General features: G+C 61.9%; 51 protein-coding genes and 2 pseudogenes (1 of these 53 running past the window's edge). 22 read left to right on the top strand and 31 right to left on the bottom strand.

The window, feature by feature from the left end; translation table 11 throughout:
• Both FJ951_RS26390 and FJ951_RS26385 read right to left on the bottom strand, forming a co-directional pair.
• On the bottom strand, positions 1–32 hold the 5' portion of the coding sequence (locus FJ951_RS26390) for a nuclear transport factor 2 family protein (protein ID WP_140518037.1). The gene continues 439 nt to the left of window position 1, outside the view; 32 of the gene's 471 nt are visible here — the first part of the coding sequence; the start codon lies at positions 30–32; its stop codon lies off the left edge, out of view.
• Positions 33–42: 10 nt separating this feature from the next.
• Complete coding sequence (locus FJ951_RS26385) at positions 43–1,149, bottom strand: fumarylacetoacetate hydrolase family protein (RefSeq protein ID WP_210239752.1); 1,107 nt, start codon at positions 1,147–1,149, stop codon at positions 43–45.
• Positions 1,150–1,268: 119 nt separating this feature from the next.
• Between FJ951_RS26385 and FJ951_RS26380 the strand changes: the two genes are divergently transcribed.
• The 9 genes from FJ951_RS26380 (at position 1,269) to FJ951_RS26340 (ending at position 11,974) form a co-directional block, all read left to right on the top strand.
• Entirely contained in the window at positions 1,269–2,357 is a 1,089-nt protein-coding gene (locus FJ951_RS26380) for a mandelate racemase/muconate lactonizing enzyme family protein (RefSeq protein WP_140518036.1), read from the top strand.
• Entirely contained in the window at positions 2,342–3,199 is an 858-nt protein-coding gene (locus FJ951_RS26375) for a helix-turn-helix domain-containing protein (protein ID WP_140518035.1), read from the top strand. The genes FJ951_RS26380 and FJ951_RS26375 overlap by 16 nt, the downstream gene beginning before the upstream one ends.
• A 229-nt stretch (positions 3,200–3,428) precedes the next feature.
• Positions 3,429–4,682, top strand: a complete 1,254-nt coding sequence (locus tag FJ951_RS26370; RefSeq protein WP_140518034.1) for a sialidase family protein — start codon at positions 3,429–3,431, stop codon at positions 4,680–4,682.
• 357 nt (positions 4,683–5,039) lie between these two features.
• On the top strand, positions 5,040–6,239 hold the full coding sequence (locus FJ951_RS26365) for a CoA transferase (protein WP_181172286.1): 1,200 nt from the start codon (positions 5,040–5,042) through the stop codon (positions 6,237–6,239).
• Between the two features lie 47 nt (positions 6,240–6,286).
• Positions 6,287–7,930, top strand: a complete 1,644-nt coding sequence (locus tag FJ951_RS26360; protein ID WP_140518032.1) for a thiamine pyrophosphate-binding protein — start codon at positions 6,287–6,289, stop codon at positions 7,928–7,930.
• A gap of 161 nt (positions 7,931–8,091) precedes the next feature.
• Entirely contained in the window at positions 8,092–9,078 is a 987-nt protein-coding gene (locus FJ951_RS26355) for a tripartite tricarboxylate transporter substrate binding protein (RefSeq protein ID WP_140518031.1), read from the top strand.
• A gap of 45 nt (positions 9,079–9,123) precedes the next feature.
• Positions 9,124–9,561, top strand: coding sequence for a tripartite tricarboxylate transporter TctB family protein (locus FJ951_RS26350; protein WP_140518030.1), 438 nt, complete (start codon positions 9,124–9,126; stop codon positions 9,559–9,561).
• Positions 9,562–9,565: 4 nt separating this feature from the next.
• Positions 9,566–11,086, top strand: coding sequence for a tripartite tricarboxylate transporter permease (locus FJ951_RS26345; RefSeq protein WP_210239751.1), 1,521 nt, complete (start codon positions 9,566–9,568; stop codon positions 11,084–11,086).
• 90 nt (positions 11,087–11,176) lie between these two features.
• The gene (locus tag FJ951_RS26340; protein ID WP_246671787.1) at positions 11,177–11,974 is read left to right on the top strand and encodes a 3-keto-5-aminohexanoate cleavage protein; all 798 of its coding nucleotides are present in this window, start codon (positions 11,177–11,179) and stop codon (positions 11,972–11,974) included.
• Between the two features lie 131 nt (positions 11,975–12,105).
• Here FJ951_RS26340 and FJ951_RS29125 read toward each other — a convergent pair whose 3' ends face one another.
• The 5 genes and pseudogenes from FJ951_RS29125 to FJ951_RS26320 all read right to left on the bottom strand — a co-directional run bounded on the left by FJ951_RS29125 (position 12,106) and on the right by FJ951_RS26320 (position 16,822).
• Positions 12,106–12,981: a branched-chain amino acid ABC transporter permease gene (locus tag FJ951_RS29125; RefSeq protein ID WP_348642803.1), complete on the bottom strand. Its 876-nt coding sequence runs from the start codon at positions 12,979–12,981 to the stop codon at positions 12,106–12,108.
• Between the two features lie 150 nt (positions 12,982–13,131).
• Positions 13,132–13,986 (bottom strand): annotated as a pseudogene (locus FJ951_RS29120) (branched-chain amino acid ABC transporter permease); the annotation flags it as partial.
• A gap of 82 nt (positions 13,987–14,068) precedes the next feature.
• On the bottom strand, positions 14,069–15,277 hold the full coding sequence (locus FJ951_RS26330) for an ABC transporter substrate-binding protein (RefSeq protein WP_181172285.1): 1,209 nt from the start codon (positions 15,275–15,277) through the stop codon (positions 14,069–14,071).
• 62 nt (positions 15,278–15,339) lie between these two features.
• Positions 15,340–16,074 carry an ABC transporter ATP-binding protein gene (locus tag FJ951_RS26325; protein WP_140518026.1) on the bottom strand — a complete coding sequence of 245 codons (735 nt, stop codon included), beginning with the start codon at positions 16,072–16,074 and terminating at the stop codon, positions 15,340–15,342.
• The gene (locus FJ951_RS26320; protein WP_140518025.1) at positions 16,067–16,822 is read right to left on the bottom strand and encodes an ABC transporter ATP-binding protein; all 756 of its coding nucleotides are present in this window, start codon (positions 16,820–16,822) and stop codon (positions 16,067–16,069) included. The genes FJ951_RS26325 and FJ951_RS26320 overlap by 8 nt, the downstream gene beginning before the upstream one ends.
• Positions 16,823–17,245: 423 nt before the next feature.
• Here FJ951_RS26320 and FJ951_RS28570 point away from each other — a divergent pair, with 423 nt between their 5' ends.
• Positions 17,246–17,539: a hypothetical protein gene (locus FJ951_RS28570; protein WP_181172284.1), complete on the top strand. Its 294-nt coding sequence runs from the start codon at positions 17,246–17,248 to the stop codon at positions 17,537–17,539.
• 3 nt (positions 17,540–17,542) lie between these two features.
• Here the strand turns inward: FJ951_RS28570 and FJ951_RS26310 are convergent.
• Positions 17,543–18,647: pseudogene (locus tag FJ951_RS26310) on the bottom strand (IS5 family transposase).
• A gap of 433 nt (positions 18,648–19,080) precedes the next feature.
• Positions 19,081–19,893, bottom strand: a complete 813-nt coding sequence (locus FJ951_RS26305) for a helix-turn-helix transcriptional regulator (protein WP_140518024.1) — start codon at positions 19,891–19,893, stop codon at positions 19,081–19,083.
• Positions 19,894–20,000: 107 nt separating this feature from the next.
• On the opposite strand from FJ951_RS26305, the gene FJ951_RS26300 reads away from it, so the two are divergent.
• From FJ951_RS26300 to FJ951_RS26270, 7 genes are all read left to right on the top strand, one after another.
• On the top strand, positions 20,001–22,025 hold the full coding sequence (locus FJ951_RS26300) for a CocE/NonD family hydrolase (protein ID WP_140518023.1): 2,025 nt from the start codon (positions 20,001–20,003) through the stop codon (positions 22,023–22,025).
• A gap of 188 nt (positions 22,026–22,213) precedes the next feature.
• A complete protein-coding gene (locus FJ951_RS26295) occupies positions 22,214–23,788 on the top strand; it encodes an ABC transporter substrate-binding protein (protein ID WP_140496108.1) in 1,575 nt (524 codons plus the stop codon).
• Positions 23,789–23,919: 131 nt separating this feature from the next.
• A complete protein-coding gene (locus tag FJ951_RS26290) occupies positions 23,920–24,858 on the top strand; it encodes an ABC transporter permease (RefSeq protein WP_140518022.1) in 939 nt (312 codons plus the stop codon).
• Between the two features lies 1 nt (position 24,859).
• Positions 24,860–25,753: an ABC transporter permease gene (locus FJ951_RS26285; RefSeq protein ID WP_224680319.1), complete on the top strand. Its 894-nt coding sequence runs from the start codon at positions 24,860–24,862 to the stop codon at positions 25,751–25,753.
• Positions 25,750–26,769: an ABC transporter ATP-binding protein gene (locus FJ951_RS26280; protein ID WP_140518021.1), complete on the top strand. Its 1,020-nt coding sequence runs from the start codon at positions 25,750–25,752 to the stop codon at positions 26,767–26,769. Before FJ951_RS26285 ends, FJ951_RS26280 begins: the two co-directional genes overlap by 4 nt.
• Positions 26,766–27,782, top strand: a complete 1,017-nt coding sequence (locus tag FJ951_RS26275) for an ABC transporter ATP-binding protein (RefSeq protein WP_140518020.1) — start codon at positions 26,766–26,768, stop codon at positions 27,780–27,782. The genes FJ951_RS26280 and FJ951_RS26275 overlap by 4 nt, the downstream gene beginning before the upstream one ends.
• Positions 27,772–28,908 (top strand): succinylglutamate desuccinylase/aspartoacylase family protein, encoded by a 1,137-nt coding sequence (locus FJ951_RS26270; protein WP_181168601.1) that lies wholly within the window; start codon positions 27,772–27,774, stop codon positions 28,906–28,908. The genes FJ951_RS26275 and FJ951_RS26270 overlap by 11 nt, the downstream gene beginning before the upstream one ends.
• A gap of 96 nt (positions 28,909–29,004) precedes the next feature.
• Here the strand turns inward: FJ951_RS26270 and FJ951_RS26265 are convergent, their stop codons facing one another.
• The 10 genes from FJ951_RS26265 to FJ951_RS26220 all read right to left on the bottom strand — a co-directional run bounded on the left by FJ951_RS26265 (position 29,005) and on the right by FJ951_RS26220 (position 39,460).
• Positions 29,005–29,754 carry an SDR family oxidoreductase gene (locus FJ951_RS26265; RefSeq protein WP_140518018.1) on the bottom strand — a complete coding sequence of 250 codons (750 nt, stop codon included), beginning with the start codon at positions 29,752–29,754 and terminating at the stop codon, positions 29,005–29,007.
• A gap of 16 nt (positions 29,755–29,770) precedes the next feature.
• Entirely contained in the window at positions 29,771–30,709 is a 939-nt protein-coding gene (locus tag FJ951_RS26260) for a 3-hydroxyacyl-CoA dehydrogenase (protein WP_246671786.1), read from the bottom strand.
• Positions 30,709–31,584, bottom strand: a complete 876-nt coding sequence (locus FJ951_RS26255; RefSeq protein ID WP_140518016.1) for an N-acyl homoserine lactonase family protein — start codon at positions 31,582–31,584, stop codon at positions 30,709–30,711. The genes FJ951_RS26260 and FJ951_RS26255 overlap by 1 nt, the downstream gene beginning before the upstream one ends.
• Complete coding sequence (locus tag FJ951_RS26250; protein ID WP_140518015.1) at positions 31,556–32,173, bottom strand: hypothetical protein; 618 nt, start codon at positions 32,171–32,173, stop codon at positions 31,556–31,558. Before FJ951_RS26250 ends, FJ951_RS26255 begins: the two co-directional genes overlap by 29 nt.
• Entirely contained in the window at positions 32,166–33,209 is a 1,044-nt protein-coding gene (locus FJ951_RS26245; RefSeq protein WP_140518014.1) for a LacI family DNA-binding transcriptional regulator, read from the bottom strand. The genes FJ951_RS26250 and FJ951_RS26245 overlap by 8 nt, the downstream gene beginning before the upstream one ends.
• A 23-nt stretch (positions 33,210–33,232) precedes the next feature.
• Entirely contained in the window at positions 33,233–34,522 is a 1,290-nt protein-coding gene (gene hisD / locus FJ951_RS26240) for a histidinol dehydrogenase (RefSeq protein WP_140518013.1), read from the bottom strand.
• A gap of 65 nt (positions 34,523–34,587) precedes the next feature.
• The gene (locus FJ951_RS26235; protein ID WP_246671785.1) at positions 34,588–35,808 is read right to left on the bottom strand and encodes a sugar ABC transporter substrate-binding protein; all 1,221 of its coding nucleotides are present in this window, start codon (positions 35,806–35,808) and stop codon (positions 34,588–34,590) included.
• 102 nt (positions 35,809–35,910) lie between these two features.
• Positions 35,911–36,939 (bottom strand): ABC transporter permease, encoded by a 1,029-nt coding sequence (locus FJ951_RS26230; RefSeq protein ID WP_181172283.1) that lies wholly within the window; start codon positions 36,937–36,939, stop codon positions 35,911–35,913.
• Complete coding sequence (locus FJ951_RS26225) at positions 36,936–37,928, bottom strand: ABC transporter permease (protein WP_140518011.1); 993 nt, start codon at positions 37,926–37,928, stop codon at positions 36,936–36,938. The genes FJ951_RS26230 and FJ951_RS26225 overlap by 4 nt, the downstream gene beginning before the upstream one ends.
• Positions 37,925–39,460, bottom strand: a complete 1,536-nt coding sequence (locus FJ951_RS26220; RefSeq protein ID WP_140496121.1) for a sugar ABC transporter ATP-binding protein — start codon at positions 39,458–39,460, stop codon at positions 37,925–37,927. Before FJ951_RS26220 ends, FJ951_RS26225 begins: the two co-directional genes overlap by 4 nt.
• Positions 39,461–40,102: 642 nt before the next feature.
• Here FJ951_RS26220 and FJ951_RS26210 point away from each other — a divergent pair.
• Complete coding sequence (locus FJ951_RS26210) at positions 40,103–40,540, top strand: GFA family protein (RefSeq protein ID WP_140496123.1); 438 nt, start codon at positions 40,103–40,105, stop codon at positions 40,538–40,540.
• Between the two features lie 28 nt (positions 40,541–40,568).
• On the opposite strand, the gene FJ951_RS26205 is transcribed toward FJ951_RS26210, so the two are convergent.
• From FJ951_RS26205 to FJ951_RS26150, 12 genes are read right to left on the bottom strand one after another with little or no spacing between them, the layout of a single operon-like run.
• A complete protein-coding gene (locus FJ951_RS26205; RefSeq protein ID WP_140522223.1) occupies positions 40,569–40,823 on the bottom strand; it encodes a cytochrome C oxidase subunit IV family protein in 255 nt (84 codons plus the stop codon).
• Between the two features lie 5 nt (positions 40,824–40,828).
• A complete protein-coding gene (locus FJ951_RS26200) occupies positions 40,829–41,470 on the bottom strand; it encodes a cytochrome c oxidase subunit 3 (RefSeq protein WP_140496125.1) in 642 nt (213 codons plus the stop codon).
• Positions 41,467–43,110: a cytochrome c oxidase subunit I gene (gene ctaD / locus FJ951_RS26195; RefSeq protein WP_140518010.1), complete on the bottom strand. Its 1,644-nt coding sequence runs from the start codon at positions 43,108–43,110 to the stop codon at positions 41,467–41,469. The genes FJ951_RS26200 and ctaD overlap by 4 nt, the downstream gene beginning before the upstream one ends.
• Positions 43,107–44,066, bottom strand: coding sequence for a cytochrome c oxidase subunit II (gene coxB / locus FJ951_RS26190; RefSeq protein WP_140518009.1), 960 nt, complete (start codon positions 44,064–44,066; stop codon positions 43,107–43,109). Before coxB ends, ctaD begins: the two co-directional genes overlap by 4 nt.
• Positions 44,063–44,815, bottom strand: coding sequence for an SCO family protein (locus FJ951_RS26185; RefSeq protein ID WP_140518008.1), 753 nt, complete (start codon positions 44,813–44,815; stop codon positions 44,063–44,065). Before FJ951_RS26185 ends, coxB begins: the two co-directional genes overlap by 4 nt.
• Positions 44,812–45,312 (bottom strand): hypothetical protein, encoded by a 501-nt coding sequence (locus FJ951_RS26180; RefSeq protein WP_140496129.1) that lies wholly within the window; start codon positions 45,310–45,312, stop codon positions 44,812–44,814. The genes FJ951_RS26185 and FJ951_RS26180 overlap by 4 nt, the downstream gene beginning before the upstream one ends.
• The gene (locus FJ951_RS26175; RefSeq protein ID WP_140518007.1) at positions 45,305–46,435 is read right to left on the bottom strand and encodes a hypothetical protein; all 1,131 of its coding nucleotides are present in this window, start codon (positions 46,433–46,435) and stop codon (positions 45,305–45,307) included. Before FJ951_RS26175 ends, FJ951_RS26180 begins: the two co-directional genes overlap by 8 nt.
• Entirely contained in the window at positions 46,432–46,968 is a 537-nt protein-coding gene (locus tag FJ951_RS26170; protein ID WP_140518006.1) for a cytochrome c, read from the bottom strand. Before FJ951_RS26170 ends, FJ951_RS26175 begins: the two co-directional genes overlap by 4 nt.
• Positions 46,965–47,492 (bottom strand): DUF3341 domain-containing protein, encoded by a 528-nt coding sequence (locus tag FJ951_RS26165; protein WP_140518005.1) that lies wholly within the window; start codon positions 47,490–47,492, stop codon positions 46,965–46,967. The genes FJ951_RS26170 and FJ951_RS26165 overlap by 4 nt, the downstream gene beginning before the upstream one ends.
• Positions 47,489–48,862 (bottom strand): NrfD/PsrC family molybdoenzyme membrane anchor subunit, encoded by a 1,374-nt coding sequence (nrfD, locus tag FJ951_RS26160; RefSeq protein WP_140518004.1) that lies wholly within the window; start codon positions 48,860–48,862, stop codon positions 47,489–47,491. Before nrfD ends, FJ951_RS26165 begins: the two co-directional genes overlap by 4 nt.
• On the bottom strand, positions 48,855–51,830 hold the full coding sequence (locus FJ951_RS26155) for a TAT-variant-translocated molybdopterin oxidoreductase (RefSeq protein ID WP_140518003.1): 2,976 nt from the start codon (positions 51,828–51,830) through the stop codon (positions 48,855–48,857). Before FJ951_RS26155 ends, nrfD begins: the two co-directional genes overlap by 8 nt.
• Entirely contained in the window at positions 51,814–52,470 is a 657-nt protein-coding gene (locus FJ951_RS26150; RefSeq protein ID WP_140518002.1) for a cytochrome c3 family protein, read from the bottom strand. Before FJ951_RS26150 ends, FJ951_RS26155 begins: the two co-directional genes overlap by 17 nt.
• Before the next feature lie 195 nt (positions 52,471–52,665).
• Here FJ951_RS26150 and FJ951_RS26145 point away from each other — a divergent pair, with 195 nt between their 5' ends.
• The 4 genes from FJ951_RS26145 to FJ951_RS26130 form a co-directional block, all read left to right on the top strand.
• Positions 52,666–55,134 (top strand): membrane-bound PQQ-dependent dehydrogenase, glucose/quinate/shikimate family, encoded by a 2,469-nt coding sequence (locus FJ951_RS26145; protein ID WP_140518001.1) that lies wholly within the window; start codon positions 52,666–52,668, stop codon positions 55,132–55,134.
• A gap of 151 nt (positions 55,135–55,285) precedes the next feature.
• Complete coding sequence (locus FJ951_RS29045) at positions 55,286–55,414, top strand: hypothetical protein (RefSeq protein WP_281405595.1); 129 nt, start codon at positions 55,286–55,288, stop codon at positions 55,412–55,414.
• 281 nt (positions 55,415–55,695) lie between these two features.
• On the top strand, positions 55,696–56,721 hold the full coding sequence (locus FJ951_RS26135) for an HlyD family secretion protein (protein WP_281405596.1): 1,026 nt from the start codon (positions 55,696–55,698) through the stop codon (positions 56,719–56,721).
• The coding region (locus FJ951_RS26130; RefSeq protein ID WP_140517999.1) for a DHA2 family efflux MFS transporter permease subunit at positions 56,718–57,671 on the top strand (954 nt) is incomplete at its 3' end. The genes FJ951_RS26135 and FJ951_RS26130, both read left to right, overlap by 4 nt.

Raw genomic sequence — 57,671 nt, 5'->3', positions numbered from 1 at the left:
AGCCGCAGCAAGAGCAGGTTGCGAAAGTCCATGGCAGTCATTCTAGCCGATCGCTATTACGGTGTTAGAGAGAGTCCCGATTTTTTCGATGGAGACGGAAACCGGCCCCCCCAGTGTGCGCAGATCGACATTCTGCACAGCCCTACCGGTTCCGTTCGCGCGCTGTAGCGCGGTTCCCATTGAGACGATGTCACCCGGCACCATCGTCATGTAGCCGGAGATGAACTCCAGGACTTCGGGGATTTTGTGGGTAAGATTGCGGGTGCTGTCTTCCGTGACGAGCTCGCCCTTATGGTCGCATCTAACCGAAAGCGCATGCGGATCAGGCACCTGGGTTCGCAAGACGATCCAAGGCCCCATGGGGGAGAACGTGTCGCTGCATTTGTAGCGTCCCGAATAGGATACGAAGGTGTCGACATATTCGATCACCGTATCGTCGTCCTTGCGCGGATGGATCGCACGATAGTGAAACGTATCCTCGGCCCGCATGGTGGGAGATGTGATGTCGTTGTGGATTGTATAGCCGAAGACATAATCCATTGCCTCGGCGGCGCGAATGTCCTTTGCCGTCTTGCCAATAACCAGCGCCAGTTCCGGCTCGGGGTGGACACGTCCGTAATGCTCCTTGACCAGAATCGATTCGCCGTGCCCTACCAAAGCGTTCGCGCCTTTCACGAAGATCGCCGGATGGTTCGGACCCGAGAGGATCCGCTCCGAATTGGCGCTGTTGTTGAGCGCGAGGCAACAGATTTTTGACGGCCTGCGGACTGGCGGGTGCCACTGAATGGCCTCCGGAGCTATCGCCGGTATCGCATTGGGATTGGCCGAGAAGGCGTCGTGGACCTTTGCCAGGTCTTGCAGAGCAGCCGGGCCTGCCTCGATCAACGACACCATGTCGCCGCTCCAGGCCGGCGAAGCGCCCGTGAAAGCCTTCAGGGCGTCCGCGAGACTTGCAATCCGACCGTCAGGGCCCTCGGTAACCAGGATATCGGCTCCCGCTGCTTTCACACTTGCGATTTTCAAATCCCGCACCTTTCTCGTTATTGACGGCGCGCCACGAATATTGGCCGCGTTGAATCTGCCTGATGCCCGCCGATGATTTGCCGGGCAAACGCCCGCTTGGAGGTTATTGATGCCCGAATTCAGCAAAGAGACCCTCCAGACGCAAACGACTTGCGCTCCAATTTCGACCACTGAAACTCAAATCGGCAATCCGATCCGCCGCGCACGCCCGTGATAGAAGGAAGCGGAACCATGAGGAGGACGACTTGAAGATCGAAACCGTCGACAGTTTCATGCTTTCCCTGCCGTACCGGACGAGCGGAGGTTTTCACTATATTGCCGGCCGGCCGTCGAATGCGCTTGCGATGCTGCTGGTCCGAATCAGGACCACGGATGGGTTGACGGGATGGGGCGAAGCCTTTGGCCACGCCGGCGCGGTCGCGACAAAATCCATGATCGACAGTTTGGTGGCGCCGCTGCTGGTGGGCGAAGACGCGCGCGACATCGGCACACTGATGGAGAGCGTCCGCCGCAAGATCCATTTGTTTGGGCTCAGCGGACCGGCGGTCTACGCCATTTCAGGCATCGACATCGCCCTGTGGGACCTCCGCGGTAAACGAGAGGGCAAATCAGTGTCCGACCTTCTCGGGAAGAGGCGCCATGAATTGCCGGTCTATGCAAGTTTCCTGCGGTGTTCGTCGGACGAGGCCTTGGAGAAAACCTGTTCCAGCGCGCTGGGCGAAGGCTATGGAACCGTCAAGCTGCATGAGATCACCCTTGAACGGATACGGCTGGCTCGGCGCAGCCTCGGCGAACCGACCGCGTTGGCGGTCGATACGAACTGCCCGTGGAGCGTCGAACAGTCGAAGGAAGTGCTTGCGGCGGTCCGCGACCTGAACCTGCGATGGATAGAGGAACCCGTATGGCCGCCGGACGACTATGCCGGGCTTGCGCGCTTGCGCGGGGCCGGGACGCCGATTTCCGCCGGAGAGAACACGGCATCCATCGACGATTTTGAACGGCTCCTCGCCGCCAAAGCGGTGGATATCCTGCAACCCAGCGTCTGCAAGGTTGGCGGCATCACCGAAATGCTCAAAATACTGACGATGGCGGATAAGTATGGCGTCGAAGCGATCCCCCATTGCGGATACATGGGTTCCGGTTATCTCGCCAACCTGCACATCGTCGCATCGCTACAGCCGGAAATTCCGGTGGAACGCCTCTATGTCGAGTTGGAGGAATCTCCCTTCCCCATGATGCCCGTGGTCGCTCACGGACATACGGTTGTTCCCGCCGGCCCAGGACTGGGTTGTGACCCGGATATGAGGATTGTTGAAAAATGGCAGGCCACATAAGCTGTTTTCCCATGCCACTGGTAACCCCACAGCCACAGGAAACCGACGAAGAGTCTCCCAGCTCTTCGAAGCGGCGCAGCTACGCGGATGTGAGCCTGGTGCAGCGAACGCTTGCGGTGCTAGAATGCGCCAACCGGCTTGAATTGATCACGGTGCAACGGATCAGCGACGAATGCGCGATCCCGCCCAGCAGCGTCGTACGCATCCTCGAAACGCTTTGCGCGGAAGGTTATTTTGAACATGTTTCGCGGCGGGGCGGATATTCGCTCACCTCCAAGGTCAAGGCGCTCAGCGCGGGCTATCACAGCAAATCACTGATCGTCGAGGTCGTGAAGCCTGCCGTGGACGCCCTGACGAAGGAATATCTCTGGCCCTTTGCCGCGGCGACGCTCGAGCACAATGCGATGGTTGTCCAATACTCCTCGATTCCGCTTAGTCCGCTGGCACATGTGCGAAGCACACTGCACAAGCGCGCCTCCCTGATCAGTCGGGCTCACGGGCTCGCCTACATGGCATTCTGCAGCAGCCGCGAAAGAACCCTGCTCCTGAGGCTCGCACTGGAGCGCGACTTCGAAGAAGACAAGATCGTCAGCACCAACTATCAGTGGCGCAAAGCGCTGCGAATGACGCGCAAGACAGGATATGCAAGTCGACTTTCGAGGGCCGATCCTTTCACGAATTCATTGGCGGTGCCAATCGTGGTCGAGCCCGGGCACGTCGTTGCCACTATCGGTGTAACCTACTTTCGAAGGGTCGTTAAACGTTCGCAGATCACGGTCATGGCCGATGCGCTTCGTGCGGAAGCTTCATCCGCCGCCGACGCGATAAGGCGCAGAATGTAGCCTTTCCGAAAGACCGATCGAACGCATCCCGTGTCTTACCTGCACGCTGGGGCTGAACCGCCGAATGCTCAACGCGGCTGGTGCTCCGGTGGATGACCGGAGCCTCGGATGCTCCAGTTTCATTCGCTGAAAGTGACGATAGTGCTTATTGCCTCCATCGATAATTTCCGTCTGGCTCGAACGCCTTGTTCGATTCAAGAGCCGAGCCACGCGTCTTCCGGGAATACCGATGATCAAGAAATTGCTTCCTCCACGCTTCGCCACGGATACCGAGCACGCCGTCGTTTACCGGCGTGAAAACGAGTTCGCGAGCCACCCCTTTTCCCGCGGCTTCTGGGAAACCGCGGCGGGCCATCTCATCTGCAATTTTTCGGTTGCCGCCGCCGATTATTCCGGAGACCCCCGCGGCCTCGCCCACCACAATCTGATCAAGAATCCGGGCGGCAGGCGTGGCGTCACGATTCGATCGGAGGATCGGGGCCGGACATGGCATATTTGGAACGAGGACAGGAACCGCCCCGGGATGGACGTTAGATGCCCGCAGCCGGGGATAGACGGGAAGCCCGGCGGCTTGGCGGAAATCGGGCCGATCGACTTCACCGACACAGATGTCCTCGTCTCGAATTTTTATTACCAGTACACACGGGAAGATCCACAAATCAGGGATTTCGTGCCGACCCTGACCACCGCTTTCGGCCCCCCGGACAACCAAGTCTTTTTCCGCATTTCAAAAGACGCTGGCCAGACATGGTCGCGCTCGGCGATGCTGCCGCTCGACGGCCTCTATTCGCTAAGTGCCGTGGAATCCTCATTGGTCCGACCCGATGGACGATGTCTGCTCTTCCTGACGGGCGGCGAGACCCGCGAAGGACAGCACAACCGGTTCCCTGCCGGGCCCGAACACGGCGCGCCCAACCGGCCACTTGTCTACCGCAGTACTGAAGATGGCGCCGAGTTCCGCTTTCTCTCCTTCATAACCCCGCGAGACGATCCCGATTTCAGCGGAATGCAGCGAATGTATCCGCGCGGCATCATGTTGCCGAGCGGCAGAATCTTCTGCACGTTGCGTGTCGATCGGAACTGGTCAGGCGACATGTGGACCGAAGCTTTCAAGAGCGACGATGGCGGGCAGACCTGGCAGTTCCTTTCGCGAGTCAACGATTTCGGGGCGCCAGGCTCCCCTGTGCTGCTGAACGACGGGCGCCTGGTGGTCGTCTACACCCACCGGCTGCCGCCCTATGGCATGCGCGCCATTGTCAGCGAGGACGAGGGAGAGACATGGGGTCCGGAAATCATCATCCGTGGCGATGGCGGCAGTTGGGATATCGGCTATCCGCGCGCTTGGGAGGTTGAGCCGGGCAGGGTTGGAACGGTTTACCACTACAACGATGTTAACGATCCCATCCAGGTAAAGCCGGTCGACACTCTTTGGGGTGCCGGCGGCGTGCGCTACATAGCCCGCAGCATCTTCTCGGTGGATTGATCGTGCAAGGTCGGCCCGCCGCACTTTCGGCAGCCATTGACGATCGACAACCATGACGAGGCCACTGCGGCGTGGCCGCCAAAATCGTCGCCACCGATCGCCGATATAATTTCGCTTGATGAAATTATAGACAGTCCGCATTGCTATCCGGCCCTGCGAGGAAGTATTCGACCCTGCAAGCAGCGGCCGGGTACGCGGACAGGCGGGCTACTGGAACCTAGCCTCAAGCGGCTGATCTGTCTCGAGTTCGTTCGGCTGAGACTCGTAATTCCTTAATATTCTAATGCCTTGGGAGGGGTAATGAGTTCGAGCAACAATGCGTCCAACCCGGAAGAAGCAGGCACCGGCAAACCGGCGTTGGCCGGCATCAGGATCGTGGATCTGACGCAATTTGAGGCGGGAACGTCTTGCACCGAAACCCTGGCCTGGCTTGGCGCGGACGTCATCAAGGTGGAGCCGCCGAAGCGCGGAGAACAGGGTCGCGGCGCGACCACCGACAAGCTCGGCTCCGACTCCCCCTATTTCCTTCTGCTCAATGCAAACAAGCGTAGCGTGACATGCAATTTGAAGACGGAAGAAGGCCGTAAGCTGATCGAGAAGCTGATCGCGCAGGCCGACATCTTCATCGAGAATTTCGCGCCCGGCGCGATCGAGCGGCTTGGCTTCGACTATGAACACGTGCGCTCGATAAACCCGCGTATCATCTATGCGCAGATCAAGGGGTTTGCACCGACGGGTCGGTTCAGGAACTTCCTCGCATTCGATCCGATAGCCCAGGCCGCGGGTGGGGCATTGTCGATCACGGGTGAAGACGGCGGCCGCCCTTTGAAGCCAGGGCCGAACATCGGTGATACCGGAGCGGGGCTTCACTGCGCGATCGGCATTCTGGCCGCGCTGCATCAACGTCACACAACCAATAAGGGCCAGCGCATCGAAGTCACGATGCAGGACGCCGTCATCAATTTCGGCCGCATCGCCTATGCGGCGCAATATATGTTCGGCGCCCCCGCGCCACGGTGCGGCAACCAGAGCATCATCGCCGGTACGTCGCCGAGCGAGGTTTATCCCTGCAAGGGCGGCGGGCCCAACGATTACTGCTATGTCTACACGACTCGCGCCAGCAATGCCCATTGGCATCGCCTGCTGGAAGTCGTGGACCGCAATGATCTCCTGGACGATCCGCGTTTCATCGACGCCAAATCCCGTGCGGCCAATTTCCGCAGCGTGGACGAAGTCATAACGGCCTGGACCGTCCAGCATGACAAACACACCGTCATGCAGCTTATCGGCGACGCCGGAATCCCGGTCAGTGCCACCTTCGACACCGTCGAGCTTTCGCAAGATCCAGACCTGCGCGAGCGAGGCACGTTCGTTACGGTCGATCATCCAGTGCGTGGCGAATTTGTTCTCCCCGGAGCCATGATCAAGCTATCGGCCAGCCACGTGCCGGTGAAACCCGCACCTTTGCTCGGCGCCGACAATATCGAGATCTATCGGGATCTGCTTGGTGTTCCCGAAGATGAAATCGCGCGCCTGCAGGAAGCTGGCGCGATCTAGACAGCTTGATCTAACCACTTCCTGCCCCTGAACAGAAGAAGACGAAAATGGTCCGTGGATATACGTTGTTTGGCGAAGCTCTCGCGAGAGAGGGTGTAGAAACTGGCTTCTACATCATGGGAGGACCGATAAACGATGCGGTCAAGGCTGCCATCAGCGGCGGTGTGCGCATGGTGGATACCCGGCACGAGCAGGCGGCTGCAATGGCCGCGCAGGCCTACGCGCGAGTAAAATGCAAGCCTGGCTTATGCATGGGCGCATCCGGGCCGGGGACGATCAATCTTACCCTGGGCCTCGCCAATGCACTGGTCGACTGCGCGCCCGTCGTCGCCTTCGGAGGAGCAAGCCCAGTTGGGCAGTATCTGCAGGGCTCGTTTCAGGAGGTAGATCAGTTGGCAATCATGCGGCCGGTCACGAAATGGGCCGAACGTGTCTATGACGCTCGACGTATTCCGGAGTACGTCAACATTGCCCTCCGGCGCGCCATGGCCGGCAAGCCAGGCCCGGTTTATATCGATCTACCCGGAGACGTGCTTTATGCCGAAGTGGACGAGGCCGAAGTTGTATGGCCCAAGACGCCGGCAAGTGCGGCACGCAGCAGACCGGCTGCCGACGCGGCTACGTTGTCCAAGGTCGCCGACGCGCTTGCAAAGGCAAAACGCCCTGTCATCGTGACAGGCAGCGGCATCCTGTGGTCGCAGGCTTCCGAGCAGCTTGGCGCCTTCGTCGATGCGACCGGCATTCCATTCTACACCACGCCTCAGGGCCGCGGCGTGATCCCTGAAGACCATCCTTACTTCTACGCTCACGCGCGCTCCACAGCCTTCAAAGAAGCCGACCTCGTGTTGATTGTCGGTACTCGCCTCAACTACGTCATTTCTCACGCCCGCCCGCCACGTTTCTCGGAAACCGCGACGATCGTTCAGATCGACACGGACGCCGATGCCGTCGGAGCAAGCGACCGGGTCGATATCGGCATCGTGGCGGATGCCGCCGCGGTGCTGGAACAACTCCGCGACGCCGTGAAGTCGTCGCTCACGCCGGACGGGTTCGCAGAATGGCGGGAGCAACTTGCCACGGTGGAGCTCAAGCGGGCGCCGAAGCACGAGGACGCCATCGCTACCGACCAGACGCCTGTTCATCCCCTCCGGCTTTGCAAGGAGGTTCGCGATTTCATCGACCGGGACGCCATACTGGTTGTGGACGGCCAGGAGATTCTCAATTTCGGCCGTCAGACAATTCCAACCTACCGGCCAGGCCACAGGCTGAACTCGGGGCCGTTCGGCACCATGGGCGTGGGCATGCCCTTCGGCGTGGGCGCCAAGGCCGCGCGACCCGACGCTCAAGTCGTGGTGCTGCACGGCGACGGCTCGTTTGGCCTCAATGCGATGGAACTCGATACAGCGGCCCGGCATGGCCTGCCGCTCCTCGTCGTCATCAGCCTGAACGGAGGGTGGACAGCCGATCCTACAAAGGTCAAGCCTGGCCGGGATCTCGGTTACACGCGTTTCGACAAGATGGCCGAATCCCTTGGTTGCTATGGCGAATATGTGGAGCGTCCAGAAGACATCAGGCCGGCTCTCGAACGTGGCGCCGCGGCAGTCTCGAAGGGGCAAACCGCCGTCATCAACGTCGTGACTGACTGGCGTGCGCAGTCCACCACCGCGAGTTTCACCGCTTATCGAACCTGAGGGGGTTCAGGTGGACCAGGCGCGCCCGCGCTGCTCGTCGGACCACAGCGAAATGGCGCACCGTCGCCATCACCGACGCATCGACCACGGAAGTAAAGTGCAGAAACGTGGGAGGGGCTGTCCAGCTCGGAAGCAGAAAACGTTCAAAAGTGGAGGAGACTATGGGCTCGAACGACAAGACTGAAATCGACGCGATCAACCGCAGCCGGCCAACCCGGCGTAGCGTGATACTTGGATCGGCGGCGGCGCTGGCGCTCTTTTCCTCGGCAGGCGCGCTTGCCGAGCAATGGCCGTCCCGGCCGATCGAACTGATCGTTCCGTTTGCGCCGGGAGGCGGCACCGATCTTCTGGCGCGGGCGCTGGCGGATGAACTTTCAAAGCAGTTTGACGTGCCCGTGCAAGTCGTCAATCGCGCGGGCGGTGGCGGCGTTGTCGGCTTCGAGGACATCAGGGCGGCAAAACCCGATGGCTATACGCTCGGCATTCTCACGGCGCAGTTGATCACGGCGAACCTGCGTGGCGTGATGAAAACGTCCTACAAGGACTTCGCGCCCGTGGCGATGCTGACGATTGACTATGCCGGCCTGAGCGTCCAGACCAATTCCAAGTGGAAGACGCTGCCCGAGTTTCTGGACGCCGCAAAGGCCGATCCAGGCTCGATAACGGTTGGCAACGGCAGCCAGGGCGGCAGCTTCCATATGCTTGCCCGCAATCTGGAGGAAGCCGCGGGCGTGAAGTTCAAGCACGTGCCGTTCGATGGAGGACCGGCAGCCATCGTTCAGTTGCTTGGCGGACATATCGACAGCACCGTCAACGGTGTCACCGAGACGTTGCCCTATATCCAATCGGGACAGCTACGCATGCTCGCCGTGGCGGGAACGAAGCGATACCCTGAGCTTCCCGATGTGGCGACGTCGGCCGAACTGGGCTATCCGCTCGATATCGCCACCTGGCGAGGTGTGGGAATGCCGAAGGACACGCCTGCCGAAATTGTTTCCAAGGTCTCCGACGCGGTTGCAAGCGCCGTGAAAAGCGAAGACTTCCTTGATTCAATGAAAAAGATCGGTGCCAACGTCGAATATATGAACTCCCCCGATCTGACAGCGTATCTCGCGAAGCAGGAAGAAGTTTACAAGAAAATATTCTGACATCCAAAAATCGCACATCGTCGATGATTCCAGAGAGTTTCGAAAATGAAACTGAATAAATCGGAATGCGCCGTAGCTGCCTCCATTGTTATTTTTGGCATCGCCATGGCATTTTTCGGGAGTTTCTATGGCGTTGGCTCTCTTGAAAATATGGGAGCCGGGTATTTCCCGGTCCTCCTTGGCATTGTCACTGCGGTTGCCGGCATCGCGGTCTTGCTTGAGGTCCGGCACTCGGACAGTCCAGCGCCCGAAATTCCCTGGCGGGCCTTCATCTGTGTTTTCTCGGCGCTCCTGATCTGGGCTCTCCTGGTCGAGCACATCGGGCTGTTTCCAAGTTCAATGCTGCTCGTGATTCTCGGGTCGCTAGGGCGCAACAAGGTCAGGATGCGAGCCATGATCCTCACCGCGCTCATCGCCTCGGCTGCCTCCGTGGTGATTTTCATCGAGGGGTTCGAGCTTCCCCTGCGCGCTATTGCCTGGTGATGCGATGACGAATTCCCTTGTAAATCTTATGCATGGCTTCGGGCACGCCCTGACGCCTGAGGCTCTTCTATTCTGCCTGATCGGTGTAACGATCGGCACGCTTGTGGGCGTTCTGCCCGGCATCGGCGCGCTAGCCGCAATTTCGCTGAGTCTGCCGTTGACGTATTATGTCGATCCGCTGCTTGCGCTGATCATGTTGTCCGGCATTTTCTATGGAACCCAGTATGGCGGGTCGATCACGGCGATCCTGCTCAACCTCCCCGGTGAGCCGTCAACCGCGATCACTTGCCTTGATGCGCATCCGATGGCCAAGAAAGGTCGCGCGGGAGCCGCTCTGTTCATTACGGCCGGCGCTTCTTTCGTGGGTGGGACGCTTGCGCTCATCCTGCTGGTTTGCTTCACGCCGTTTCTGGCGAGCATCGCGCTGCGCTTTTCCTCGGCCGACTACTTTGCGCTCATTCTCTTCTGCCTGATTGGGGCGTCGATGCTCGGGCTTGGGTCGCCGGTGAAAGGCTTCTCCATGGTCGCGGTAGGACTGCTGCTCGGCATGGTCGGGACGGATGTCACCACAGGGCAGGCACGCTTCACGCTGGGCGTCCCATCCTTGATCGACGGTGTCGATCTCGTAGCAATGATGATGGGGCTGTTCGGGGTGTCGGAGATCATTTCTACCTACCTGCACGAGGACGGCGCTTCAAAGCCCGAGCGGGTAACGCTCCGCTCACTCATCCCGACACGCCAGGAGGTGCGGGAGGCGACGATGCCGACCCTGCGGGGTTCGGTTCTGGGTTCCGTGATCGGACTGCTGCCTGGCATGGGCGCCACTTTGGGAACCTTCATCGCCTACTCGATCGAGAAGCGCATTTCCCGCGATCCGTCTAAATTCGGCACCGGCGCGATCGAAGGGATCGCTTCGCCCGAGGCCTGCAACAATGCGACGGTCCAGGCCTCGTTCATCCCCATGCTCGGCATCGGAATCCCGAGCGGCGCGGTCATGGCGGTGCTGATGGGCGCGATGATGATTCATGGAATCCAGCCCGGACCGCTGATGATGGTGCAGCATGCGGATATTTTCTGGGGGGTGGTCGCCAGCATGTGGGTTGGAAACGTGATGCTGCTGGTCCTGAACATTCCGCTCATCGGCATATGGGTTAGACTGCTTTCGGTGCCTTCGCACATCCTGAGCCCCATCGTTCTGCTGGTGATGTGTATCGGTGTCTACAGCGTCAACAACAACGTCTTCGACATCTACACGATGATGATATTCGGAATCCTGGGCTACATATGCTCTTCCTTCGGGTATTCGCCGGCGCTTCTCATACTGGGGGTCATATTGTCCCCCATCCTGGAGGAGCATTTCCGACGCGCCCTGCTGATTTCGGATGGAGATTATTTCGTCTTCCTGCAGGAGCCGATCAGCGGCACGTTCATCGTTCTGAGCCTTATGATTGTTGCCCTTTCGATGCGCGGCGGCGCATCGGCGCTGATCCTGAAAAGGCGCAATGCCCGGATCATCGATGAGTAGTCGCGCCTTTTGCGACGCCTGCTGGATCGCAGGAAAGGCAGGAGACGAACGATTGTCGGGAGCCAGATATTAGTAAAGCCGTTGTTCGTGATGGTGGCGCCGAACGGTGCGCGCCGGACCAAGGCCGACCACCCGGCGCTCCCGATTTCAGCCGATGAACTGGCAAGCACTGCCGTCGAATGCCGTGCGGCAGGCGCCGCAGCCATGCACCTTCATATACGAGACCCGTTCGGCAGGCATAGTCTCGACGTCTCCGGATACGCCGAGGCCGTGCGGATGGTTTCGACGGCGGTCCCCCACCTTACGGTACAGGTCACGACAGAAGCGGCGTCCATTTGCACGGTGTGCGATCAAGAGCGGGTCCTTTCGGAGCTCAAACCGCATTATGCATCGGTTTCGATAGCGGAGATCTTGCGTGACGGTGAAGAAAGGGCGATCGAAATCGTCCAGCGCGCCATCGCTTCCGAAATCTCTATCCAGTACATTCTTTATTCGGCCGAAGACATTCGCACCCTCTCCGGCCTGCGCGGGCGGCTCTTCGATGACGATCGGCAGCCCAGTACTCTGCTTGTCGCCGGTCGGTACGGTGTCATCGACGACGCCACCGTGGATATGGTCGACGACCTCTACCGCGTTTTGAGCGCGGAAAGTCTCGCAGCCCAGGGCAAATGGATGGCTTGTGCTTTCGGTCGCGGGGAAATGGCTTGCCTGGAAGCCGTGATCGAAATGGGAGGGCATGTCCGTATGGGATTCGAGAACGCGATAGTCGACGCTCATGGCAAGCTGGCTGTCAGCAATGCGGAGCGTGTCGCGAAAGTAGCGGAAATGGCCGCAACCGCCGGCCGGCCTTTGGCCGATGAACACCTGGCGCCGTCGGTTCTCGGATAAAGACCGCATATAGCGTTGCAGCGGCCGCATGACCGTCTTGCATATTCGACGGCGTCATCAGGCGCACCCTAGAGTTGTCGTAACAGCGCGTCGACGATCCGAGACCGATAGACCCGGCAAAAGCCTTTGCCTTATGATTCACGATCGCGCCGCAGCGGCCGGGACGACCGGCGAAACGCCGTCGTCAATGAACCGATAATACCGATGATGCCTTCGCGGAAGCTCATGACACAGACCACGAAGATCATGCCTTGGATGATCGTCACCCAGGCGCCGAACGGGGCGAGGTAGTATTCCATGGTCGTCACGACCGTCGCACCGATGATCGGACCGAACATTGTTCCGATGCCGCCGACCAGCGTCATCATGACAACTTCGGCCGAGGTGGTGCCGACAACATCGACCAGGGACACCACCTGAAAGACCACCGATTTGAGACTGCCCGCCAAGCCCGAAAGCGCGGCCGACAGGGTAAAGAGAAGGATCTTGTAAAGATTGACGCGATAGCCAAGCGACACCGCGCGATCCTCGTTCTCTCGTATCGCCTTGACAACTTGACCGAACGGCGAATGCACGATCCGGTAGGTGGCGAAAATGGCCGCCGTGACAACGGCCAGGACGATAAAGTAGAGAAGAAGGTCGTTCTCAAGCGGGATCAAACCGAATAGCTTGTTGCGCGGCAGGCCCTGCAAGCCGTCTTCGCCACCTGTAGCTTTAAGCTGATTGCAGATGAAATACACAAGCTCGGACAATGCCAGCGTGATCATTGCAAAATAGACGCCGAGACGCCGGACTGCCAAGGCCCCGAACGCAAGCCCAAGCAGCGCCGCGGATGCAGTCGCCGCCAGAACTGCCAGTTCGGGCGTAAGCCCCCATTCTTTTAGGAGGTAACCGGCAACATAGGCCGCAGCCCCGAAATAGGCCGCATGACCAAATGAAAGAAGTCCTCCATAACCGAGCAGAAGGTTATAGGCGCACGCAAATAGCGCGAAGCAAAGAATCTTCATCGCGAATATGGGATAGACAAAGAATGGAGCAATCACGGCGATGATGGCAAGACCACACCAAGACAATCTCTTGGTCGAGGCTGAAAGTTCGCGCCACCAACGCTCGCCATCTGGGCGCTCCAGATGTGCATCGATCTTCATGCCCCCCATCTTGCCGAACAGTCCTTCCGGACGCGCCACCAGCACCACGATCATCACGACGAAAATGACGACATATGCTGCCTGCGGGTAGAGGTTCTTGGTAAGTCCCTCGATGAGACCAAGCGACAGGCCGGTTATCGCCGCGCCGCCGATCGAGCCCATGCCGCCGATGACTACGACGGCAAACACGACCAAGATGATCTCAACACCCATATTCGGGCTAACCGAGAAAATGGGCGCTGCCAAAACGCCTGCAAGTGCCGCAAGCGCCACTCCTCCGCCATAAGTCAGTGTGATCAGCAGTGGCACATTCACACCGAACGTGCCAACAAGAACCGGATTTTCTGTCGCCGCCCGCAAATAGGAACCGAGCTTGGTTTTCTCGATCGCAAGCCACACGAGGAAGCAGACCGCCAGAGAAAATGCGATGACCCAGCCGCGATAGATGGGCAGAATCATGAAACCGAAATCCCAGATACCGGAAAATTCCGCGGGAATTTCGTACCGAAGGCCGGCGCTGCCAAAATAAACGCGTGCCAGGCCCTGAATGATGAACGCCAGCCCGAAGGTCAGCAAAAGCCCGTAGAGATGGGCCTTATCGTAGAGGTGTCGGATAAGTATCCTTTCAAGCGCGATGCCGAAGGCACCGGCCAGCAGCGGCGCAAGAAGCAGCGACCACCAGTAGCCGAGCCCAAGATAGTTCAGCAGCATCCAGGAAATATACGCGCCCAACATGTACTGCGCCCCGTGGGCGAAGTTAACGATGTTGAGCATACCGAAGATGATCGCGAGCCCAAGGCTCAGCATAGCATAGAATGCTCCGTTGATCAGACCGACGGTCAATTGAGCGAGGAGAGCATCCATTTGCTTTGTCCTTACGGGCAAGGGGCCATCGAGGCATGGAACACCCCGATGGCCGTCGCCTGGATCGGTTTCAATAAAAGGGCTACTTGATCACACAGCCAGCGTCGGTGGCGCTACGAAAAGCCTTGTCGGCGGGAATGCGCGACACCACCTTGAGGAAATCCCAATCGTATTTCGACTCGTCCTCGGTCTTCACTTGGACGAGATAGCGATCAAAGGCCGCCCTGCCGTTTTCAAGGATGTGACCGTTTTCAGAGATCAGACCGTCAATCGGAGCTTCCTTCATCTGCTTCAGGACCGCCTGGGTTTCGTCGGTGCCCGCAGCCTTCACCGCCTCTAGATAATGAGTGACCGCCGCGTAAAGCGCCGCGTGGCTTTCGTTCGGCATCTTCTTCATGCGGTCGAAATATCGATGAGCCCAAGCACGGCTGGACTCGTCCTGGTCCCAGTACCAAGTCTGGATAAACTGCAATCCGGCCAGATTTTTCAGCCCGATAGCCTTGATATCGGTCAGGAACAGGATTGGCGCCGCGATTTTCTGCTTGGCGGCGATGCCGAACTCCGTCGCCTGTTTCATCGACGTGACGAGGTCTGTCCCCGACTGAGCCAACACGATCACATCGGCGCCAGAGGCCCGCGCCGAAAGCAGATAAGATGACATATCCATGGTGTTAAGTGGCACCAATACGCCGCCGACGACTTCGCCACCCGCCGCCTTGATCGCCGCGCGCGACACGTCTTCAAGCTGATGCCCGAAATTGTAGTCCACCGTAATGAAGAAGAAGGTGGTTCCCGGCTTGCCGGATGCAAGGGCGGTCATCAGCGACGCGCTGTTCGACCAGTTTTCGGCGCCCCATTGCTGGCCGTTCGGAGAACAGGCCTTGCCGATGATATCGGACGAGCTTGCCGTTGTATAAAGCGCTATCTTGTCGAGTTCACGCGCGATATCCTGCACGCCGAGAGCGATTGCGGAGGAGGCGAAATCGACAATGACATTGACGTGCTGTTTCTCATACCATTCGCGCGCGATGGCAACGCCGACATCGACCTTGTTTTGATGATCGGCCACGAGAACCTCGATCGGGCGGCCGAGAACGCTTCCTCCAAAATCCTCTACCGCCATGCGCGTGGCGGTTACTGAACCGGGCCCACCGGAGTCAGCGAAGTTGCTGGACTGATCTCCCAGAACTCCAATCCGAATGGGGCCATCGGCCGCCATCGCTGGCGAAGCGGCTAAAGCGCTTCCCACGATAAACGATGCGGCGATCAACGATCGTAACATGAATTTCATTGTATTCCCTCCCTTTTTGCTGTCAGTTTCCGCTGGCCTGAGGCCAGCCATACGGCCTCCATCTAAACTCCAAGATAGGAATGGAGCTTGCCCAGATTGCCTTCTATTTCATCATTGACGAGCATCTCGACGATCGACCCCTCGTGCACGATGTAGTGCCGGTCGGCGACCGTCTGCGCGAACCTAAAATTCTGCTCGACTAAAAGGATGGTGAAGCCGTCCTGCTTCAACCACTCGATGGTCTTGCCGATCTGTTGCACGATGACCGGAGCTAGCCCTTCCGTCGGCTCATCCAGAAGAAGCAGCTTTGCGCCAGTGCGCAGAATGCGCCCAAGTGCAAGCATCTGCTGTTCGCCCCCAGATAGCTTCGTCCCGCGGCTTTTTTTTCTTTCCTCAAGATTGGGAAACAACTCGTAGATCTGCTCGACGGTCAGGCCGCCACGTTTCACTTGCGGTGGCAGAAGGAGGTTTTCCTCGGTAGAAAGGCTTGAGAATATTCCCCGTTCCTCGGGCACATATCCGATGCCCAAACAGGCAATCTTGCGCGAGGGAAGCCCAATCATCTCCACCCCGCCAAACATGACCGACCCTTTAGAATGGGCAAGAATACCCATCAGCGCGCGCATGATAGTGGATTTGCCGGCGCCGTTGCGTCCAAGTAGGGTAACGACTTCACCTGCATGAACATCGAAGTTCACACCATGCAGGACTGAGCCATCGCCATAGCCCCCCTCAAGGCCCCTTACCTGCAAAAGAGCAGGTGGCAGGGAAGCTGAGTCTGCTGCCATATCAGACATGACCGGCCCCGATATATGCCTCGATAACACGCGGATCGGCCGACACCGTGGCATAGTCGCCATGCGACAGGATTGCGCCGCGCGCCAGAACCGTGATGGTGTCCGACAGCGCAGCAACTACCGAGAGATTATGCTCGACCATCAGAATTGTCCGATTTGCCGAAGATGTCCTGATCAGGTCCTCGATTAGTTTGATGTCCCCTTGGCTGACCCCGGCCATCGGTTCGTCCAGCAGCATCAATTCGGGATCGAGCGCCAGCGTGGTCGCAATCTCCAGCGCGCGCTTTCGCCCATAGGGCAGTTCGGCCGCCGCCCTGTCTGCGACGTCGGCCAGATTGACCGCCTCCAGCAGTTCCACGGCTCTTGCGTCAAGCGCATGGAGCGCCTTCTGCGGCCGCCAGAAATCGAAGTTATCGCCACGTTTGCGTTGCAGCGCGACTCGGACATTCTCGAGGACCGTCATATGGCCGAAAACGGCCGAGATTTGAAATGAACGAACCAGGCCCAAACGCGCGACATCTGCGGGGCGCATCCGGGTGATATCGCGCCCGCGGTAGGAAATCGTGCCACGCGAGGGTTGCAGGAATTTTGTAAGAAGATTGAAAAGGGTTGTCTTGCCCGCGCCATTCGGCCCGATCAATGCGTGAACAGAGCCGCGGCGGATATCGAGATCCACCTGATCGACAGCGCGGAAACCAGCAAAGTCTTTTCCAAGTCCCCGAGCCGAAAGTATTATGTCATTATGCATTCAGCGCTCATCACCGGAGATTTATGGGACGCTTTTCAAGCGCATTGCAGCACCGTCGGATTTGCGTCTTTCCGGGACAAGCACAGCGCTCCTAGAACGCCGCGTAACGCTAGCAGCAGCGATCGGCCGATCAATCGATGTTTCCAACAATTTCGCCAAATGAAATTCGCCCTGCGCATCCGTGATTCCCTAGTTGCCACGATGGGGGCCGCACCGACCTGATCGAGCTGATCCAATAATGAGACGGTCTGCTCCCTCATCAGGAAGAAGGAAACGGTGCAGCGGTTGCCTCGGTCCCGTAAAGGCGTCCCCGGACGAGACCAAGTGCTGGTCGCTAGTTTTCTGGCTGGTGGAACCGCAAAACTACAGTTGGGTGCGCCGACGCCAAAACTTAGGCTAGCAGGCTGTTGAAGAAGTCCATTTGTGAGCGACGAAGTCTGCTTCGTCGCCGCGACGAAAGCAGATTTGTCCGTTGATAGAGCCGTCTGGTTGGATTTCAGCCCATCCATTGCCCTGGGCTTCGTCCATTTCGTCATTGCCTTGCCAGGAGAAGGCGACATTGTTGCCGTCACCCGAGCCGAATATCTGGCCGCTGACGCATCCGAAGGCGAATTCGCCAGAGCCATCGTCCGCGAACTCAATGTAGGCGGGGCTCCATCATGTCGCGATAGTCCCCGACATAGTCGGGCATCGCAACGATTCGCCAGCGACCGATGACGCTCATGCCGGCGCTGCCAAAAGCTTGGGCAAGCGGATCAGATTGTAGGCCGCCAGGTTCAAGGTGAAGGCCGCGCCCACACGGGCGCATCCTCGCAGCTTGACCTTGGCCATGCCGGCCGAGGCCTTGATCCAGCCGAACACCTCCTCGATCCGCTTGCGGCAGCGCTGACTGACCGCATAACCGGCGTGGCAGCGCGTGCGGCCATCGATCGCTGTTACGCGAGGCTTGCCGGTTTTGCTCAGATGATCGTCGACGGCGATGTGCGGTATGACCTTGCGCTCGCGCAGTTCCTTGACGAACTGGCGCACATCATAGGCCTTGCCGGCCCCAGTGTGATGCGCCGCCGCGACGATCTGCGGTCCAACATGGCGAGCGCGGCCTCCCGCTCGGCCGTACCTGTCGCATGGGTAATGCCGCCGTCGACAGCCAGCCCATGACGGTTCTCCATCAGCGCATGCCCCATGTAGCAGAGCTTCGCCGGCTGCCCGTCGCCCTTCTTGTAAAGCCGCGCCTGCGGGTCGCTCGTGCTCTGGTGGTGTCGTTGGAGCGCTTCTCCTTATGAAAGCCGCGCTCGGCGTTGCGACCCGCTCCATCCGGGTCGTTGTCGCCCCCGTCCTTGCGGCGGAAGCTCTTGATCGAAGCCCAGGCTTCAATCAGCGTCCCATCCACCGAGAAATGATCCGACGACAACAGCCGCTTCACCCTCGGCTGTGCAAGCACCGCGCGTAGAAACTTTGCCGCGATCTCACCTTCCAACAGCCGATCCCGGTTCTTGATGAAGCTCGAATGATTCCAGGCCGGTTCGTCAACACCAAGCCCCACGAACCAGCGGAATAGAAGATCAAACTCCATCCGCTCCATCAATTGACGCTCCGAGCGGATGCCGTAGAACGCCTGCAACAGCATCGCACGCAACAACCGTTCCGGCGCGATCGACGGGCGGCCGAGCCCAGGCCGATAGAACCCAGCAAAATCTCGATCCATCGCAACGAGAGCCGCGTTCACGATCTCCTCTATCACTCGCAGTGGATGGTCGCGGCGAACTCGCGCTTCAAGGTCGACATACGAAAACAGCGAACCTGTCCGTTGGCCTGAGTCGCGCATCCAAAAATCCCCAAATCAGTGAATCACGACCAAACAGCCGCGCCAGCACTTCTTCAACAGCCTGCTAGGTGTTACCCTGGTGTTACTCCGACATTCGCATGCGAGGCAAATTAATCGCCATCCGGTGATTAAGCCCACAAGAGTTTAGTGGCGCACCCGACATGATTCGAACATGTGGCCTCTGCTTTCGGAGGGCAATGACTAACCTCTGCCTCCAAATTGGAAAGTTTCGGACTAAGCCGCGTGCCTCCGATAGCGGAAGAGTGCTTCTTCGATAGTGGGTCTCGCGATGTAGCGCTCTCCCGCTACCACCTTTCACCTGTGTACGGCCCGGAGACATAGGTAACAGAATGTACCTAAGACATGGGTGACAACCTCGTGCTGAACGGGTTGGACAGGCTCGCGCCGATGCGGGTCGCGTTGGGAGGAACGTCTACACCTCTTCCGTTTCGAGCACGAATGTCCCGGTGGGGATGCGGTTGGTGATCATGGCGCGGATGCCGGCATCGATGGCGGGGTCAGTTTCGTCGAATAGGCCGCAGGCCTGCAGCGCCTTGCGCTGGTCGACGGAGCGGCCGAGATATTCCAGAAGCACGACCGAGGCCGCTGGTCTCCGCCCTCGTAAAAGGGGCATGCCCGTCTGGATGCCGACCAGATAGGCGACGCTCGTCTGGTAGCTCGGATAGAGGATCACCTGGGTGATGCTGGTCTTGAGCAGGGTTTCGGATTCGAGCGCGAATATGCGATCGCCGAGCAGCAGCAGGGCGGCCGAATATTTCGAGGTCTTCACGCCATATTTGCCGAAATGGACGAGCCTTTCCATGCATTTCCAGAAATAGCGGCCTTCCTTTTCATAGATCACGACCAGGCATTTGATGATCTTGCCGGCATAGCCGAACGAGTAGAAATAGCGGAAATAGTAGCCGACATAGCGCCCGAGATCGCCGGAACGCTGATAGAGCTGCTCCATATGCACCAGCATGTCCGACGGCGCGTGGACGCCGAGCGGGCGGCGGCGCAGGCCGACGATCTCGGCAAAGCGCTGCTGGTCCATCAAAAGCTCGCCTTCGCTCACGCCGAAGAAATCGCAGATCTTGCGCATGTTGCGGCGGGACGGCCAGGTCTGGCCGCTCAGATATTTGTTGAACTGCTGGCGGTTGATCTGCAGGCGCCGGCACACGGCGGCGATAGACGGATAATAGCTGCACAGGAAGGCGAGGTTCTGGGGAAGCGGTTCGGTCTGCATGACCTAATGCATACTGACGCCAGAACAGTGTCAAGTCGCGAAGGGTCGCGAAATTGTGCGGCACCGCCGATTTGCCCAAAGTGGCGCTCTCCAACAGAGGCCTCGTCATGCGCACAGTGTCCAACTTCCCCCATCCGATCCGCTCGGTCGAGCATTTCGAGATTCCGATGCCGGACGGTTGCCGGCTTGCGGCGCGCATGTGGCTCCCCGAGGGTGCCGAACAAAAGCCGGTGCCGGCTATCCTGGAATACATCCCCTATCGCAAGAACGATCTGACCGCCGCGCGTGATGTCGTCATGCACCCCTACGTGGCCGGCCACGGCTACGCAGTGGTGCGCGTCGACCTGCGCGGAACCGGCGATTCCGAAGGGCTGATGCTCGACGAGTACCTTCAGCAGGAGCTGGACGACGGCTGCTCGGTCATCGAATGGCTGGCCTCCCAGCCCTGGTGCGACGGCAACGTCGGCATGATCGGCATCTCCTGGGGCGGCTTCAACGGATTGCAGATCGCGGCCATGCGGCCGCCTGCGCTGAAGGCGGTGATCAGTTGCGCCTCGACCGACGACCGCTACGCCGACGATGTCCACCACATGGGTGGCACGCTGCTCATCGACAATCTCTCCTGGGCGGCGATCATGTTCGGGCGCAACACGCTGCCGCCCGACCCACGCAACAAGCCGCACAATTGGCGCGCTTTGTGGCACAGTCGATTGAAGGAAAGCGGGCTATGGCTGAAGAACTGGCTGGAGCACCAGCACCGCGACAAGTTCTGGAAACACGGTTCGGTCTGCGAGGATTTCGGCGCGATCACCTGCCCGGTCTACGCCGTCAGCGGCTGGGCAGATGGTTATTGCCGCTCGGTCTTCCGCCTGATGGAAAAGCTGCAGGGCCCGCGCAAGGGGCTGGTCGGGCCATGGGCGCACACTTATCCCCATATCGGCAAGCCTGGTCCTGCCATCGGCTTTCTGCAGGAATGCGTCCGCTGGTGGGATCAATGGCTGAAGGGCCGTGACACCGGCATCATGGACGAGCCGATGCTGCGCCTGTTCATGCAGGATAGCGCCCCGCCGCAAACTTCCTACGAGACGCGCGCCGGACGCTGGGTCACGGAGCCGGCATGGCCATCGCCGAATATCGAGCGGCAGTCCTTCTTCCTTTCCGGCAATGGGCGCCTGTCCCTACGCCGGGCAGACGATGCGGCCGGAACGCAGACGGTCCGCTCGCCCTTGTCGGTTGGCCTGCGCGGCGGCAAATGGTGCTCCTATGCCGTGCCCGGCGACCAGCCGGCTGACCAGCGCGGCGACGATGCCGGCAGTCTGGTCTATGAGACGCAAGAGCTGGCGCACGATGTTGAGATCGCCGGCGATGCAATGCTCGATCTTGTCTTCGAAAGCGACAGGCCCGTCGCCATGGTGGCCGTCCGTCTTTCGGATGTCGCCCCCGATGGCGCGACGACGCGCGTCAGCTACGGCCTTTTGAACCTGACGCATCGCGATAGCCATGAGAGGCCCGAACCGCTCGAACCGGCAAGGCGCTACCGCGCCTCTGTCCCCTTCAAGCACGTAGCACAGCGCTTCAGCGCGGGCCACCGCATACGCCTTGCCATCTCGACAAATTACTTCCCGATCGCTTGGCCTTCGCCCGAGCCGGTCACGCTCACCGTCCATCCGACGGATTGCCGCCTTGAACTTCCGGTCCGCGTCGGAGGCGCCGGAGATCCGGCGCCGGCACCTTTTGCCGAACCCGAAGGGGCGTCGCCCTTAGGGGTGGAGACGATCTCGAAGCCGCAAAAGGATTGGGCGATCACGGAGAATCTGGCAGACGCTTCGACTGTCGTTGAGATCGGCGAAGGCACCGGCACCTATCGCATCGTCGACAACGATCTAACCATTACCTCGCTCGGCCGCGAACGCTATTCCTTCCGCGGCGATGATTTCGGGTCGGCCAGGGCCGAGGCGAAATGGGAGTTCGAATTTTCGCGCGCTGATTGGCGCATGCGTTCTGTGACCGAAACGACCATGACCGCGACGCCATCGCACTTCCACGTCGAGGCGCATCTCGAGGCATGGGAAGGCGACGAGCTTGTCCACGAACAGAAATGGACCGAGGCGATAGAGCGTCGCCTGCTGTGACATTCGCGAACTGACGCTAATCTCGCTCACATCTGCGTCGGCAGCGAAATTGACCGGCTTGCCGGCTGAATTGAAGAATGCGCCGTCCGAACTCGCGGCCCCATCAGGCGGCGCGGTACCAAAAAGAGGGATCCCGGCAATCGTCGGGAAACCCGCTCAGTTGAAAGGGGAACGAAACCGTGAATGGAATGAAATTGAATCGCAGGCATTTCCTGCAGGCAGGCGCCGGCCTCGGCGCGGGGATCATCGCCTCCGGCCTGCCCTTGTCGCAGGCCGTATGGGCGGCCGAAGGCAAGGTACTCAAGGCCCGCGCCTATTCCGATATCGACAAGCTCGATCCTGGCTTCTACCAGAACGCGTACAATGTCGACGTCATGAACTGCATCTACACCAAGCTTACGCGCTATAAACCGGGTTCGGAGTGGGGCTGGGAACTCGAGGCCGCCGAATCCGTCGAGCAGATCGATCCGACGCACATCCGCTTCCGCCTGAAGAAGGGCATCAATTTCACTGGCGGATTTGGCGAAATGACCGCCGAGGACGTGAAGTTCTCGTTCGAGCGCGTCATCCAGCACAATTCTCCGGTCAAGGGCGACTGGGGTCCGCTCGACCGCATCGAGATCGAGGACGACCATACTGGCGTGATCGTGCTCAAGACGCCTTTCGTGCCGCTCTGGAACATCACTCTTCCCTATGGTTGCGGCCACATCGTCTCGAAAAAAGCGGTGACGAAGGCAGTTGCCGACGGCGGCGATTTCGGCATGAAGCCGCCCTGCTATTCAGGTCCCTACGTGTTGTCGGACTGGAAGCCGAACCAGCTCGTCCTGTTGACCCGAAATCCCGAATGGAAAGGCCCCAGGCCGGGCTTCGACGAAATTCATATCCTGCCGATGAGCGATATCAAGACCGCCGAGCGCGCCTATCAGGCCGGCGACATCGATTTCACCGATTTCAGCCTCGATTCGCTGGCCACTTTGAAGGACAGCCCGCCCGAAAACACCAAGATCGAAGAAAAGCCTTCGCTCTACTATGTCTATATCGGCATGAACTCGGACCATCCGAAGCTGAAGGACGTCAATGTCCGCAAGGCGATTCAATGGGCCATCAATGTGCCGCAGATCATGGACGCGGCCTATTCAGGCCAGGCACAGGTCGCCACCGGCCTTATCGCTCCAGGCTTGGTGGGACACCGGGAAAAAGCGCTGATACCGCCGGAGGGCGATCTCGAAAAGGCGAAGCAGTATCTTGAGAAGGCCGGCATCACCGAACTCAGTCTCACCATCGACGCGCTTAACGTGACCACCTTCTCCACGATCGCGGAAATGGTCCAGGCGCAGCTGTCGCAGATCGGCATCACGGTCGAGGTCAATGTTCAGGATTCCGGTTCGTTCTGGACCATCGGCATGGAATCGGAAGGCGAACGCTGGAAGGACATGCAGCTGATCGTGCAGCGTTTCTCGATGGTGCCGGACCCCTATTACGCCACCACCTTTTTCGTGCGCGACCAGGTCGGTGTGTGGAACTGGGAGCGCTTCCGCAGCGAGCGCTTCGACGAGCTCAACGCCAAGGCGGTGACCGTCGAAGACCCGCAGGAACGGGCCAAGATGTATTATGAGATGCAGGACATCATGGAAGATTCCGGCTCCTACCGGTTCCTCACCCATGAAGGCTCGCCGATCATGTACCGAACGACGCAACTCGAGGCCGAGACGCGCCCAGACGGGCGGCCACTCTATCTCGGCTTTGAGCCGAAATCGGCCTAGGGCGTTCTAGGAAAAGTGCGTAGCGGTTTTCCGTCCGGAATTGCGAAAAAACAAAGGGTTAGAGCGGGTCGGCGATTCTATCAAACGCTGAACCGCTCTGACGCGGTCGCTGGGACAGGCTGAGTCAAAACATGTGGTTATATCTTGGCAAGCGTATCGTGCTGGCGGCGGCAATTGTCGTCGTTGCCGTCACGCTGCTGTTCCTGATGATCCAGGCCGTTCCCGGCGATCCCGCCGCGGTCCTGCTCGGACCGCGTGCGACGCCGGAACTGAAGGCGCAATTGCACGAGGAAATGGGCCTCGACAAGCCGCTGCCCGTGCAGATCGTCTCATTCTTCGGGGGGCTGCTGCACGGTAATCTCGGCACCGATGTCTTTACCCAGCGCCCTGTCGCGGCCATCGTTTTCGAGCAATTGCCTTACACGATCGAACTCATCCTGGTTTCGATCGCCTGGGCCGTTATCGTCGGCGTGCCGCTCGGCTGCTATTCGGCGCTGCGCCGCAACTCCGTGATCGACAAGGTCGTGGGTGTATTCGCGGTCGGAACCATCGCCATCCCGTCCTTCGTCATGGCGATCTATGCGCTGTTGATCTTCTCGGTCGGCCTGCGCTGGCTGCCGGCCATCGGCGCCGGCTCAGGCTTCCGCGACGGGTTCGTCCATCTCATCCTTCCAGCCTTCGTCGTCGGTATCGGCTGGGTGGGCTACATCTCGCGCATCGTGCGCGCCTCCATGCTGGAGATTCTTGGCGAGAACCACATTCGCATGGCGCGCTCCTTCGGCCTTTCGGAGCGGCGCGTCGTGGCGCGCTACGCGCTGCCGCTCGCGATCCTGCCGACTGTGACGATCATCGGCGTCGGCATGGCGCACCTGCTCTCGGCGGCGGTTTTCGTCGAGGTGGTCTTCGCCCGGCCCGGCATCGGCGCTCTGATCGTCAAGGCGGTGGATTCGCGCAACTATCCGATCGTCATGGGCACGGTCCTCGTCACCACCGTTCTGTTCGTCATCTCCACGACGCTCGCCGACCTCGTCAACGCGGCGCTCGATCCAAGAATCCGCGAGAATTTGTAGCGTGTCCGAAGTTCAACTCATTCGCGAGGCGGTCGATGAACGCAGCGGGCAGGGCGCGGCCGCCATGTTCCTGCGGCAATTGCGCAAGTCTCCGCTCGGCATGATGGGCGCCGTGCTGGTCGTGCTGATGGTGGTGACTGCGGTCTTCGCCACCTGGATCGTGCCTTACGATCCGATCAAGATCATGGTTGGGCCCCGGCTGGCGCCGCCCTCTTTGCATTTTCTTCTCGGCACCGATCAGTTGGGACGCGATGTCTTCTCGCGGGTCGTCATGGGCGGAAGGATCGCGCTGCTCGTCGCCTTCGTCTCGTTGGGCGCCTCGCTCAGCGCAGGGCTTGTGCTCGGCCTCATCGCCGCCTTCGGTCCGCGCTGGCTGGACAATCTGCTGCTGCTGGTCTTCGACACGATCCGCTCCTTTCCGGTCATCATCTTCGCCTTGGCAGTGGTGACGCTGCTCGGGCCGAGCCTTGCCAGCGTCATCTTCGTCGTCGCGATCACGTCCGTGCCGATCTATGCGCGCGTGGTGCGCACGCAGGCCCACGCACTGCGCGAGAGCGAGTTCATCACTGCGGAGCGCGCCATGGGCGCCGGCATCGTGCGCATCCTTGCCGTGCACGTGCTACCCAATGTGATCGGGCCGCTGCTGATCCTGGTCAGCATGGATGTTCCGCTGGTCATCACGCTGGAGGCCGGCATGAGCTTCCTAGGCATGGGTGTCCGTCCGCCGACGCCGGACTGGGGAACCATCCTCAGTGACGGCTATGGCTATATCCACAAGACCGTGTGGCTGGTGATCGCCGGCGGCATCCCGATCGTCATAACCACGCTGGGCTTCACTTTCCTCGGCGAGGCGCTGCGCGACATTTTCGACCCCAAGCTTCGGAAAGACCTATGAACACCGGCGCTCAGGCAAGACATTCTCCAAACCGCGACCCGCTTCTGGCGATCCGCGGTCTGTCTCTCGATTTCGGCACGCCGCGCGGTCGCGCCCATGCACTGCGCGACATCCATATCGACGTGTCGGCGGGCGAAGTGGTCGGCATCGTCGGCGAAAGCGGTTCGGGCAAATCGACGCTCGCCTATGCCGTGATGGGGCTGCTGGCGGAAAATGCGGAGATGGTGAACGGCGCCATCCTGTTCGAGGGGCGCGACCTGCTCGGCATGGCTCCGGCGGAGCGGCGCGGCTTGCTCGGCAACCGCATGTCGATGATCTTCCAGGATCCGATGACGGCGTTGAACCCGGTGCGCAGCATCGAAAGCCAGATGATCGATATCCAGCATCACGAGGGCGGCTCGCACCGGACCAAGCGCCAGCGCGCGCTGGATATGCTCCATCGGGTCGGCATTCCGGACCCGGAGAGCCGCATCTGCGGCTATCCGCACGAGTTTTCCGGCGGCATGCGCCAGCGTATCTGCATCGCCATGGCGCTGCTGGTGAAGCCGGCGCTGCTCATCGCGGACGAACCGACCACAGCGCTCGACGCGACGCTGGAGGTGCAGATCATCCATCTGTTGAAAGAGCTGCAAAAGGAGATCGGCTGCTCGATCCTGTTCGTCTCTCACCACCTCGGCGCTGTCGCCGAGCTCTGCGACCGGGTGGCGGTCATGTATGCGGGCGAGGTGGTCGAATACGGCACCGTGCGCGACATCTTCCGCCGACCGGGGCATCCCTATACGCGCGCGCTGCTCGAATGTGATCCCGGACGCATCAGGCAACGCACCCGACAGTTGCCGACGATCCCAGGCGAGGTGCCGAGCCTCCTCGGTACCCAGGCGGGTTGCATCTTCCGTCGGCGCTGCCCGCAAGCCTTTACCCGGTGCGTGGATGACAGTCCTGTCCCGTGCGCTATCGGCGCAACGCACACCGCACGCTGCCATCGTCTCGACGACACGCTGGTGGCGCCGGCATGAGCCCCCTGCTTTCTGTCGAGGATCTTCGCGTACGCTTCCGCACCATGGGCCCGCTGAAGGCGCTCGCCAGCGGCGTTAAGAACCCGTTCGTGGACGCCGTCTGCGGCGTTTCCTTCGAGATCCGCAAGGGCGAAACGCTCGGCCTCGTCGGCGAAAGCGGGTCGGGAAAATCCACCATCGCCCGCACCATCATGGGCCTCCGGCCGCCGACGGGCGGCACGATACGCTTCGATGGTCAGGTGCTGAACGGCCTCGCCCCGACGGAGCGCAAGCCGCATCTTCGGCGCATGGCGATGATGTTCCAGGATCCGGTCGGATCGCTGTCGCCGCGCCTCACTGTACGCTCGCTGCTGATGGAGCCTTTCCGCATTCACGGCGTTACCGGCCGCGACCCCGCCGCCGAAGCGGAACGCCTGCTCAACATGGTCGGCCTGCCCGCCGACTTCGGGCGGCGATATCCACACCAGCTTTCCGGAGGCCAGGCGCGCCGCGTCGGCGTGGCGCGGGCCCTTGCATTGCAACCCGATCTTATCATCGCCGACGAGCCGACCGCGGGACTGGACGTGTCCGTTCAGGGTGAAGTCCTCAATCTGCTTGGACGCTTGCAGGGCGAACTCGGCATCGCCATTCTCATCATCACGCATAATCTCAATGTCGTGCGCCACATGACCGATCGCATGGCGATCATGTATCTCGGCCGCTTCATCGAGGTCGGCTCGACTGAGCGGATATTCACGCAGCCGCGCCACCCCTACACGGAGGCGTTGCTGTCGGCCAATCCGGAACCCGACCCGGACGCCGTGCTCGACAGGGTCGAGCTCAGCGGCGAGGTGCCGAGCCTGATGACGCGCCCAGCGGGCTGCGAGTTTCACACCCGCTGCCGCTGTGCGCAGGGCATCTGCAAAAGCGTCTTCCCGTCCCGGGCAGCCGACCGGGAAGATCCCCGCCATGTCTTCAATTGCCACTTCCCGCTATCGGAACGTGCGCTCGCCGGAGCCACCAATGTCTCGTGAAATCCTCGATGTTCCTCTTGCCAACGGCACACCGGGCAGCCAACACAGCGTGCGCATCATCCGGTATGGTGCCGCCGACGCGCGCCCGAAAGCCTACATACATGCCGCGCTGCATGCCGACGAAGCGCCCGGCCTGCTGGTGTTACACCATCTGGTCGAGCAGCTTGACGCCGCCGACGCGCGCGGCGAAATCCGGGGCCAGATCGTCGTCGTTCCCTACGCCAACCCGCTCGGCCTGGCGCAGTTCGTCAATGGCGATCATCTGGGGCGTTACGATCTGGCCAGCGGCCGGAATTTCAACCGCAAATGGCCTGATGTCGCCGGCGAATTGACCATCCGACTTGCCGATCGGCTCGGAAGCAGCGCCGACGACAACACGGTGCTCATCCGCAGCACGATTCGCGAAATTCTCGACGAACGCGGCGCAGGGCAGCCTGTCGATTCCCTTTACACCGCCTTGGCACGCGAGGCTTTCGATTCCGATCTTGTGCTGGATCTGCACTGCGACGACGAAGGGCTGATGCATCTGTTCGTGCGGCCCGAGATCTCGGCCGAGTTGTCCGACCTTGCGCGGGAACTCGGTTGCCGGGCGGTGTTCTCACAGGGTTCGTCGGGCGGCTCAACCTTCGCGGAAGCAAGCGTCGAGCCCTGGATCAGGCTTGCGGCTGCCCTTCCCGATAAGGTGATCCCGATCGGCTGCCTCGCCGCGACGGTGGAACTGCGCGGCTTCATCGACATCAGTGATGAGATGGCGTCGGCTGACGCTTCCGCCTTGCTCAACGTGCTTCGCCGCCGCGGCTACGTCGCGGGGCAAGCGGGCCTGCCGCCCGCCGCGCTTTGCGAGATCACCGGCTTCGATGCGTGCGATGTGGTTCGCACGCCCGCTTTCGGTGTCATCGTCTACCGCGCCGAACTGGGTGAACGCGTCACTTGTGGACAGCCGATCGCGGACATCATCGTGCCTTCTTCGCTGGGCCGCGAGGCGCGCGTGACGGTACGGGCGCGCACCGACGGGCTCGTGGTGACGCGAAGGCTGAAGAAACTTGTCGCCGCCAATCAGGTCATTGCCAAGGTGGTGGGCCAAAAGCCCCTCGCCCACCGGACAGGCTATCTGCTGGAGGATTAGATCGATCAGCGGGCGCGGGCACTTCTTGACCGCAGATCGATGATTGGCGGCCACGCGTAGAAACGAGGTCCGTTCGACCTGATCCTGTCCCGGGCTCTAGGCCAGGGGCCGACCGCCGTCGACCGGAATGATAACGCCGGTCACGAAACGGAGATGGGTCGCAGCCGCCAAAACCGCCTCGGCGACATCGTCGGGCGTGCCCAGCCGCCCCAGCGGCGTCCGGCTTGCCTGTTCGTCCCGCCAGGATTCGTCACGGCCCTTGATGAAGTCGGTGTCGACGACGCCGGGCGAGACCGACACGACCCTGATTCTCGGGGCCAGGGCACGCACCAGCGACTTGGTCAGATTATCGACAGCGGCTTTCGACGCACAATAGGCGACGTTGCTTCCCATGGCGGTGACCCCTGCGATCGACGAGATGTTGACAACAACTCCGCTGCCGGTGCGATCGAGCAGCGGCCGCATGGCCCGCGTCGCAGCAATCACACCGCGCACGTTGACGCTGAAGATGCGGTCGATCAATTCATCGTCCAGGCTGTCGAGATCCGGATGTGGCACGAAGCGGGTTGTCCCGGCGCAATTGACCAGGACATCCAGCCGGCCAAAGCTTTTCTCGATCTGACCAGCGAGGCGCGCGAGGCAATCGCTGTCCGTCACGGTCGCCTCGGCGACGAAGTGGTCGCCGTACGCCAATGACGAAACCAGATCGTCGGCCGTCTGCCGCGAACGGTTGTAGCCGATGACAACCGAAGCCCCTTCCGCAGCAAGCCTGGATACGATCCGCGCGCCGATGCCGCCGGTTGCTCCAGTGACCAGGGCAACCTTGCCTGTGAGTGTGGCTGTCATGGCCGTCTCCTGAGTGTCAAACCCCGGTGCTTCGCTTATGGGCGGCCAGCGCCATTAGATTACGGTCGCGCCAGGCGCTGCGTTCGGCGAGTTGGGATGCTGACAACTTTTCGCGGCGCGCTTCCTCGGCCTTGGCAACCAGCCCTTCCGACCAGGGGGCCGGATCGCGCCTGGCGAGGGCGATCGAATGGTAGAGCGGTCCCAGACGTCTCGCGTAGTCCGCGATCCCGCCGGGCGCATTCAGATCGATCGTCTCGAAAGGCCCCATGAAGGACCACCGGTAGCCGAGCCCATGCGACACCGTAAGGTCGATATCGGCGGCACTTGCCACGCCCTCCTCGAGCAGGGCCCAGGCTTCGTTCAGCAATGCCCCCTGAAGCCGGTTGAGGACGAACCCTTCGACTTCCTTGCGCACGATCACGGCAGCCTGCCCTACGGCCTGCATCTGCACCCGCAGCCACGCAACGGCCTCCGCGTCGGTCCAGGGCGCCGGGACCAGTTCCACCAACGGGATCAAATGCGGTGGATTGACGGGATGAGCGACAAGAAAACGCCGGCGGTTGGCACAGGACCCGGTAAAGGCCGAGGCCGGAATGCCGGAGCTGGAGCTGCCTACGACCGCGTCGGGCCGCATCGCCCGGTCAATCTCCAGACAGACCGCCTCCTTGATGTCGCGCACTTCCAGCACCGACTCCTGGATGTAGTCGGCATCCGCTACCGCACCCTCCAGCGTATCGACAACGTTCAGCCGCCGCATGACTGCATCGACGGCATCTACCAGCCCGGCCTCTTGCATATCGGCAAGACTAGCCCGGATCTTGTCGAGCACCGCGGCGCGGATGTCGGCGCTGCCGTCATAGATGGTCACATCATGGCCGGCCCGGGCGAAGACGATCGCCCAGCCACGGCCGACCAGTCCGGCACCGACGATGGCGACTTTGCGGATTGCGTCCATCATTGCACCCGCGACGTCTCGCCGTCCGCGAGGCAAATTTCGGTGATCCGCAGGCCATCCTGAGTGATGCGGGATGGGAACCGGTCCTTCAACCGCTCTTCGTGGATGGGAATGACCCGCCGTGCCTCGTGGCCCACCTGCTTCATCATCTCCTCGGTAGCGAGAACGAGATTGGTCTGGCTGCCGACCGCAAGCCCCACCGGAACGTAGAGCGTCTCGATATCGACGGCAGCTCCCGAGCCCTCGATGTTATCGAAGACGTAGACCAGATCGCCAGCCAGCACCCAGGTGTCGTCCTTGCCGTTGCGCACGGTGACCCACATCGACCCGTAGGTATGGCTGTCAAAAGCGGCATGGAGATCGATGTCGGGCAGGACGTCCTGTTTCGATCCGTCGATCGTTACCAACCGCTTCTGACGGGCCAGATCGACGCCGCGCACGATGTCGCCGGGGTCGACGGCTACGTTCATCCAGCGCATGCGGTCCGGCAGCGACATCGCCCAGACCCACTTCGCGATCTCCCTCTCCTGGATGTAGAAGGTCGCATTCGGGAAGTCCTCGACATTGCCGAAATGGTCGAAATGCGCGTGCGTGACGAAAACTGTGTCGACGTTCTTGGGCGAGAGGCCGATTTCGCCAAGAACGGCGTCGGGCGAGTGCCAGTTCTCGACGCCAAATTTGTCGGCGAGATGCTTGCCGTAGTCCTTGTTGTTGTAGCCGACATCGACCATCGCGACGCGACCGTTGCCCTTGATCAGCGCGTAGCAGTAAGGAAGCTTGACGTAACCCTGGTTGTGGGCGCCGTAGAGCACCCCGCTCTTGTGGTAGTTGCTGACATAGCTGTACTCAAGCACCCAGATCGAATATTGGCCCATTGCTTCCTCCCTGTTGTCGCCAACGCTGCACACAGCTGCAGCAGGCGTGATTGAAATCGACCGGCGTCATACCGGCCTGCGGTTCCGACGCCGCCTGCAGCCCGGCGTAGGCGCGTTTGATCCTCTCCCCGGCCCGGTCGAGCTCCTGCTGCCAGTCGCGCCGCAGTCGGGCCGAACCGAAATCGTCCAGGACCTCGCCCAGCGTTGCATGAGCGGCCCCCAGACGCGCGCAATGGCTTTCGAGCCCATGCGGCGCGTGCAAGGCGCCCAGCCGCTGCTCCACCTCCGTCCACCGTTCGCGGGCCACCGGAATGTCAGGCAGATCGAGCACGTCGCGGCGTCCGCCGGCCTGAGCCAGGACCAGCAGGCCAGCGAGTTGGCCGATCAGCCGGCGCAGGCCTTCGTAGACGGGGCGGGTTGCCACGACGTAGCGGACGATGGCTTCGTCGGCCAACGCGGCATCGTTCACGGTGGCGACGGGTTCCTCGCTTCCGGTGACGGAGGCATGGGGCGCCGCGACGACCTCGCAGTCATAGCGGTGGACGCTTACCGCCCGCTCGAAGAAGCGCTTTCCCGGGATATCAGCCATGGTGCCTTTTTCGCGTCGTCGCGCGCTCGATCACCGCGCCGGGCGGGATTAGTTGAACGATCGGCTCCCGGCCGGAATTCGTGCTCAATTCCTTCGCCAGGCTGACCGTGGCCTCGAGCATCTGGTCAATGGGCTGCCGGACGGTCGTCAGCCCGTGCGAAGGCCAGTGGGCCATCTCGATATCGTCGAAGCCGACGATCGAAATGTCGTCCGGCACGCCGAGCGCCAGCTCTCGCCGCACGCCGTCGAGAAAGCCAATGGCGAGAATGTCGTTGGCGCAGAAGACACCGTCGGGAACCTCTTTCACGTCACGCAGCTTGCGCGCCGCTTCGTAGCCGGCGTGATAGCTGAACTGGCCTGCCTCGATAACTATCGGCGCGGCGAGGCCACGCTCGACGGCGCGTTCGCTGAAGCCCCTGTGGCGTGCGACATTGGTGGAGGCATCGGGCAAGGCGGCGATGTAGGCCAGGCGCCGGTGGCCGGTATCGACGAGATAGTCGGCGATGCTGCGGCCGCCGAGTATATTGTCGCAGGAAATGCCGAACGCGTGGTCGTCGGCCGAGAGTCGGTTGAAAAAGATCACCGGAGTGCCGGCTCTACGGCATTCCTGCGCGGCCGCCGAAGACAGGGTGGCCGCCAGGATGATGGCAAGATCTGGCTGGTAGTTGAGCAGCAGGCGTAGCGCCTGGTCGACGTCTCCCGACTGGTCGGCGGCGACGAGCATCACGTTCATGTCGATGGCACGAAGGGCGGTGGTCAGCCGCGTCAGCACTTCCGGATAGAACGGGTTCTTGATGTCCGCGACGACGATACCCACGATACGCGTCTTCTTGGTGATGAGGCTGCGCGCGAAAGGGTTCGGCGAATAGCCGATCTCCCTCGCACGGTTCAGCACCAGGTCTCGCGTATCCTTGGCGATCACGGCATCGGCGTGAAAGGCCCTGGATACGGTCGAAACAGACATGCCGAGATCGCGCGCCAGATCCTTCACGGTCAGGCGGGGCTTGCTGTTCTTGTTGCGGGCGATGATCGACATGAAAACTCCGTTGGCGCGCTGGCTTAGGCCTGGTTGCGACCTCCATAGCGGCGGACCCGGATGTTGGCCTGCTCGGCATGCCCATAGAATCCCTCGAGGACACACAGGCGCGAACAGTACTCGCCTATCATGGCGCTCGCTTCGTCGGTCAGAACGCGCTGATAGGTGCAGGTCTTGATGAACTTGCCAACCCACAAACCGCCTGTGTAACGGGCCGCCTTCTTGGTCGGCAGCGTATGGTTGGTGCCGATGACCTTGTCGCCATAGGCAACATTCGTACGCGCTCCCAAAAACAGAGCGCCGTAATTGCGCATGTTGTCGAGGAAGTAGTCCGGATCGCGCGTCATGACCTGGACGTGCTCGGATGCGATCCGGTCGGCCTCCGCGACCATTTCCTCGTAGGAAGCGCAGACGATCACTTCGCCATAGTCCGCCCATGCCTTGGCGGCGATCTCGGCGGTCGGCAGGATCTTCAGCTGCCGCTCGATCTCGGCCAGGGTGTCGCGCGCGAGCCTCTCCGAGTTTGTCAAAAGCACGGCGGGACTGGTCGGACCATGCTCGGCCTGGCCGAGCAGATCGGTCGCGCAGATCTCGCCGTCGACACTGTCGTCGGCAATGACCAGCGTCTCGGTCGGGCCGGCGAACAGGTCGATGCCGATACGGCCGTACAATTGCCGCTTGGCTTCAGCGACGAAGGCATTGCCAGGACCGACGAGCATGTCGACGCGCCCGATGGTTTCGGTTCCGAGCGCCATGGCGCCGACGGCCTGCACACCGCCCAGAACGTAGATCTCGTCCGCGCCGGCCATGTGCATCGCGGCCACGATAGCCGGATGCGGACCGCCCTGGAACGGCGGCGCGCAGGCGATGATCTTCTTCACCCCGGCGACCTTGGCCGTCACCACGCTCATATGCGCGGAGGCGACCATCGGGTATTTCCCGCCCGGCACGTAGCAGCCGACTGTTTCCACGGGAATGTTCTTGTGGCCGAGGACAACGCCGGGAAGCGTTTCCACTTCGAGGTCCTGGAGGCAGGCGCGCTGCTTCTCGGCGAAATTGCGAACCTGGGCCTGGGCGAAGCGAATATCCTCGATGTCGCTTGCCGACACCTTGGACATCGCCTGCTCGATCTCGCTGTCGCTGAGCCGGAAGCTTGGCGGCGACCATTTGTCGAAACGCTCCGACAACTCCCGGACAGCGGTATCGCCTCGCTTTTCTATGTCGGCAAGGATCGTCTCGACGGTCGTCCGGACGGCCGCATCGCTCTGGGCGACAGCTTCGGGATCCCTGCCCCGTTTCAGAAAAGTCGGCATATTCTCATCCTTATGTTGAGTCAGGTGGGCGGCAGGATGCCGTCCACCTGTTGCATTGCTGATCGTCAGGGTTTTACCGTCGGCTCGATCTTGGTGAGCTTGTATTCGTCGGCCGGAGCCTTGCACGATGAGCAGTTGATGCCAGGGGCATCGGGCGCCTGCTTCACGTCCGCGGGCAATGCCTGAATGGTCGCTCCTGGTGTTGGCTTGCCCTCGAGCGCCGACTGCAGCGACAGTTCCGGCAGCAAATCGGGATTGAAGACCTCGGTGACGAAGGAACTCGGGACCTTGTCGGACGGGAAAACATTGCACCCGTCGGCGAAGGTATCGCCTTTGCAGGGTTTTACTTGATCCGCTGGCACCCAAGGCAGCGGGTACTCGATGTTCGTCGGCTTCAGGTCGCGCTTCTTGGTCAGGATCTCCATCATCAGCTTGAAGGCATAGCCTGACGTAGCAGGCGGCGAACCGGCGGACACACCCTTGAGACCCATGCCTTGCATCTTCGGGTCTGCCAGTCCGAGACGAAAACCGTCCGAGTTCTCGCCGGTCATCGGAACCAGTTTGTTGCCCTTGTCGAGCAGCGCTTGAACGGCGCCATATTCGCCTGCCTGAGCCCAGATGCCGTCAACATCGGGATGCGCAGCGAGAGCCTTGGCCGTCTCCTGCTGTGTGGTGCGGTCATCCCAGTAGGAGTAGTATTCCGCGACGACCTTGATGCCGGGATACTGGTTGAAAATGTGCATCGCGCCGTCGGTGTGGCGCTTATCCACCGAGTTGCCCGGGACGCCACGGCTCAGGAAGATCTTGCCCTTGCCTCCCAGGATATTGACCAAGGCCTGGGCGGTGTTCTCGCCGAAGCCTGCGGTGATATAGCTGACATTGTAGGCGCAAGGCTCGGTCACCGTGGCGTCGTACATGAAGAAGAGCACGCCCTTCTGGCAGCCGCGATGGACCGTGCGGTTCAGCGCCGTCGACGAGATCGGGAAGCTGATGATGCCGTCGGCGCCAGCCTGTATCATGCTTTCATAGGCCGAGATCTGAGCCTGGGGGTCGGTTCCCGAGATGACTTCCTTCAGCTCCACCGTCTTGTCGTAGGGCGGCGTCTGCGCCAACGCCTTGACGATGTTCGCGGCCTCCGACTGCCACGAATTGCCGCTGTAGCTCAGCGACAGATATATCTTGAACTTCTTGTCCTGCGCTTGGGCATGGTCGACAACCATCCCAACGCCCATGGCGGTGGCAAGCGTCAGCGACGCGGCCAGTCCCAGTCTTTTTAACAGCCTCATTTCGATCAACCTCCCGTTGGAATTTGGCCCTTGCAGGTGCCGGACCAGAGCTTGTGAGAACGTTCTCACAATTGGACAAACGCATTTCACGCACAGGCATGGTCACTTCCTCCGCGTCAGCATTCGATTTCCGAGATCGGCCAGGAATTCACCGCGCAGCACCAGCAGGGCGGCGACAATGATTGCGCCCTCTATGACGGTGCGCCATCCTTCGTTGAGGCCGATGGCGGAGATAACGGTGCCAAGCGTCGTCAGAAGAATTGCGCCGCCGACCGTCCCGATGAAAGTTCCGCTGCCGCCGAGGATCGAGGAGCCGCCGACCACGACGGCAGCGATGGAAGGCAGCATGTAGCTGTCACCCATCCTCAGCGTCGCCCCGTTCGAATAGCCCACCAGCATCATGCCGACGAACCCTGCGCAGGTGGCACTGATCGCATAGGGGGCGAGCTCGAGCCGATTGACAGCGACGCCGGCGATAAGGGCGGCGTTCCTGTTGGTGCCAAGGGCGTAGAGCCGGCGGCCGAGCGCAGTGAAGTTCTGCAAGAACCAGCCGAACAGGATGAAAACGACGGTGAAGTAGATGACCAGCGGCACGCCGAGGAACCATTCCTTCATCAGCCATAGCAAGACGGACGGGGAACCGCCGCGCGGCGTCCCGCTGGTATAGCCCAGCGCCACCGAAGCCACGACGATCGAGGTCGCCATGGTCATGATGAAGGGAGGAACCTTCAGCCAGACAATTCCCAGTCCGCTGATCGTGCCGACCAGCGCGCAAATGACCAGAATGGCCGGCAGCATGTACCAGATGCCGGCATCGCCGCTACCAATCCAAGTCGTCGTCAACACGCCGCCGAGCGTGATGAGGGCGGGGACCGATAGGTCGAGCCCGCCGATCAGGATGACGAGCCCTTGCCCGAACGACAAAACGATCAGGAAGGACGCGAGGATAAGAACCGTCAGCACCTGATCCCAGGAACCCAGCGCCGGACTGATGAAGCGCGAGCACACCACAAGCACGACACTCAGCCCAAACACCACAAACGTATTCACCACCTCCCGGTCGAGCCTTTGCCTGCCGCGCCGGTCGGAATTGGCCTCGAAACGCGTTGCGACGTCCTTATGCGCGTTCACCGGATCTCTTCCTTCTTGAGCAGGCGCGCCACGGCGCTGCCGAACACGATCGCAAGCACCAGCACGAAACCTTGGAATATGCCGGTGTAGAAGGACGAGACCCCACCCGAGAAAAGCACCTTCTGCAAAAGCATCAGCGTACCGGCGCCGAGGATCGAGCCAACGAGGCTGCCTCGGCCGCCGCTCAACGGCGTGCCGCCGAGCGCCACCGCGGCAAAGGTGAGCATCAGGAATGGCGTGCCGGCTGTCGGATTTCCTGTCGCCGTCTGGGCGCTCAGCATGAAGCCGGCGACGCCGTAGAGGATGCCGGCGCCGACAAAGGCCGTGATGCGTACCCCTGCGACGGGCACGCCGGAGAAGCGAGCCGACTGCTCGTCGGCGCCGATCGCATAGAGGCCGATCCCGGTATTGGTCCGCCGGAAGGCAAGCCAAAGCGCGATGGTGGCAACCAGAAACAGCCCGGCGATCGGGATGATACCGAACAGGGTGTCGGTCAGCGTGTAGGTGACGAAGTCGGCAACCATACCGCCAGGCGCGTCCAGGATAACCAGCGCAAGCCCCTGGCAGACGATCATCGTGCCGAGCGTCGCCGCGATGGTCTGCAGCCCAAGCCTGGCCACGAGAATGCCGTTGATTGCCCCGACGGCACCGCCGATCGCACAGCACATCAGGAGGCTGGCCAGCGCACCGCCCGGACCATCGAACGGATAGACCGCCATCAGCACATTGGTCAGCGAGACGACGCCTGCGACGGACAAGTCGAAGCCGCGGCTGATGACGACCAGCGTCTCGCCCGCTGCCGCGAGCGCCAATGGCGTCGAGTTGTTGACGAGATCGGTGAAGGTGTAGACCGAAAGCGCATCCGGTTGCCAGAACGCGTAGAGCGCATAAAGCAGGACATAGATCATCGCCACGATGCCGGTGCCGCTGATGACAGCCCTCCATAACGCGGAGCGGCGGGGCGCGGGATTTGCCTGGACCGCGGTCATGCGGCCACTCCATTCACCGCGCCCGCAGCGTGGCCGATCAGCGCGCCGACGATAGTCGGCTCATCGATGGCATCGCCCTGATATTCGGCGAAGACGCGGCCGCCATAGAGCACCATGCAGCGATGCGCGAGATGGACAAGTTCCGGCAGTTCGGACGAGTAAAAGAGCACCGAGCCGCCATCGGCAGCGAACTTCCGGATCGCCTCGTAGATCGACTGCTTGGTTCCGACATCGACTCCACGCGTCGGATCGAAAAGCAGTAGAGTGCGCGCACCCGTCATCATGACGCGCGCCAGAAGCGCCTTCTGCTGGTTGCCACCGGAAAGCTCATCGATCTTGAACTGCAGATAGCGCTCCTGCAGTTCGACCGCCTCAGCGGTTTTTTTCGCAATGCGACGCTCGCTGGCCGGCCAGACGACGCCACCCTGCGCGATACGCGAAATGATAGGCAACACCATGTTGCTGGCGGTGCTGAGGCCGGCGAAAATCCCTTCCGACTTGCGGTCCTCCGGCAGGTAGGCAAGGCCGTTGCCGAAATGGAGCGCGGCGCCCGGGCTAGCGATCTGGGCGGGCACGCCGTCGATCTCGATGCCGCCGCTTTTCGCCTTGGAGAGGCCGATCATCGTCCTGAACAGGTCGCGCTGGCCCTGCCCCTCGAGCGCGGCGATGCCGACGATCTCACCTCGCCTGACATCAAACGACACGTCGCGCAAAATGCCGCCGGAGAGGCCCCGAACGCTGAGCGCGACGGGCGCGGTGTCGGCGACCAAAGGCTGCGAGGCGGTCGTCTCACGCGCGCTTCGGCCGACCATCATCTCGAAAATGTTCGCGTCCGAAGCGCCGGACAACTCGACGGTGCCGATGCTGCGGCCATTGCGCAGGATGGTGGCGCGCGAACACAGGGTGCGCACCTCGCCGAGGCGGTGGGAAATGTAGAGGATGGCGGTCTGCAGGTTCTTCTGCCGGCGCACGAGCTCAAACAGCCATTCGACGTCCGCCAGCGCGGCCGTCGGCTCATCGAGGATCAAGAGCTTCGAGGCATGGGTGAAGGCGCGCACGATCTCAAGCCGCTGACGATCCGAAAGCGAAAGCACGCCGACGGGCGTGTCAGGATCAAAGTGGGAGAGAGCGTAGTCGTTAAGAACCTTGCCAGCTGATGCCGTGGCGGTGCGGCGCGAGACGAGACCTAGCTTTCCCTTCGGCATTTTCGGCAGCACGAGATTCTCGGCGATGCTGAGATTCGGCAGCAGGCTGAGTTCCTGAAAGGCCGTCGCCACGCCCTGCGCCCGCGCATCGATGATGCCACGCGGCGCATAAGGCTTGCCGAAGATCGACATGGATCCGCCGTCAGGCGTCACGACGCCGCTGAGGATTTTCACGAGCGTCGATTTGCCGGCGCCGTTCTCGCCCAACAGCGCATGGACTTCCCCTGGCCGCAGATCAATGGAGACGGAATCGAGTGCGACTGTGGGTCCGTAGGATTTTGCAATATTCGCGATGCGAACAGCCAGCCGGATCTCGTCGGTACCCATACCTCCTCCCAAAAGGTAAGTCCGCCGCAGCGGTGAGAACGTTCTCTGAGAACGTTCTCACTAATCCACAAGCACCGCCGGCTTGTCAATTGTGAATCGTTCATTTCTTGTCGAACGCACCAGGCTCCCGGCCTCCGGGCGGCACTTGGCCGTCTTTTGAGTGCTCAGAAGTGGCTGAGCCGGCGCCTTTTCTGGGCGGCTGGTCGGGGGGCGCCCGCCGGGATGGATTCTGCCCCTCGGACTGATGCGTTTTCTCATTCACCTCGCCTGAAGGGCGCGTCAGGCCTTGCCCGGACGCCGGCGGCTTGTTGCCTGCGGCGTCCTGGGAGAATGAATCGGCGGGATCGCCGTCGCTCCTGGCCGGATATTTGGTGGCACCAGTCTCGCGGCGATTTTCGCTTCCAGTCATGGCCGGTCCTCCTTTGGCACAGTCATTAACCTGGGTTCGACCGGCAGGTTCCAGCGGCTAGGCCGGAAGCGCAGATTTGAATCCGCCGCCGCTCCTATGGCCGGAAACCAATTTGGCGGCGCTGCGTTGACCCCGCAGGATCAGATCCCCCAACAGCTTCGGAGAAAATTCATGCTCGACCGCAGCGGAAGCGCCGTCCTGACGACCGACAGTCTCTGACAACGGGCAGCAACATGGCTCGCATCGAGCGCGGACATTGTTTCTGCGGTGCCGTCACGGCGGTGATGGAAGGAGAGCCCTTCTGGACCTGCTTCGACCATGACGACGATTGCCGGCGGGCGATCGGCGGACCTATGACCATCTGGATCGGCTATCGTCCGCACCAGGTCGAGCTGACCGCCGGGAAGCCGAAGACCTTTTCGAAGACGAAGGGGGTCGTCCGCTCCTTCTGCGCCGATTGCGGTACCTCGATCTTCTACGCCGACGAAGGCCTGCGTGACGAACTCTATGTCTCGATCGGCTTCATGGACGCTCCGGAGCGGTTTCCGCCACAGGCACAGGCCTATTGGGATATGCGCCTGCCATTCATCGAAATGGCCGACGGCTTGCCGCGCGTCGACGGCTACACGAGGCGCCGCGATCCAGCCTTGGGCAATCCGCGTGACCGTTGATGACGCGCGCCACACTAGGCCCCGCAGGCTATTGCCCGATCAGGGTCAGGCCAAAGAGAATGGCCAGCCACAGGCCCACCGCCGCGACCGCGAGCCTGGGGAGGATGCCCTCGCCCGCCAGATGCATGAACAGCAGCGCGATCACCACTGTCTTGGCAGCCGCCGCGGCAAGGTTGATCGCGGAATTGAACCCACCGAGGTCGACAAACGAAGAGCCGACGGTAAGCGCCAGCAAGGCGAGCAGCGCGAGATAGGCGAATGTGAGCTTGGCGAGGTCGCTCATCGTCATCAGGCCCGGTTGATCAGATAGAGGACCGGGAACAGGAACACCCAGACGATGTCGACGAAATGCCAGTAGAGTCCGATCGCCTGCACGCGGCGCGCCCGGCTCGCCTGCGCGGTCCTCGGCCAGAGCAACAGCATGCCGGCAATCACCGCGATGCCGCCTATCAGATGCAGCGCGTGCAGCGATGTCATGGCGAAATAGAGCGCGAAGAAGAATTCGGCATGGGCCGGATCTGGGCCTGCGAAGCGGAACGACGCGCCGAGCACCGGCGCCAGGCCCTCGCTGAATTCCTTGCTGTATTCGACGGCCTTGATCACCAGAAAGATGCAGCCAAGCAGGCTCGTGGACATCAAGGCCCAGAAGGCGGGCCGCCAACGCCGGGCAGCCGTGAACATATGGGCAAGCGCCATCGCGAAGCTGCTGGTGATCAGAACCGCCGTATTCAGCGTGCCGAGCGGCAATGACAGATGTTGCGACGCCGCGGCGAATGCCGCGCCATAGCTCAATCGGGCGTAGAGGAACACCAGCACGATCGCGCCGAACAGCATCGCCTCGGAGCCGATGAAAATCCACATGCCGAACGCATCGGCCGCCTTCTCGCGGGCCCGTGTATCGAAGGCAATGCTTTCGGTCGGCCCGCTCATGAGGCTTCGTCCCTGTGCGGGCTGAACGTCTCGTGCCTCAGGCCTTTCATGGCATAATCATAGGCCGGCCGCCTGACCACGGGCATGGTGTCGAAATTATGCGGGGGCGGCGGCGAAGCCGTCTGCCATTCAAGGCCGGTCGCGCCCCACGGGTTGGCCGGCGCCCGCGTCCCGCGAAACAGCGACCAGCCGAGATAGAGCAGCGGCATAAGATAGCCGACGGCCAGAACGACCGCGCCGGCCGAGGACAATACGTGCCAGAACTGAAACTCCGGCGGATAGGTGTGATAGCGCCGCGGCATGCCGAGAAAACCGAGCACGAATTGCGGGAAGAAAGTCAGGTTGAAGCCGAGGAAGGTCACGGTCGCGGCGATACGGCCCCAGGTTTCGGAATAGACGCGGCCGGTGATCTTCGGCCACCAGAAATGCAACCCCGCCATGTAGGCCGTCACCATGCCGCCGACCATGATGTAATGGAAATGCGCCACGACGAAATAGGTGTCATGAACGTGGACGTCGACGGCGAGAGCGGCCAGGAACAGGCCGGCCAGCCCCCCGAAAGTGAACAGCGCCAGGAAAAACAGCGCATAAAGCATGGGCGTCTCGAAAGTGATTTCGCCCTTGCGCAGCGTCAGCGTCCAGTTGAACACCTTTATCGCCGAGGGGATCGCGACGCAGAACGACAGGAACGAGAACACGATGCCGGCATAGGCCGACTGGCCTGATACGAACATATGGTGACCCCAGACCAGGAAGCCGAACACGGCAATCGCCATCGAAGACATCGCCACCGCCTTGTAGCCGAACAGCGGGCGCTTGCTGAAGCAGGGCAGCACTTCGGAAACCACGCCCATGCCGGGCAGGATCATGATGTAGACCGCGGGATGTGAGTAGAACCAGAACAGATGCTGGAACAGCAGCGGGTCGCCGCCCAGAGCGGGATTGAAGATGCCGATACCGAAGGCACGCTCCAGCACGATCAGGATCAGCGAGGCGGCCAGCACCGGTGTCGCCAGCACCATGACCAGCGCGGTCGCATACATCGTCCAGACGAAGATCGGCAGTCTGAACCAGGTCAGCCCCGGCGCGCGTAACGTGTGGACGGTGACGATGAAGTTGATGCCGGTCATGATCGTCGAGAAGCCGACGATGAAGACACCCAGCGCGGCCATCGAAACGAAGCCGTTGGCATAGAGCGTCGAGAGCGGCGTGTAGAAGGTCCAACCCGTGTCGACACCGCCGGCGAGCACCGCGGCCAGGGCAAAGGCGCTGCCGAAGATGAACACGTACCAGCTGGCGAGATTGAGCCGCGGAAAAGCGAGATCGCGCGCGCCGATCATCAGCGGCAGCAGGAAATTGCCGAGCGTCGCGGGGATCGACGGCACCAGGAAGAACCACACCATGATGATGCCATGCAGGGAAAACAGCCTGTTATAGACATCGTCCGACACCAGATCGCCCGCAGGCGACGCGAGTTCGATCCGGATCATCACGGCAAAGGCACCGCCAAGAAAAAAGAACGCCGTCAGCGACATCAGGTAGAGCCAGGCGACGCGCTTGTGGTCGGTGGTCAAGAGCCAGGCGGCAGGTCCGGCCTCCCCATGCAGATAGCTCGAAGGCGCCAAGGCTTGCCTGCTCATTGGGTCGCCCCGCTTTCCCTGGTTGCTCGCGGCGACAGGGATTTGAGATATGCCAGCAGCATCTGTAGCTCCTGCTCGTCGACAAGGCCGTCAAAGCTCGGCATCACGGGTTCATACCCGGCGGCGATCTCCTTCTTCGGATTGAGGATGGAATCGCGCAAATAGCGGTCGTCGGCGATGACGGTCTGTTGATTGTCCAAGGCCACCGGCCGTCCGAAGACCCCAGCCAGATCCGGCGCCCTCACCTTGCTGGAATTGCCATGGCAGCCGGAGCAGCCGAGCGCGCGGAAGAGTTTTTCGCCGTCGGCCGCAAGCGTTTCACCCTGGCCCTGGTTGCCCAGCCACGCCGCATATTCTTGCGGCGGCATCACGGTCACCCAGCCGCCCATCTCCGAATGCTGGGTGCCGCAATATTGCGCGCAGAACAAATGATACCGCCCGGGCTCGCTGGCGATGAACCAGACATGCGTGGTGCGCCCCGGCACCGCGTCCTGCTTGACCCGGAAGGCAGGTACGAAGAATGAGTGGATCACGTCCTGCGATGCCAGCGACACGATCACCGCCTTGCCGACCGGCACATGCAGTTCGTTGATTTCACGCTGGCCGCCAGGATGACGGAACTCCCACATCCATTGCTTGCCAAGGCCGGCGATCTCGAGTGCGTCAAGGGGCGGGTGTTCGCGGCGCAGGAACAGCACGGCTCCCCATCCGAAGATGGTGAAAGCGATCAGCAGGCTGGCGACTGTCCAGGTCACCTCGAGCGGCGTGCTGCGCGCACGCTCCCCCGTTCGCTCCACCTTGGAGCCGGCGCGATATTTGATGGCGTAGAAAACGACCAGGCTGGTCAGGAAGACGCCCAGCGCGACGGTGAAGGCAAGCAGCACGTAGAACAGGGCGTCGACACTGCCGGCAATCGAGGAGGCCTGCGGCGGCGTAAAAGGGATGCCGAACGTCAAATCGGCCTCCTTCGCGACAGAACGAGGATGGTGGCGCCAAGGCCAAGCAGCGTCGCCATGCCAGTCACCTTCACGACTGCCCAGACCGCTGGCGTGTACTGGCCCTTTGATGCATCGAAGCCGGCACACAGCAGAAAGACGTGATCGGCGATGGAGCCAAGCCGCCCGGCCGACGCCTCGACCAGGGCAAGCCTGAGATCTCGCGGCTCGAAACTCAGCGCCGGAAGTACTTGCGCGATGCGGCCTTGCGGCGTCAGCGCGATGACCGCGATCGGGTGGACATATTGCGAGATCCGGTCGCGCCGGTCGAATGTGATGCCGGCCTCCACGGCAAGGGCGGCGCCAGCGCCATCCTCGCTGGTCAGGAAGCGCCACGCGGACAACCCTGCCTGACCGGCGGACCGCCCGACTTCGGCTTGGATGGACGCCGCATCCGCGACGGTCTCGGAAGCATCTATCGAGACGAAGAGAGCGTGGTAGGTCGCGGGATCGAGGCCGGTCTTGTTCAGATCCGAGGCAACCGCCTGCTGGGTCACGCCGCAGAGGTTGGGGCATTTGTCGTAACCGAAGATGAGCAGCGCCGGCCGCCCGCCGAGAATGCCGGAAAGCGTCTGCCGTCCGCCCGAAGCCTCGCGGAAGACTGTATCGAGGCTGAGCTGCGCGCCGATCTGCGGTTCGAAAACCGGCCGCGCGCGCACGCTGGCGGTCATTGCAGCCAGGAGCACGAGCGGCAGGACCAAACGCCTCATGGCCTCGCCCCCATGGCCGGTGCGGCCTGGCCCTGCTGCGGCGCCCTGGCGTTTGGCTGCGCCGCGTCCGCTCGGGCGCGGCAAATGCCGGCCTGCGGCGCGCGCGGAACCTGGCCTTCGAGCAAGGCGCAGTCCTCACCGGCCGCAGCGGGCGTTACCGCCTCCGGCAGTCCCTGCGCGGCGATCAGCTTCATGGCGTCGTCGATCGGAATGCGCGCGATGCCACCATTGCGGTCGACCCATGCAAGCATGCCGAGTTCACGATCTTCCTGCTGACGGAACGCGGCAAGATCGGCCCCGGGGAAATCCTGCAAGGCGGGACCTGCGGCGCTGCCGTTCATCTGCGTGCCCGCAAGTGGCCAGAACGGGGCCGTATCGAAAATCAGTCTCAGCCCAAGCGCGGCGAGCGCCAGGAAGACAAGCAGGCCGAGGCCAATGAGCACGAGCGCCCTCGGCCAGACATCGCGTGTTTCGGGATGACGCACGACCTTAGCCACGGGCCAGCCTCCCGCGCCAGACGACGATGCGATCAGGCCTGGTCCAGATATAGACGAAGCACCCGAACCAGATGCCGCCCGCGCCGACCATTGCCGCGAGGTCCGGCCACGACACTCCTGCACCGAGGGCGGACAAAGCCGGCCGGACGCGCCAGGCGACATCGGCGAAATGTCCGGCCAGCAGGAACGCGCCGAGCCCTATCAGGCCAACGCGGCTGCGCTTGACGGAGCGGTTCAGGAAACCGGCGAAGGGCAAGGCAAATTGCAGCGCGATCAGCAGCCAAAGCAGATACTGCCAGCCATTTCGACCACGGATGACATACCAATGGATTTCGTCGGGCAGGTCGCCGCCCCAGACGACCAGCCACTGCATGAATGCCAGATAGGCCCAGATGAGCATGAAGCCGAACATCATGTTGGCGAGGTCTTCGCCGAGCGCCACGTCCTCCTCGCCACCCGGCGCCGACTCGATCGCACGGCCGGCCGAGAGCACCGCCAGCGCCAGCCCGCACACGCCGACGACCTCGGCCGCCGCTTCGAGCATCGCATAGATGGTGGAGGAAAAATCCGGCTCTATCGACATCATCCAATCGATGGCAAACACCGTCACGGCAAAGCCGTGCGCGACGAGCCCGATGGCGTAGCCGCCGCCGGTCCTGCTTGCGGCCGAACCGGGCGCCGTCCAGCCAAGTACAAGCCAGGCCAGCGCCAGCCAGACGACAGCATAGACGATGAAACGAACGACGAAGAATGGCACGTTGAGATAGGTCATTTTCTGGCGCACCGCTTCCGTCAGCGCCGGGTCGGCTCCTGCCCAGGGAAAGACCAGATCGAGCCGCGCAAGCACCGGCAGCATCAACAGCAGCGCGACAGGCAAGGTCGCGACGGCGGCCCGCAGCGGCGGCCGCAACGCGTCGCCCCAGCGCCCCCCGGTCAGCCCGTGCACCATGAGCAGGGTCATTGCGCCAAGCGGCAATCCGAGCAGGAACACCGCCGTCATCAGCCAGCCGGCCAGTGTCGCGCGCGGGGCGACGAACAGCCCGGCCGCGCACAGAGAGAGCCCTGCGGCGGCGGCTGCGAGCAGCAGGACGAGGTGGTCGTCGGGCCGGGCGGCGCGCTTCATCGTGCCGCCTCGGCATCGAGTTTCGCGCGAACGGATTCGGGCAGCGTGCCGGCCGCAGCATGTCGCGAATATTGCAGCGCCCGGATATAGGCCACGATCGCCCAGCGGTCCCGCGGCTCGACACGCGCGGCATAGGGATACATCGCACCGTAACCGTCGGTGATGACGTCGTAGAAATGCCGGTCCGGCGCCTTGCGCAGCGCATCTTGATGGTAGGTCGGAGGCGGCGGGAAACCACGCCTGACCACCATCCCGTGCCCGTCGCCGGTGCGGCCATGGCAGGGAGAGCAGAATATATCGAAGCGTTGCTGCCCACGCTGAAGCAGCGCCATGGTGATCGGGTACGGGAATTTGTCCGGCGTCGCCGCCAGGTCGGCGTCGCGCGTCACCGTGCCTTCGACCGGTGTCCTTGCCGACATGCCGTCGGCGAACTCTCTGCTGGTTTCGAGCGGATCGTAGCGAGGCTGGTCGGCCATGTCCTGCTTGCAGGCGCCGAGGAGCAGGCAAACCGGCAAAAGCAGCCGCGGGTTCATATCGCCACCTCTTCGACCGTCTCGGCGCCAAGCCGTGTCAGCTGCCCCTTGGTGACGCCCTTGCGGTATTTCGGGTCGGTGGCCTCGATCAGCAGGTAGAACTTGCCGCCGCTCGCGTAGGTGAAGCTCTCGGCGTTGAAGACGGGGTGATAATATTGCGGCAGCCGGTTCTCGGCCAGCATGCCGAAGAAGCCGGCGAACACGCTGGCCAGGATCGCGGCTTCGAAGGCGATGACCGTGAACGGCGGCCAGGAATGCAGCGGCCGGCCGCCGACATTGACCGGATAGTCGATCTCGACGGAATAAAGGATCAATGCATACACCAGCACGCCGCCGGCGACGCCACCCGCCAGCATGACCCATGGCAGCCGTGTCTTTCGCATGCCCAATATGTCTGTCAGGCCGTGCACCTCGAACGGCGAGAACGCATCCATATGCCGGTACCCCTTGTCGCGCATCGCTTGCGCCGCCCTGGTCAGCGCATCCGGATCGGCGAAAGCCGCGATGACGCCATGGACGCTCATGCCGCGCCGCCTTTCTGCTCGGCCAGTTCCTCGACCTCGAAGATGGTTATCGCCGGCAGGATGCGGATAAACAGGAAGACCAGCGCGAAGAAGGTGCCGATCGATCCGAACAGGATGCCGAAATCGAGCCAGGTCAGCGACTGCTCGCCCCAGGACGACGGCAGGTAGTCGCGGCTCGGGCCGGTCACCACGATGATGTAGCGTTCGAGCCACATGCCGATGTTGATGACCAGAGCGATCGAAAACAGCAGCGGCATATTGGATCGCACACGGCGAAACCAAAGCAGTTGCAGCACCGCGCAATTGCAGAAGAGCATGGTCCAGAACAGCGGCGCATAAGGGCCGACGGCGCGCTGGACCATCATCGCGCGCTCGTAAGGCTCACCCGAATACCAGGAGAAGAACGCTTCCGATGCATAGCCGTAAATGACGACCATGCCGGCCGCGATCATCAGTTTGGCGGCGTTGTCCATGTGGCGCGGCGTGATCAGGTCTTCCACAGCGAATGCCCAGCGCAAGGGAATGGCTATGGTCAGCACCATGGCGAAGCCGGAGAGGAGCGCGCCGGCGACGAAATAGGGCGGAAAGATCGTCGAATGGAAGCCCGGCGTGATGGCGAAGGTGAAATCGAGAGCGACGATCGAATGAACCGAAACGACCAGCGGTGTTGCGAGTGCCGCCATCAGGAAATAGACCGTCCGATAGCGCGCCCAATGATAGGCCGAGCCGCGCCAGCCCAGCGCGAGGACGCCGTAGAAAAGTTGCCCGCCACGCGACTTCGCCCGGTCGCGCAGCACGCCGAGATCAGGCAGCAATCCCGTGTACCAGAACAGCAGCGAGACGGTGGCGTAGGTGGAAATCGCGGCGAAGTCCCAGACCAGCGGGCTGCGCCATTGTGGCCAATGCATGTGGGTGTTGGGCAGGGGCAGGAGCCAATAGAAGAACCACGGCCGGCCAAGATGCAGGATAGGGTAGAGGCCGGCCATCGCCACGGCAAACAGCGTCATCGCCTCGGCGAAGCGGTTGATCGAGGCGCGCCAGGGCTGGCGCAGCAGCAGCAGCACCGCTGAGATCAGCGTACCGGCATGGCCAATGCCGATCCACCACACGAAACTCGAGATCATCGTGCCCCAGACCACGGGAATGTTGACCCCATAGGCGCCAACGCCGACCGAGACCAGGTAGGTGATGGAATAGAGGAACAGCAATACGAATGCGAAGCAGACGAAGAACGCCGACCAGAAGAACCGCGGCAACTTCCCTTGCAGGACCACCGCGCTGATACGGCCGCTGATCTCTGGAAAATCGTGACGCCCGCGCAGCACAGGTGTCATGCCTTTGCTCGTCCTGCGGGCGGCCACGTCAGCCATCGCCGCCCTCCGAGCCGGATGTCGCGGCGAGCCTGTCGTTAGGGTTGCTGACCTTGCCCAGATAGGTGGTGCGCGGTCTTGTGTTCAGTTCTTCGAGCAGCGCGTAATTGTGTGGCGAGGCCTTTTCCTGGACGACCTGCGAATCCTTCCTGTTGAGATCGCCGAAGGTGATGGCTTTTGTCGGGCACGCCTGCTGGCAGGCGGTGACGATCTCACCGTCCTCGATCTCCCGGTTCTCGATCTGGGCGCGGATCCGTTTTTGCGAAATGCGCTGTACGCAGTAGCTGCATTTTTCCATGACGCCGCGCGAACGCACGGTGACATCGGGATTGTGGACGGCCTGCTCCGGTCCCGCGCTGTCATTGTCGAACTCCTGGTACTCCAGGAAATTGAACCGCCGCACCTTGTAGGGACAGTTCTGCGAACAGTAGCGCGTGCCGATGCAGCGGTTGTACACCTGCGCGTTCAGACCGTCATGCGTATGGATGGTCGCATTGACCGGACAGACGACCTCGCAGGGGGCCTTCTCGCAATGCATGCACGGCACTGGCTGGAAGAACATGTCCGGACCGTCGATCCCGCCCGCATAGTAGCGGTCGACGCGCAGCCAGTGCATTTCGTGTCCGAGTGCCGCCTCGTCCGGCCCCACCGTTGCGATGTTGTTCTCGGCCTGACAGGCCGACACGCAGGCCATGCAGCCGATGCAGGCCGACAGGTCTATCGACATGCCCCAGGCTTCCTGGTCGTAGCTCCAGTCGGGGTAGAGCGATTCCACGGGCGCTGGGGGCGCGTGGTCGCGCACGAAATGGGGATTTGCCCTGAACGCATCGAGCGAAGCATGGCGGATGATCGCCCTGCCCTCCATCGCTTGATGATGTTGGGTCGTGACTACACGCGCCGAACCGCCGCGCGGGCTCAGGACGACATCGTCGGCAAACCATGGCGCATCGCTGGTCCGGATCGCGAAGGCATCGTAGCCGCCCGCGAGTGCCGCCACCGAGCCGGCCTTGCGTCCAAAACCGAGCGACAGCGTCACTGTGTCGTCAGGCTGTCCCGGCGTGATCCAGACGGGTGCGTCCAGCGTCCTGCCGTCCCGCGCCAGGTTGACCACCTGCCCGTTTTCGAGCCTCAGGTGCTGCGCGGTGGCTGGCGAGACCAGCGCCGCATTGCCCCAGACGAGCTTGCTTAACGGCCGGGGCAATTCCTGAAGCCAGGATGAATTGGCGTGGCGGCCGTCGCGAAGCCAGGGATCGGCGACGAAGCGAACCTCCAACCCCTTGGTGGCGGCATTGGGTGCCGAGCCATCGCTATCCGGCGGTGCCGAAACGGCAGCGGGACCAGCAGCAGTGTTCGGCACGATGCCCTCGCGCAGCGCCTTGCGCCAGGCCACCTCGTCCATGGCGGCCCACGTCCGGCGCACCGGTGCCTGCGCATTGGGGCCGAATTCACCGCCCAGCGCGGCAAGCAACTGATGCAGGCTCTTGCCACCGAACAGAGGCTCTATGAGCGGCTGCACGATCGAGACCGTACCGTCATAGGCCCGGATATCGCTCCAGCTCTCCAACTCGTGCGCGGCTGGGATATGCCAGCGAGCCAGAAACGCCGTCTCATCGCGGTAGAGTCCCCAGTGGACAAGAAGCTTCAGGCTCGAAAGAGCCTTCCGCGCATCGATGTCCGATGGCGCCGTGTGCAAGGGATTGGCGCCGAGCACGACGGTCTTGTCGATCGAACCATCCGTGATGGCCCGGCAGAGCGTGGCAAGATCGCCATCCACCGGCATGGCATCAGGCGGCTCGATCAATTGCAGCGTGTTGCCAAGGGCACCAAGCCTGGCATTCATCGCTAGGGCCAAGGCATGCACGATCGGTGCCTGGTGCGCTCCGGCCACCACAAGCGCATTGCGGCCGGCACTGTGCAGATCATCGGCAAGCGCCTTTATCCACTCCGGATCGAGCGGCGACAAGCCGGCCGCGGCATTGTCGCCATCGAGGGCGGCCTTGATCGCCGCCGCAACGCTTGCGACGGCGCTTGACCTGATAGCTCGGCGATGGTCGGCGGCAGCACCCGTGATGGTGGGAGTCGTCTCGACGACATAGAGGCGACTCATCGTGTCCGTCGATTTGCGCACCCGCCGCCGCTGCGCGAAATCACGAGCATAGGCCAGGCGCCCCGGCCCATCGCCCAGGAAATCGGCATCCAGGCTGACGATCACATCGGCGCGGTCGAAACGGTAGATCGCCGTCAACGGCCTGCCGAACAATGTACCCGTTGCCTGTTCACCGGAATTGGCCGCAAGCGGATCGTGGCGGAAGACGCGAAGTCTGGGATAGCGCACCCTCAGCGCCGCGATCTGCGCCTTCGTCGTCGGCGATGTCGTCGCCTCGAGCAGCAATGCCAGCCCTTGCCCGCCTGAAGCGAGGAATCCACCAGCCAGTTCGGCGATATCTTTCAGGAACTCATCGTAACTTGCGGGCTCGCCCAGCTTGAGCGGCGTGCGAGATCGCTCGGGATCGAACAGCGACAACACCGCCGCCTGCATGACGGCATCGGTGGCGCCGCGCGATGCCGGATGATCCGGGTTACCCTCGACCTTTGTCGGCCGGCCCTCATGGCTCTCGATCACGGCTCCGATGCCGTAGCCGTCGCTGGAGAGGGCTGTCGCGTAGTAGAGCGGCCGGCCGGGAATGATGTTCTCCGGCTGGCGGACATAAGGCACGATGCTCTCGGCCTCGCTGCAGGCGGCCAGTCCGGCCAGCGACAGCGATGCACCCATCAGTTTCAGGACGGTGCGCCGGTCGAAGCCAGGCTGAAGGCGATCGGCCATCGCGGGGAATTCCGCCTCCACAAAGCGCTGGAACTCCGCCGTGTCAGCCAGTTCGCCCATGCTTCGCCATGGCTCGCGCCCCGCCGCGGCGAGCCGCAATGCCGCAAGATCGAAAGCCGGATTTCGGTCAACGGTGGCAGACATAGCAATCCGTCATGGTCTCGGGATGAATGTCGAGCACGCCGATCAGGGAACGCCGGATCTGCTCGATGTCGTCAAGCGGCTTCCAGTGCATCAGGAAAACGTCCCGCGGCGGGCGAAGGTTGGGACCTGGGTCCCGGTGGCAGCCAAGGCACCATTCCATCGACAATGAATGCGCCCGTCGCGTCAGCGGCATGTCGTCGACCGCGCCATGGCAGGTCTCGCAGGCGACGCCCTTCGCGATATGGATGGAGTGGTTGAAGTAAACGAAATCCGGCACCGAATTGACCCGCTGCCATTGCAGCGGCTGTCCCGAAGCGAGACTTGCGCGCACCGGCGCCAACATCTCGGCATTGGTGAAGAGCTGCGAATGACAGGTCATGCACACTTCTGTCGCCGGCAGCCCCGCCGAGGCTGATGTCTCGACCCCGTTGTGGCAATAACGACAGTCCAGTCCGATATCGCCGACATGATGCTTGTGGCTGAACGGAACGGCCTGGGCCACCGGTTGCCCCACGCCGGTAACGAACCCTGAACGCAAAAACGCCGTGCCGCCGACGGCCGCCAGAAGCGCGAAACAGCAAACACCCCACAGAAAGAAGCGGGCAATCCCATTGGCGTTGCTGGAAAAGACCTGCGGCATCCTCGCCGATTTTTCGCTTGGAACAAGCTTTTGGATCGAGCGCCTAACGGCGGCAAAGCGACAAAGGTTCCGTCGGCGCGGAATGCTCACAAAATGGTGAGTTAGGAGCACCCTCGAAAACCGCGGCCGATCGCAACCATGCGGGACGGCCAGCGTTCGAAATAATCATGAGCCTGTCGTAATGGAAATGCTGTCATGACTTCTGCCAATCCGAATCTCGCCGACAGGCGTCGCTCCGGCGTCGCCTTCTGGTGGACCATGTTCGTGGGTGTGCTGCTGGCAATACTTGGTTTGCTGATCGGCGCAGGCGGCGCCTGGCTCATCGCGCTGGGCGGCTCCTGGTACTATTTGCCCACCGGAGTGGCTCTCCTGGCGGCGGGTGTTTTGCTTTTGAGCGGCAATGCCGCCGGAGTCTGGCTCTACGTGCTGACCTGGATCGCGACGCTCGCCTGGGCTTATTGGGAAATCGGCATGGACGGCTGGGGGTTGATGCCCCGGGTGCTCGCGCCGACGGTCATCCTGATCTTCGTTCTTTTGACCTTGCCCGCCTTTCGCGCCGGGCACGCGAAACGGGTTCGCGACCGCGGCTGCGCGACCGCATCCGCTGCCCTTTTCATTGTCGGCTGCGCGATCGGGCTTCAGCATTTCACGCCCTCGGCACAATCCCAGGAGGCATCCCCGGTTGCCCCGGTCACGCCACCCGCCGCAGGAAGCGCATCTGGTCAGTCTCCGGTCAGCCCTCAGCCCGATGTCGCGATACACCAGGCTGGACCGAATTGGCCCGTCTATGGCGGCTCGGAACTTGCCACCCGCTATTCGCCTCTCAAACAGATCACCGCCGACAACGTCGCGAAGCTGACCAAAGTTTGGGATTTCCACACGGGCGATATGCCAAGCAAGGCGGCGACCGACAAATACTCCCCGGAAAACACGCCCCTCGAAGTGGACGGGCACCTGTTTGCATGTTCGGCCAAGGGCATCGTCATCTCGGCCAACGCGGCAACCGGCAAGGAGGAGTGGCGCTATGATCCGAAGGTATCCGACGCCGCCATCCCATACGGCGCCAGTTGCCGGGGCGTCGCCTACTACGCCGTTCCAGGCGCAAGCGCCGATCGACCATGCGCAACACGCATCCTGTGGGGCACGCTCGATGCAGGGCTGATTGCCATCGACGCCAGGACCGGAAAGGCATGTGGCGATTTCGGCCAGCAGGGCGTCGTCGATCTCACCCAGGGGCTCGGCAAGACCGTGCCCGGCTGGTATTCGGTGACGGCGCCTCCGACCGTCGTGCGCGGCATTGCCGTGCTTGGCGCCCAGGTACTGGACGGCCAGGCCGAGGATGCGCCGTCAGGCGTCGTGCGCGGCTATGACGTGATGTCGGGGAGACTGGTCTGGGCTTGGGACATGGGCCATCCGGACCGCACGGGCGCACCGCCCCAGGGCGATACCTACACGCGCGGCACGCCGAACATGTGGACCGTAGCCGCCGCCGATCCGCAGCTCGGCTATGTCTTCCTGCCGCTCGGCAACGCCGCCGTCGACTATTATGGTGTCGATCGCAAGGACTTCGAAAACCAATACAATTCCTCAATCGTCGCCATCGATGTCACGACGGGCAAGCCGGTCTGGCATTTTCAGACCGTCCATCACGACCTTTGGGACTATGACCTCGGTTCGCAGCCGACGCTCGTCGATATTCCGTCTACCGACGGAAAGGTTCCCGCAATCATCGTGCCCAGCAAGCAGGGCCAGATCTATGTGCTCGACCGCAAGACCGGAAAATCGCTGTTCCCGGTCGAAGAACGGCCGGTGCCGTCGGGCGGCGTCGAACCAGAGAAATTGTCCAGGACGCAGCCTTATTCCGGCTATGCCCATCTCGACCAGCCTGTGCTGACCGAGAAGGATATGTGGGGCATGAGTCCGCTCGACCAGCTCTACTGCCGCATCCAGTTCCGGCAGGCTTCCTACCAGGGCGAATATACGCCCCCCACGGTGGACAAGCCTTTCATCGAATATCCCGGCTACAATGGCGGCTCCGACTGGGGAAGCGTTGCCGTCGACACCGACGCCGGCATCCTGGTCGCCAATTACAACGACATGCCCAACTATGATCAGTTGATACCGCGCCAAAAGGCGGACCAGATAGGCTTCAGGTCGATCGAACAGGGCGGCGCTTCGAAAAGGGCCAAGGACATGGGTGACCCGCAGATGGGTTCGCCGTACGCCATTGCCGTCAACGCGGGCTGGCGCCTCTCGACGGGGCTGCTTTGTTCCGAGCCGCCTTACGGCCATATCCGTGCCATCGAGCTGAAGACAGGCAAGACGCTCGGGGACAAGCCGCTCGGCGAGGCGGTCGAGAATGGCCCCTGGCGCATCCCGTCCATGCTGCCGCTGGATATCGGCACGCCAAACAATGGCGGGCCGCTCGTGACCGCCGGCGGCCTGATCTTCATCGCGGCGGCGACGGACGACAAGCTGCGCGCCATCGACATCAAGACCGGGAAGGTGGTCTGGCAGACGGATCTGCCCGCTGGCGGCCAGACCACCCCAATGACCTATGAGGTCGGCGGCCGGCAATATGTCGTCATCGCGCCGGGCGGTCATCATTTCATGGAGACGAAGGTCGGCGACGACGTGATCGCCTATGCGTTGCCGGCCGACTGATGGCGCGCCCGGCGTGGCCCGGACTGGCTTGCGCTTGTCGGCTGGCAAAGCGTGACCCCGGCCGTCAGCTCCCGTGATTTCTGGGGAACCTTGCCGGGATGAGCAGGTTTAGCTGCCTGAGACACTCCAAATTCGTCGGAAGGAGCAGCTCATGAGCAACGATCCCGACAAAGAGGGGCCTGTTTTTCCGCAGAGGATGCGCGGCAAGGCGAGATTATCCTGCGAACGCGAACGCGCCGTATCATCTTCATTGCGGGACTTGTCGGCATCGCGCTGGTGATGATGCTGCTGCACTTCGCCTAGCGCGGCCGGCCACAAACCCTCAATCTGAAACAGGAACTTTTTCGGACGCGGGTCCGTTGATTTACGTCCTTCCAGTACGCGGCTTTTGCCGCACCAACCCTACCGCGGACCGCTAACGTGGACACGAACTCTCCAGACGTCGCACCGGTCGACGAAAGACCTCAAACAAAACGTCGCCCCGATGCACGACCGAAGCGCGCCTCGTCGCGCCCACAACCGAAACAGGACCTCGATGCTTCCGCCGGGAACAAAGAGGGCCTGTTCGGCTCGCTCAGGCGGCACCCCTACGTCACCGCGGCGGTCATCCTTGTTCTGCTGCTGGCATCGGCCGCAGCGATAATCTGGTGGCTCCAGGCGCGACAGTATGAATGGACCGACGATGCCTTCATCGACGCCCGTACCGTAACCATAGGTGCCGAAATCGCCGGCCGCATCACCGATGTGGCGGTGACCGACAATCAGAGCGTAAAGGCCGGCGATGTCCTGCTGCGCATCGATGACAGGGATTATCAGGCATCCCTCAAGCAGGTTCAGGCGCAGGTGGCGCAGGCCGACGCCGAAACCGCTGACATCGCAGCCCAGATCGAAGCGCAGCAGGCCAAGGTGGACCAAGCCCAGAAGCAGGTGTCGCAAGGCCGGGCAGCGCTTGATTTCGCGAAAGCCGAAAATCAGCGCAACAGCGAATTGCTTGCCAAGGGAACCGGAACGCTGCAGCAGGCGCAACAGGCTGCCTCGACGCTTCGCCAGGCCCAGGCGATGCTCGACAGCTCGCAGGCGAACGTCGTGGCGGCCCAGAGACAAGTCGCCGTCCTCGAGGCCCAGCGCAAAAGCGTGGCGGCAAAACTCGACCAGGCCCATGCCAGCGAAGAGCAGGCCCGCACCGCGCTTTCCCGCACCTCGATCACCGCTCCGGTGGCCGGACGGGCGACGAACATATCCGCCGCCGTGGGCGCATATGCCCAACCGGGGCAAGTGCTGATGATGTTCGTGCCCGAGGACGTGTGGGTGAAGGCCAACTTCAAGGAAACACAACTCGACCTTATGCGGCCTGGCCAGCCCGTCGAGATCGATATCGACGCCTACCCGGAGCAGACCTTCAGGGGCCACGTCGACAGCATCCAGGCCGGCAGCGGAACCGCTTTCAGCCTGCTGCCCACAGAGAACGCGACCGGCAATTTCGTCAAGGTGGTGCAGCGCGTGCCCGTGAAGATCGTCTTCGACAAGAAGACCGGCCTGCTGCTCGGGCCCGGCATGTCCGTCGTGCCGACGGTCAAGGTGCGATGACCGGCCAGGCGACCGCGCAAGCCGGCGAAAGCCGGTCCGCCGCGGGCGGGCGCAATCCCTGGCTTATCGCCATCGTCGTCTCCATCGCCACCTTCATGCTGGTGCTCGATACGTCCATTGCCAATGTGGCGCTGCGCAACATAGCCGGCAGCCTCGCGGCCGGAATGGACGAAAGCACCTGGATCATCACCACCTATCTGGTCGCCAATTCCGTCATCATCCCGATCAGCGGCTGGCTCGCCGGCGTGATCGGCCGCAAACGCTACTACATGATCTGCGTCGCTACCTTCACGCTCGCGTCGCTGCTCTGCGGCCTCGCGCCGAACCTGGAAATGCTGATCCTGTTTCGCATCCTTCAGGGACTGGGCGGCGGTGGGATGGCACCCAGCGAGCAGTCGATCCTCGCCGATACTTTCCCGCCCGAAAAACGCTCGCAGGCCTTCGCGCTCTACGGCATCGCCGTCATCGTTGCACCGACGGTCGGGCCGACCATCGGCGGCTGGCTGACCGACCATTTCTCCTGGCACTGGATCTTCTTCATCAACGTGCCCTTCGGCATCATGTCGTTGGCCCTTGTGCAATGGCTGCTGGTCGAACCAGACGTGCTGGAGCGCGAGCGCCAGGAGAGGCTGAAGGATGGCCTCAAGATCGACTGGGTCGGCTTCATCTTCGTCGTGCTGGCGCTCGGATCCCTTGAGATCTTCCTTGACGAGGGCCAGCGCAACGACTGGTTTGCCTCGGGCTTCATCACGACGTTCGCCGTGATCTCGGCCGTCTCGTTCCTTTTCCTGATCCCCTGGGAGTTTCGCCATCGCGATCCGATCGTCGACATGCAGCTGGTTTTCACCCGCCAGTTCGGCACATCCTTCCTGGTGATGATGGCGGTCGGCGCGGTGCTGTTCAGCACCACGCAGATATTGCCGCAGCTCCAGCAGACCACCTTCGACTAC

It is taken from the genome of Mesorhizobium sp. B2-2-3, assembly GCF_006442405.1.
GTDB lineage: Bacteria > Pseudomonadota > Alphaproteobacteria > Rhizobiales > Rhizobiaceae > Mesorhizobium.
The sequence above is the reverse complement of the archived record's forward strand: the minus strand, read 5'-3'. Positions and strand labels throughout refer to the sequence as shown.

Bases quoted from the DNA above. Each gene is read 5' to 3' on its own strand.
- FJ951_RS26375 (WP_140518035.1), top strand. From the start codon at position 2,342: ATGGCAGGCCACATAAGCTGTTTTCCCATGCCACTGGTAACCCCACAG.
- FJ951_RS26370 (WP_140518034.1), top strand. From the start codon at position 3,429: ATGATCAAGAAATTGCTTCCTCCACGCTTCGCCACGGATACCGAGCAC.
- FJ951_RS26360 (WP_140518032.1), top strand. From the start codon at position 6,287: ATGGTCCGTGGATATACGTTGTTTGGCGAAGCTCTCGCGAGAGAGGGT.
- FJ951_RS26355 (WP_140518031.1), top strand. From the start codon at position 8,092: ATGGGCTCGAACGACAAGACTGAAATCGACGCGATCAACCGCAGCCGG.
- FJ951_RS26350 (WP_140518030.1), top strand. From the start codon at position 9,124: ATGAAACTGAATAAATCGGAATGCGCCGTAGCTGCCTCCATTGTTATT.
- FJ951_RS26345 (WP_210239751.1), top strand. From the start codon at position 9,566: ATGACGAATTCCCTTGTAAATCTTATGCATGGCTTCGGGCACGCCCTG.
- FJ951_RS26340 (WP_246671787.1), top strand. From the start codon at position 11,177: ATGGTGGCGCCGAACGGTGCGCGCCGGACCAAGGCCGACCACCCGGCG.
- FJ951_RS29125 (WP_348642803.1), bottom strand. From the start codon at position 12,981: ATGAAGATTCTTTGCTTCGCGCTATTTGCGTGCGCCTATAACCTTCTG.
- FJ951_RS26330 (WP_181172285.1), bottom strand. From the start codon at position 15,277: ATGAAATTCATGTTACGATCGTTGATCGCCGCATCGTTTATCGTGGGA.
- FJ951_RS26325 (WP_140518026.1), bottom strand. From the start codon at position 16,074: ATGTCTGATATGGCAGCAGACTCAGCTTCCCTGCCACCTGCTCTTTTG.
- FJ951_RS26320 (WP_140518025.1), bottom strand. From the start codon at position 16,822: ATGCATAATGACATAATACTTTCGGCTCGGGGACTTGGAAAAGACTTT.
- FJ951_RS26305 (WP_140518024.1), bottom strand. From the start codon at position 19,893: ATGCAGACCGAACCGCTTCCCCAGAACCTCGCCTTCCTGTGCAGCTAT.
- FJ951_RS26300 (WP_140518023.1), top strand. From the start codon at position 20,001: ATGCGCACAGTGTCCAACTTCCCCCATCCGATCCGCTCGGTCGAGCAT.
- FJ951_RS26295 (WP_140496108.1), top strand. From the start codon at position 22,214: ATGAAATTGAATCGCAGGCATTTCCTGCAGGCAGGCGCCGGCCTCGGC.
- FJ951_RS26290 (WP_140518022.1), top strand. From the start codon at position 23,920: ATGTGGTTATATCTTGGCAAGCGTATCGTGCTGGCGGCGGCAATTGTC.
- FJ951_RS26280 (WP_140518021.1), top strand. From the start codon at position 25,750: ATGAACACCGGCGCTCAGGCAAGACATTCTCCAAACCGCGACCCGCTT.
- FJ951_RS26275 (WP_140518020.1), top strand. From the start codon at position 26,766: ATGAGCCCCCTGCTTTCTGTCGAGGATCTTCGCGTACGCTTCCGCACC.
- FJ951_RS26270 (WP_181168601.1), top strand. From the start codon at position 27,772: ATGTCTCGTGAAATCCTCGATGTTCCTCTTGCCAACGGCACACCGGGC.
- FJ951_RS26265 (WP_140518018.1), bottom strand. From the start codon at position 29,754: ATGACAGCCACACTCACAGGCAAGGTTGCCCTGGTCACTGGAGCAACC.
- FJ951_RS26260 (WP_246671786.1), bottom strand. From the start codon at position 30,709: ATGGACGCAATCCGCAAAGTCGCCATCGTCGGTGCCGGACTGGTCGGC.
- FJ951_RS26255 (WP_140518016.1), bottom strand. From the start codon at position 31,584: ATGGGCCAATATTCGATCTGGGTGCTTGAGTACAGCTATGTCAGCAAC.
- FJ951_RS26250 (WP_140518015.1), bottom strand. From the start codon at position 32,173: ATGGCTGATATCCCGGGAAAGCGCTTCTTCGAGCGGGCGGTAAGCGTC.
- FJ951_RS26245 (WP_140518014.1), bottom strand. From the start codon at position 33,209: ATGTCGATCATCGCCCGCAACAAGAACAGCAAGCCCCGCCTGACCGTG.
- hisD (WP_140518013.1), bottom strand. From the start codon at position 34,522: ATGCCGACTTTTCTGAAACGGGGCAGGGATCCCGAAGCTGTCGCCCAG.
- FJ951_RS26235 (WP_246671785.1), bottom strand. From the start codon at position 35,808: ATGAGGCTGTTAAAAAGACTGGGACTGGCCGCGTCGCTGACGCTTGCC.
- FJ951_RS26225 (WP_140518011.1), bottom strand. From the start codon at position 37,928: ATGACCGCGGTCCAGGCAAATCCCGCGCCCCGCCGCTCCGCGTTATGG.
- FJ951_RS26220 (WP_140496121.1), bottom strand. From the start codon at position 39,460: ATGGGTACCGACGAGATCCGGCTGGCTGTTCGCATCGCGAATATTGCA.
- FJ951_RS26210 (WP_140496123.1), top strand. From the start codon at position 40,103: ATGGCTCGCATCGAGCGCGGACATTGTTTCTGCGGTGCCGTCACGGCG.
- FJ951_RS26205 (WP_140522223.1), bottom strand. From the start codon at position 40,823: ATGAGCGACCTCGCCAAGCTCACATTCGCCTATCTCGCGCTGCTCGCC.
- FJ951_RS26200 (WP_140496125.1), bottom strand. From the start codon at position 41,470: ATGAGCGGGCCGACCGAAAGCATTGCCTTCGATACACGGGCCCGCGAG.
- ctaD (WP_140518010.1), bottom strand. From the start codon at position 43,110: ATGAGCAGGCAAGCCTTGGCGCCTTCGAGCTATCTGCATGGGGAGGCC.
- FJ951_RS26185 (WP_140518008.1), bottom strand. From the start codon at position 44,815: ATGAGGCGTTTGGTCCTGCCGCTCGTGCTCCTGGCTGCAATGACCGCC.
- FJ951_RS26175 (WP_140518007.1), bottom strand. From the start codon at position 46,435: ATGAAGCGCGCCGCCCGGCCCGACGACCACCTCGTCCTGCTGCTCGCA.
- FJ951_RS26170 (WP_140518006.1), bottom strand. From the start codon at position 46,968: ATGAACCCGCGGCTGCTTTTGCCGGTTTGCCTGCTCCTCGGCGCCTGC.
- FJ951_RS26165 (WP_140518005.1), bottom strand. From the start codon at position 47,492: ATGAGCGTCCATGGCGTCATCGCGGCTTTCGCCGATCCGGATGCGCTG.
- nrfD (WP_140518004.1), bottom strand. From the start codon at position 48,862: ATGGCTGACGTGGCCGCCCGCAGGACGAGCAAAGGCATGACACCTGTG.
- FJ951_RS26155 (WP_140518003.1), bottom strand. From the start codon at position 51,830: ATGTCTGCCACCGTTGACCGAAATCCGGCTTTCGATCTTGCGGCATTG.
- FJ951_RS26150 (WP_140518002.1), bottom strand. From the start codon at position 52,470: ATGCCGCAGGTCTTTTCCAGCAACGCCAATGGGATTGCCCGCTTCTTT.
- FJ951_RS26145 (WP_140518001.1), top strand. From the start codon at position 52,666: ATGACTTCTGCCAATCCGAATCTCGCCGACAGGCGTCGCTCCGGCGTC.
- FJ951_RS29045 (WP_281405595.1), top strand. From the start codon at position 55,286: ATGAGCAACGATCCCGACAAAGAGGGGCCTGTTTTTCCGCAGAGGATG.